Source organism: Desulforhopalus glucosivorans (assembly GCF_054397165.1).
Map to the genome: position 1 here is coordinate 2,350,415 of NZ_AP044854.1, position 57,671 is coordinate 2,408,085.

The 57,671-nt window shown below is 43.7% G+C and carries 57 protein-coding genes, 3 tRNA genes and 1 other RNA gene (1 of these 61 cut by a window edge); 26 read left to right on the forward strand and 35 right to left on the reverse strand.

Annotated features, from left to right (window positions below; genetic code table 11):
- Together ACX6CI_RS10100 and cobJ are read left to right on the forward strand one after the other, a co-directional pair.
- Positions 1-499 carry the 3' portion of a cobalt-precorrin 5A hydrolase gene (locus ACX6CI_RS10100; RefSeq protein ID WP_458778039.1) on the forward strand. The gene continues 482 nt to the left of window position 1, outside the view, so 499 of the gene's 981 nt are visible here — the last part of the coding sequence; its start codon lies off the left edge, out of view; it ends in the stop codon at positions 497-499.
- Positions 451-1,221 carry a precorrin-3B C(17)-methyltransferase gene (cobJ, locus tag ACX6CI_RS10105; protein ID WP_458778040.1) on the forward strand — a complete coding sequence of 257 codons (771 nt, stop codon included), beginning with the start codon at positions 451-453 and terminating at the stop codon, positions 1,219-1,221. Before ACX6CI_RS10100 ends, cobJ begins: the two co-directional genes overlap by 49 nt.
- A 39-nt stretch (positions 1,222-1,260) precedes the next feature.
- On the opposite strand, the gene ACX6CI_RS10110 is transcribed toward cobJ, so the two are convergent.
- The 29 genes from ACX6CI_RS10110 to ACX6CI_RS10250 form a co-directional block, all read right to left on the reverse strand.
- The gene (locus tag ACX6CI_RS10110; protein WP_458778457.1) at positions 1,261-2,388 is read right to left on the reverse strand and encodes an HD-GYP domain-containing protein; all 1,128 of its coding nucleotides are present in this window, start codon (positions 2,386-2,388) and stop codon (positions 1,261-1,263) included.
- Between the two features lie 140 nt (positions 2,389-2,528).
- Complete coding sequence (locus ACX6CI_RS10115) at positions 2,529-2,960, reverse strand: DUF2721 domain-containing protein (RefSeq protein WP_458778041.1); 432 nt, start codon at positions 2,958-2,960, stop codon at positions 2,529-2,531.
- 176 nt (positions 2,961-3,136) lie between these two features.
- The gene (locus ACX6CI_RS10120) at positions 3,137-3,283 is read right to left on the reverse strand and encodes a hypothetical protein (RefSeq protein WP_458778042.1); all 147 of its coding nucleotides are present in this window, start codon (positions 3,281-3,283) and stop codon (positions 3,137-3,139) included.
- Between the two features lie 186 nt (positions 3,284-3,469).
- Positions 3,470-4,327, reverse strand: coding sequence for a hypothetical protein (locus ACX6CI_RS10125; RefSeq protein ID WP_458778043.1), 858 nt, complete (start codon positions 4,325-4,327; stop codon positions 3,470-3,472).
- A gap of 63 nt (positions 4,328-4,390) precedes the next feature.
- Entirely contained in the window at positions 4,391-4,756 is a 366-nt protein-coding gene (locus tag ACX6CI_RS10130) for a cupin domain-containing protein (RefSeq protein ID WP_458778044.1), read from the reverse strand.
- Positions 4,757-4,811: 55 nt separating this feature from the next.
- The gene (glpK, locus tag ACX6CI_RS10135) at positions 4,812-6,311 is read right to left on the reverse strand and encodes a glycerol kinase GlpK (RefSeq protein ID WP_458778045.1); all 1,500 of its coding nucleotides are present in this window, start codon (positions 6,309-6,311) and stop codon (positions 4,812-4,814) included.
- Between the two features lie 60 nt (positions 6,312-6,371).
- A complete protein-coding gene (locus ACX6CI_RS10140; RefSeq protein WP_458778046.1) occupies positions 6,372-7,613 on the reverse strand; it encodes an acetate/propionate family kinase in 1,242 nt (413 codons plus the stop codon).
- Positions 7,610-9,799 (reverse strand): butyrate kinase, encoded by a 2,190-nt coding sequence (locus ACX6CI_RS10145; protein WP_458778047.1) that lies wholly within the window; start codon positions 9,797-9,799, stop codon positions 7,610-7,612. The genes ACX6CI_RS10140 and ACX6CI_RS10145 overlap by 4 nt, the downstream gene beginning before the upstream one ends.
- Positions 9,800-9,811: 12 nt before the next feature.
- Complete coding sequence (locus tag ACX6CI_RS10150) at positions 9,812-10,363, reverse strand: BMC domain-containing protein (RefSeq protein ID WP_458778048.1); 552 nt, start codon at positions 10,361-10,363, stop codon at positions 9,812-9,814.
- Between the two features lie 3 nt (positions 10,364-10,366).
- Positions 10,367-11,692, reverse strand: coding sequence for a 4Fe-4S dicluster domain-containing protein (locus ACX6CI_RS10155; RefSeq protein ID WP_458778049.1), 1,326 nt, complete (start codon positions 11,690-11,692; stop codon positions 10,367-10,369).
- A 231-nt stretch (positions 11,693-11,923) separates the two neighbouring features.
- A complete protein-coding gene (locus ACX6CI_RS10160; RefSeq protein ID WP_458778050.1) occupies positions 11,924-13,327 on the reverse strand; it encodes an aldehyde dehydrogenase family protein in 1,404 nt (467 codons plus the stop codon).
- 115 nt (positions 13,328-13,442) lie between these two features.
- On the reverse strand, positions 13,443-14,009 hold the full coding sequence (locus ACX6CI_RS10165) for a GlcG/HbpS family heme-binding protein (RefSeq protein WP_458778051.1): 567 nt from the start codon (positions 14,007-14,009) through the stop codon (positions 13,443-13,445).
- On the reverse strand, positions 13,993-14,556 hold the full coding sequence (locus tag ACX6CI_RS10170; protein WP_458778052.1) for a cob(I)yrinic acid a,c-diamide adenosyltransferase: 564 nt from the start codon (positions 14,554-14,556) through the stop codon (positions 13,993-13,995). Before ACX6CI_RS10170 ends, ACX6CI_RS10165 begins: the two co-directional genes overlap by 17 nt.
- 10 nt (positions 14,557-14,566) lie before the next feature.
- Positions 14,567-14,836 (reverse strand): EutN/CcmL family microcompartment protein, encoded by a 270-nt coding sequence (locus ACX6CI_RS10175; protein ID WP_458778053.1) that lies wholly within the window; start codon positions 14,834-14,836, stop codon positions 14,567-14,569.
- Positions 14,837-14,961: 125 nt separating this feature from the next.
- Positions 14,962-15,846: a hypothetical protein gene (locus ACX6CI_RS10180; RefSeq protein WP_458778054.1), complete on the reverse strand. Its 885-nt coding sequence runs from the start codon at positions 15,844-15,846 to the stop codon at positions 14,962-14,964.
- The gene (gene eutJ / locus ACX6CI_RS10185) at positions 15,839-16,690 is read right to left on the reverse strand and encodes an ethanolamine utilization protein EutJ (RefSeq protein ID WP_458778055.1); all 852 of its coding nucleotides are present in this window, start codon (positions 16,688-16,690) and stop codon (positions 15,839-15,841) included. Before eutJ ends, ACX6CI_RS10180 begins: the two co-directional genes overlap by 8 nt.
- Positions 16,691-16,831: 141 nt before the next feature.
- Positions 16,832-17,437 carry a hypothetical protein gene (locus ACX6CI_RS10190; protein WP_458778056.1) on the reverse strand — a complete coding sequence of 202 codons (606 nt, stop codon included), beginning with the start codon at positions 17,435-17,437 and terminating at the stop codon, positions 16,832-16,834.
- Between the two features lie 18 nt (positions 17,438-17,455).
- Positions 17,456-18,010 (reverse strand): BMC domain-containing protein, encoded by a 555-nt coding sequence (locus ACX6CI_RS10195; protein WP_458778057.1) that lies wholly within the window; start codon positions 18,008-18,010, stop codon positions 17,456-17,458.
- Between the two features lie 103 nt (positions 18,011-18,113).
- A complete protein-coding gene (locus tag ACX6CI_RS10200) occupies positions 18,114-18,521 on the reverse strand; it encodes a glycerol dehydratase reactivase beta/small subunit family protein (protein ID WP_458778058.1) in 408 nt (135 codons plus the stop codon).
- Positions 18,511-20,328, reverse strand: a complete 1,818-nt coding sequence (locus tag ACX6CI_RS10205; protein WP_458778059.1) for a diol dehydratase reactivase subunit alpha — start codon at positions 20,326-20,328, stop codon at positions 18,511-18,513. Before ACX6CI_RS10205 ends, ACX6CI_RS10200 begins: the two co-directional genes overlap by 11 nt.
- A 25-nt stretch (positions 20,329-20,353) precedes the next feature.
- Positions 20,354-20,923: a diol dehydratase small subunit gene (locus tag ACX6CI_RS10210; protein WP_458778060.1), complete on the reverse strand. Its 570-nt coding sequence runs from the start codon at positions 20,921-20,923 to the stop codon at positions 20,354-20,356.
- A 28-nt stretch (positions 20,924-20,951) separates the two neighbouring features.
- Positions 20,952-21,599: a propanediol/glycerol family dehydratase medium subunit gene (locus tag ACX6CI_RS10215; RefSeq protein ID WP_458778061.1), complete on the reverse strand. Its 648-nt coding sequence runs from the start codon at positions 21,597-21,599 to the stop codon at positions 20,952-20,954.
- Between the two features lie 11 nt (positions 21,600-21,610).
- Entirely contained in the window at positions 21,611-23,278 is a 1,668-nt protein-coding gene (locus ACX6CI_RS10220) for a propanediol/glycerol family dehydratase large subunit (protein ID WP_458778062.1), read from the reverse strand.
- A gap of 12 nt (positions 23,279-23,290) precedes the next feature.
- Complete coding sequence (gene pduB / locus ACX6CI_RS10225; protein ID WP_458778063.1) at positions 23,291-24,094, reverse strand: propanediol utilization microcompartment protein PduB; 804 nt, start codon at positions 24,092-24,094, stop codon at positions 23,291-23,293.
- A 30-nt stretch (positions 24,095-24,124) separates the two neighbouring features.
- Positions 24,125-24,412: an ethanolamine utilization microcompartment protein EutM gene (gene eutM / locus ACX6CI_RS10230; RefSeq protein ID WP_458778064.1), complete on the reverse strand. Its 288-nt coding sequence runs from the start codon at positions 24,410-24,412 to the stop codon at positions 24,125-24,127.
- 131 nt (positions 24,413-24,543) lie between these two features.
- A complete protein-coding gene (locus tag ACX6CI_RS10235; RefSeq protein WP_458778065.1) occupies positions 24,544-25,650 on the reverse strand; it encodes a glycerol dehydrogenase in 1,107 nt (368 codons plus the stop codon).
- 191 nt (positions 25,651-25,841) lie between these two features.
- Positions 25,842-26,480, reverse strand: a complete 639-nt coding sequence (locus ACX6CI_RS10240) for a response regulator (protein ID WP_458778066.1) — start codon at positions 26,478-26,480, stop codon at positions 25,842-25,844.
- Between the two features lie 314 nt (positions 26,481-26,794).
- The gene (locus ACX6CI_RS10245) at positions 26,795-28,459 is read right to left on the reverse strand and encodes a PocR ligand-binding domain-containing protein (protein ID WP_458778067.1); all 1,665 of its coding nucleotides are present in this window, start codon (positions 28,457-28,459) and stop codon (positions 26,795-26,797) included.
- Between the two features lie 404 nt (positions 28,460-28,863).
- Positions 28,864-29,853: a hypothetical protein gene (locus ACX6CI_RS10250; RefSeq protein ID WP_458778068.1), complete on the reverse strand. Its 990-nt coding sequence runs from the start codon at positions 29,851-29,853 to the stop codon at positions 28,864-28,866.
- Positions 29,854-30,697: 844 nt separating this feature from the next.
- On the opposite strand from ACX6CI_RS10250, the gene ACX6CI_RS10255 reads away from it, so the two are divergent.
- Entirely contained in the window at positions 30,698-30,901 is a 204-nt protein-coding gene (locus ACX6CI_RS10255; protein ID WP_458778458.1) for a DUF2180 family protein, read from the forward strand.
- 120 nt (positions 30,902-31,021) lie between these two features.
- Here the strand turns inward: ACX6CI_RS10255 and ACX6CI_RS10260 are convergent, their stop codons facing one another.
- The gene (locus ACX6CI_RS10260; protein ID WP_458778069.1) at positions 31,022-32,152 is read right to left on the reverse strand and encodes a 6-phosphofructokinase; all 1,131 of its coding nucleotides are present in this window, start codon (positions 32,150-32,152) and stop codon (positions 31,022-31,024) included.
- Between the two features lie 121 nt (positions 32,153-32,273).
- Complete coding sequence (locus ACX6CI_RS10265) at positions 32,274-33,452, reverse strand: SO_0444 family Cu/Zn efflux transporter (RefSeq protein ID WP_458778070.1); 1,179 nt, start codon at positions 33,450-33,452, stop codon at positions 32,274-32,276.
- A 208-nt stretch (positions 33,453-33,660) separates the two neighbouring features.
- On the opposite strand from ACX6CI_RS10265, the gene rsmI reads away from it, so the two are divergent.
- Both rsmI and ACX6CI_RS10275 read left to right on the forward strand, forming a co-directional pair.
- The gene (gene rsmI, locus ACX6CI_RS10270) at positions 33,661-34,515 is read left to right on the forward strand and encodes a 16S rRNA (cytidine(1402)-2'-O)-methyltransferase (RefSeq protein ID WP_458778071.1); all 855 of its coding nucleotides are present in this window, start codon (positions 33,661-33,663) and stop codon (positions 34,513-34,515) included.
- Positions 34,515-36,125 carry a hypothetical protein gene (locus ACX6CI_RS10275; protein WP_458778072.1) on the forward strand — a complete coding sequence of 537 codons (1,611 nt, stop codon included), beginning with the start codon at positions 34,515-34,517 and terminating at the stop codon, positions 36,123-36,125. Before rsmI ends, ACX6CI_RS10275 begins: the two co-directional genes overlap by 1 nt.
- Before the next feature lie 20 nt (positions 36,126-36,145).
- On the opposite strand, the gene fliW is transcribed toward ACX6CI_RS10275, so the two are convergent.
- Entirely contained in the window at positions 36,146-36,583 is a 438-nt protein-coding gene (fliW, locus tag ACX6CI_RS10280; protein WP_458778073.1) for a flagellar assembly protein FliW, read from the reverse strand.
- 180 nt (positions 36,584-36,763) lie between these two features.
- Between fliW and trpB the strand changes: the two genes are divergently transcribed.
- From trpB to ACX6CI_RS10295, 3 genes are read left to right on the forward strand one after another with little or no spacing between them, the layout of a single operon-like run.
- Positions 36,764-37,993 (forward strand): tryptophan synthase subunit beta, encoded by a 1,230-nt coding sequence (gene trpB, locus ACX6CI_RS10285; RefSeq protein WP_458778074.1) that lies wholly within the window; start codon positions 36,764-36,766, stop codon positions 37,991-37,993.
- A gap of 55 nt (positions 37,994-38,048) precedes the next feature.
- Positions 38,049-38,813: a tryptophan synthase subunit alpha gene (gene trpA / locus ACX6CI_RS10290; RefSeq protein ID WP_458778075.1), complete on the forward strand. Its 765-nt coding sequence runs from the start codon at positions 38,049-38,051 to the stop codon at positions 38,811-38,813.
- Between the two features lie 48 nt (positions 38,814-38,861).
- Positions 38,862-40,640: a M3 family oligoendopeptidase gene (locus ACX6CI_RS10295; RefSeq protein ID WP_458778076.1), complete on the forward strand. Its 1,779-nt coding sequence runs from the start codon at positions 38,862-38,864 to the stop codon at positions 40,638-40,640.
- A gap of 157 nt (positions 40,641-40,797) precedes the next feature.
- Here the strand turns inward: ACX6CI_RS10295 and ACX6CI_RS10300 are convergent, their stop codons facing one another.
- Positions 40,798-42,207 carry a sigma 54-interacting transcriptional regulator gene (locus ACX6CI_RS10300; protein WP_458778077.1) on the reverse strand — a complete coding sequence of 470 codons (1,410 nt, stop codon included), beginning with the start codon at positions 42,205-42,207 and terminating at the stop codon, positions 40,798-40,800.
- 241 nt (positions 42,208-42,448) lie between these two features.
- On the opposite strand from ACX6CI_RS10300, the gene tadA reads away from it, so the two are divergent.
- The 17 genes from tadA to ACX6CI_RS10385 all read left to right on the forward strand — a co-directional run bounded on the left by tadA (position 42,449) and on the right by ACX6CI_RS10385 (position 55,429).
- Entirely contained in the window at positions 42,449-42,946 is a 498-nt protein-coding gene (gene tadA / locus ACX6CI_RS10305) for a tRNA adenosine(34) deaminase TadA (RefSeq protein ID WP_458778078.1), read from the forward strand.
- A 91-nt stretch (positions 42,947-43,037) separates the two neighbouring features.
- Positions 43,038-43,123, forward strand: a tRNA-Ser gene (locus ACX6CI_RS10310).
- 22 nt (positions 43,124-43,145) lie between these two features.
- An RNA gene (ffs, locus tag ACX6CI_RS10315) (signal recognition particle sRNA small type) lies at positions 43,146-43,241 on the forward strand.
- Positions 43,242-43,291: 50 nt separating this feature from the next.
- A complete protein-coding gene (gene dnaX / locus ACX6CI_RS10320) occupies positions 43,292-45,082 on the forward strand; it encodes a DNA polymerase III subunit gamma/tau (protein WP_458778079.1) in 1,791 nt (596 codons plus the stop codon).
- Between the two features lie 22 nt (positions 45,083-45,104).
- On the forward strand, positions 45,105-45,428 hold the full coding sequence (locus ACX6CI_RS10325) for a YbaB/EbfC family nucleoid-associated protein (RefSeq protein ID WP_458778080.1): 324 nt from the start codon (positions 45,105-45,107) through the stop codon (positions 45,426-45,428).
- Positions 45,429-45,433: 5 nt separating this feature from the next.
- Positions 45,434-46,036, forward strand: a complete 603-nt coding sequence (gene recR / locus ACX6CI_RS10330; protein WP_458778081.1) for a recombination mediator RecR — start codon at positions 45,434-45,436, stop codon at positions 46,034-46,036.
- Positions 46,037-46,301: 265 nt separating this feature from the next.
- Positions 46,302-46,376 (forward strand) — tRNA-Val (locus tag ACX6CI_RS10335).
- Between the two features lie 73 nt (positions 46,377-46,449).
- Complete coding sequence (thrS, locus tag ACX6CI_RS10340) at positions 46,450-48,378, forward strand: threonine--tRNA ligase (RefSeq protein WP_458778082.1); 1,929 nt, start codon at positions 46,450-46,452, stop codon at positions 48,376-48,378.
- Positions 48,379-48,683: 305 nt separating this feature from the next.
- Positions 48,684-49,229, forward strand: coding sequence for a translation initiation factor IF-3 (gene infC / locus ACX6CI_RS10345; RefSeq protein ID WP_458778459.1), 546 nt, complete (start codon positions 48,684-48,686; stop codon positions 49,227-49,229).
- Positions 49,230-49,360: 131 nt separating this feature from the next.
- On the forward strand, positions 49,361-49,558 hold the full coding sequence (rpmI, locus tag ACX6CI_RS10350) for a 50S ribosomal protein L35 (protein WP_458778083.1): 198 nt from the start codon (positions 49,361-49,363) through the stop codon (positions 49,556-49,558).
- Positions 49,559-49,648: 90 nt separating this feature from the next.
- Positions 49,649-50,005 carry a 50S ribosomal protein L20 gene (rplT, locus tag ACX6CI_RS10355; protein ID WP_458778084.1) on the forward strand — a complete coding sequence of 119 codons (357 nt, stop codon included), beginning with the start codon at positions 49,649-49,651 and terminating at the stop codon, positions 50,003-50,005.
- A gap of 100 nt (positions 50,006-50,105) precedes the next feature.
- On the forward strand, positions 50,106-51,119 hold the full coding sequence (pheS, locus tag ACX6CI_RS10360) for a phenylalanine--tRNA ligase subunit alpha (protein ID WP_458778085.1): 1,014 nt from the start codon (positions 50,106-50,108) through the stop codon (positions 51,117-51,119).
- 26 nt (positions 51,120-51,145) lie between these two features.
- The gene (gene pheT / locus ACX6CI_RS10365) at positions 51,146-53,590 is read left to right on the forward strand and encodes a phenylalanine--tRNA ligase subunit beta (protein WP_458778086.1); all 2,445 of its coding nucleotides are present in this window, start codon (positions 51,146-51,148) and stop codon (positions 53,588-53,590) included.
- The gene (locus tag ACX6CI_RS10370; RefSeq protein ID WP_458778087.1) at positions 53,583-53,876 is read left to right on the forward strand and encodes an integration host factor subunit alpha; all 294 of its coding nucleotides are present in this window, start codon (positions 53,583-53,585) and stop codon (positions 53,874-53,876) included. Before pheT ends, ACX6CI_RS10370 begins: the two co-directional genes overlap by 8 nt.
- Before the next feature lie 36 nt (positions 53,877-53,912).
- Positions 53,913-54,281 (forward strand): MerR family transcriptional regulator, encoded by a 369-nt coding sequence (locus tag ACX6CI_RS10375; protein ID WP_458778088.1) that lies wholly within the window; start codon positions 53,913-53,915, stop codon positions 54,279-54,281.
- Between the two features lie 59 nt (positions 54,282-54,340).
- A tRNA-Pro gene (locus ACX6CI_RS10380) sits at positions 54,341-54,418 on the forward strand.
- Positions 54,419-54,574: 156 nt separating this feature from the next.
- Complete coding sequence (locus tag ACX6CI_RS10385; RefSeq protein WP_458778089.1) at positions 54,575-55,429, forward strand: DUF72 domain-containing protein; 855 nt, start codon at positions 54,575-54,577, stop codon at positions 55,427-55,429.
- A gap of 199 nt (positions 55,430-55,628) precedes the next feature.
- Here ACX6CI_RS10385 and ACX6CI_RS10390 read toward each other — a convergent pair whose 3' ends face one another.
- A complete protein-coding gene (locus ACX6CI_RS10390; protein WP_458778090.1) occupies positions 55,629-56,009 on the reverse strand; it encodes a type II toxin-antitoxin system RnlB family antitoxin in 381 nt (126 codons plus the stop codon).
- Positions 56,010-56,011: 2 nt separating this feature from the next.
- A complete protein-coding gene (locus ACX6CI_RS10395; protein WP_458778091.1) occupies positions 56,012-56,410 on the reverse strand; it encodes an RNase LS family HEPN domain-containing protein in 399 nt (132 codons plus the stop codon).
- Between the two features lie 92 nt (positions 56,411-56,502).
- Here ACX6CI_RS10395 and ACX6CI_RS10400 point away from each other — a divergent pair.
- Positions 56,503-57,632 (forward strand): IS3 family transposase gene (locus ACX6CI_RS10400; RefSeq protein WP_458776337.1). Its coding sequence is split into 2 segments (ribosomal slippage): positions 56,503-56,761 and positions 56,761-57,632, totalling 1,131 coding nucleotides; the frame shifts between segments, so codons are not numbered across the junction.
- The last annotated feature ends 39 nt before the right edge of the window (positions 57,633-57,671 follow it).

Below are 57,671 nucleotides of genomic sequence, written 5' to 3' on the forward strand. Positions count from 1 at the left end.
AGAAGTTGAGATAGCCCCTCTTCCAAAAGGCTTGAAACGGTGTGACGATGTTAACGCTGCTCGAATCATCGTCTCCCATAAAAAATATGATGTTGCCCATGCAGTACAGTTTTACCCTCAAAACCTTGTGGTTGGAACCGGTTGTAACAGGGGTACCCCTGCCAGCGAATTTGAAGAGGCGTTGACCGAACTTTTTTCTGATCTGCAACTCAGTACAAAAAGCATACGAAACCTCGCTTCCATCGATAAAAAAAATGATGAAGTGGGATTATTGCAATTTGCTGAACAAAACAACTGGTCCATAGATTTCTTTGACAAAAACAGTATAAACTCTCAAACCAATCTGGAGATTTCCTTTGCCGCTTTAAAGGCGGTAGGTGCCATTGGGGTTGCCGAACCGGCGTCTCTCTTGAGCGCTAAAAGTACTCTCCTTCTTAGTAGGAAACGCAAATGGAAAAACATAACAATGGCAGTGGCACAGGCACCCTTTTCGTCGTAGGAACCGGACCTGGTTCTGCAGAATATATGACTGTTGCTGCGATCAATGCCCTGAAAAAATCAGATGTCATCATCGGTTATAAAACCTATCTCGAGCTTATTCCTGAATTTTTAGAGAATAAAGATGTCATTTCATCTGAGATGATGAAAGAGGTGGATCGCTGCAGAAAGGCTCTGGATATTGCAGAAGAGGGCAAAAGCATTTCCCTTGTCTGCGGTGGAGACCCCGGTATTTATGCCATGGCAGGTCTCGTCTTTGAAATGGCTCAGAAGTCAAACACCACGTGTAAGATAGAGATACTCCCAGGGCTTGCCGCAGTGAACAGTTGTGCTGCCAGACTCGGAGCGCCACTGATGCACGACTTTGCAGCGGTAAGTCTCTCTGATCTCCTCACCCCATGGCCACTTATTGAAAAGCGCCTTGAGGCAGTTGCAATGGCGGACTTCGTCACGGCAATCTACAACCCTAAATCAAAGAAAAGAACTGAGCAGATTGTAAAAGCTCGTGAAATCTTTCTCAAGCATCGAAAGCCCGAGACTGTGGTAGGGATTGTTACAGCTGCGACAAGAGAAAACGAAACAATCGTTATCACCACACTTGATGAGATGCTGAAAAGTGAAATTGGGATGCAGTCAACTGTCATTATTGGCAACAGCCAGACCTATAAATGGAACGACCTTATGGTCACTCCCCGGGGTTACAGCGATAAATACAGCCTTTAATTGAGCAGTTTTTTATTTCGATAAGCGACGCTGGCGCCATTAATCCATCCAGCGTCGTTTGATTTCATGAATTTCGTCAAGATTACTAAAGAACAGCTCGATGACGTCGGGATCAAAATGATTGCCGCTTCCCTCCCGAAGAATCTTCTGACAAAGCTCATCTGGCAACGGCTTCTTATACGGCCTCTCACTTCCAAGAGCATCATAAACATCAACTACTGCTACAATCCGAGCAATCATTGGAATAGCTTCCCCTGATAGAGCGCATGGATACCCGCTTCCATCCCACTTCTCATGGTGGCACAGTGCAATTACCATCGCCATATCAAGGATAGAAAGCTGCTCGAGATCCTCAGCCATGGCATGTATTTCGTTAAACTTTAGTTCCTCAGCCTCCGGATCCGTTGTATAATGACGCAGGATATTACAACCAATCTCACAGTGGGTTTGCATAATCTCCCACTCTTCTCCGGTGAGTTTCCCAGGTTTTAGTAAAATCGTATCTGAGATACCTATTTTACCAATATCATGCAGTGGAGCTGCCTCCCCAAAGGTCTTGGCAATGGAATCTGGCATACCGCTAGCCTTACCGAGAAGGGCACAAATCTCCCCCACTCTGATAACATGACGGCCAGTTTCATTATCCCTGTATTCCGCTGATTTACCTAGACTGTAAAGGAGTTGCCTCTTGGTTTCCTCAAGTTCATAGGTCCTGAGGTCAACCATTTTTTCGAGATTTTTCTGATAATGACGATTCTGCCTGGCAAGCTCAACTCCTTCCAAAGCCCTCACTATGGTGTTATCAAGCAGTGAAAAATTCTCAATGGGTTTAGTGATAAAATCCCGACCACCAAGACGAAGAGCTTCTACTGCCTCTTCAACTGCACCTATGCCAGAAACGACCACAATGGGTAATTCAGGCCATCTGGCAATTGCTTTCTCAATAAAGGTGTGTCCATTCATGATTGGCATATTCAGATCGACGGTCACGAGGTCTGCAGACCACTGTTCCAATATAAATAAACCATCAAGACCATTTTCGGCAGTTCTGGCATCATAGCCATTATTACAAAGATAGTTGGCTATCAGATTACGTATTTCCTCTTGATCTTCTATGACAAGTATACGATGTTTTTTACTATTCGTATCCATACCGCTCGGTTGCATTTCTGTCACAATTTCGCCCTTAAAAAGAAAACTAACAAATGACTATTAACAATCTATTTAAGTATACCTAAGAAAAATTATTTTTCAAAAATGTTCTGATATTTTTCGCATTTAATCAATTTGGCCAGGATGACTCAAATTTATGTATCACCATTTTTCTCTGCAATCTTTTCTCTTTTTATTCGTTCTTCAAAATCCTTTAGTTCCAGGCTTATTGCATCAACAGATATAAATATTTCAATAAGAGACAGTCCGAGAGAAGCAAGAAGCAACAACAGACTTCCGGTAAATAATATTTTACCTGCCTGTAACCAGCCGCCAAAAAGTACAAGCATACAAAAAACACAAAGAAAAAGTCCCCCCACTCCACAGGCTTGCATATTACGAATAAGAACAACTCGTTTTTTTAGACTCATAATCTGAGCAATGATAACCTCGTCAGATCTCTCTTGATACCGCTCATATAAACTTCGAATCCGCGCATTAATAGCAAGAAATCTACTGGTGTAGGCAACAAGTAAGAAGGTAACAGCAGGAAACAGTAATGCAGGTGTGGTAATTGTAATATCCATATGAGTACAGCTAATATAAGTTAAGGTTTACTTGGGGAATGATGAAAAGACTTCATCTTCTTTCGTACTACTACTGGCCTAAACCGCTCCATTGACATTAATCGCGGTCTTCTCAAACCATACAAGGCCGCATATCTTAAACGTTTAGAGCCCTATTCTGCTACAAAAAATTGATTTCAAAACCATCCACAGTATCCTAAATGGGTAACCTGATCTCCCACATCAGTACAGGCGGCCTCAAGACCATCTACCACAAGGTTGAGATTCTCTTTATCGATGATTCCGTCCTCACGTTTAGTGAGCCCAGGATCAGTGAGAGTCAAGCACCATTTCTGCCTATGATTACCTGCATGCAAGAGTAGAGTAGCGCAGTTTTTTTCACATCCCTATTATAGTTCATAAAAAAAATCAAAAAAAAGGGTGAATGTCGCCTGCGACATTCACCCCGTACAAATCTCAACCTCCTAATTTCATCCTCACAGGTGAAATTAGTGAGTTGCGGCTTCACCTCACTCAATGAGGGGGGTATCATAAAGAAATGAAAATTCTTCCAGATTTTTTTTAAGATAAGAAAACAATTGATCCCCTAAATCTCTTTCATAATAATTAAGCATGCTGTCTGCCAGGGATCGTTCACCGAGAAAGGTCAATCGTCTAACTTCCCCAATGACTTTATTCCTGAAATCCGGTTCATCAGACTTCAGAGTGAATATCCTCTTCTGAGGCTCCTTTTCAAAGGCTCCTGGGAAATACTTCTTTAGGTTATTAAAAATATTCTTTTCTTGTAACGAATTACCATCAATATAATACTGAACGATATCTCTTTTGGGAAAACAGACAGGGGAACCTGTAAATCCTTCAGATGTTACAACTCTATGATGACGATGAAACAGATCATCGTCCATTTCAGAATTTAGATGTATTTCAATAAATATTGATTCAATTATTCTTGTTTTTACTCTTGTTTTAACCTTCCCTCCCAGCAGCAAAGGAATACTTCTTGTTTCATGCACAAGATGGATCTTTTGAGATTCACTTGCACTAAGCGATAGATACAGTCCCAGTTCACTTTCAGGATTTTTAACTTGCCAATTAATAGGAACCACAAGTTTTTTGTCCTGGAAACCAAGAAGAAATTTTGTCCCCAGCTGAAAATGACTCTTAAATTGCTTAACTAATATAACAATGAAACTCAACTGACAAACCAGATTCACAACAAATAAAAACAGTGGCACCTCTTTGAACACATATAAGAAAAAAGCACAGACAATCCATGAAATTATCGAAAGAGCACCAACAATAGGTGAATACCAAGAATACCTAATCACATGGTCAAGTTTTAGGTTATCAGCTCTTTTAATATCCATTTACCACCCCGTTTACTTTTTTCCTACTCATCAGCACCTTTATTAGCGGTTCTATCGTCACCTTTAGTCATCATCTCGATGCACAGTATCAGGAGAAAATGCAGGCAAACAAACTGCTATATATTCTGCACCGTCGTTATGAGGAGTGCTATATTGGACCCACTCGTTTGCATTGACAATAATAGCTTCACCGGCGGATACCTCAAATTCATCGGACTCGGTTTTTACTCGTAAGATTCCTTTTAAGACGACTGTATATTCGGTAAACTCTGGCTTCTGTCCTGGCTCAACCCAACCGCCAGGGCTGACCATACGGGCAATGCTCAAATCTGAGTTTTGCGAATTGACGAGACCAATATACTCTTCAATTATTTTTGGTTTGTTACCCACAGATTCAATAATTGTTGGTGTATTTATCTTTTTTGCCATATCGGTAGTTCTCCTATATGTCGTGACAGCTAATGAAACATCTCATTAACAGATTTTAGATTTCATCTGTGTTAGTGAGCGTCCTTCGAATAGCGTCCTGCCAACCTGCATACTTTCTGGCACGAACATCTTCTGAGAGGTTTGAGGTGAATCTCTTATTGAGTTTCCAGGTTTTGGCAAAAGCCTCTGGCGATGCAAATACCCCTGCTTGCAGTCCAGCAAGATAGGCTGCTCCCAAGGCTGTAGTTTCAAGAATTTCCGGACGGTCAACTGGAGCATTGAGAATGTCAGACAAAAACTGCATGGTATAGTTGGATGCTACCATGCCACCATCAACCCGCAGCACAGTCTCACCCATATTTTGCCAATCACCACGCATCGCCTCAAGTAGATCACGGGTCTGAAAGCATACAGACTCAAGAGCTGCTTTTGAGAGTTCGGCAGGGCCAGTCGCTCTTGTTATTCCAAATATTGCCCCTCTCGCTTCACCGTCCCAATGTGGAGCGCCTAAACCAACGAAAGCTGGAACCATATACACGTCCTGATTAACATCCGCCTGTCTTGCAAGTTTACCCGTCTCAGATGCCACTTCGATAAGTCCCATCGCATCACGCATCCACTGAACAGCAGCACCAGCAACAAAAATTGAGCCTTCAAGAGCATAGGTGGTTTTGCCATTTAACCTGTAACCAATTGTGGTAAGAAGCCTGTTGCTAGAGGAGACCGCCTGGTCTCCAGTGTTCAGAACTACAAAACAGCCGGTGCCATATGTGGATTTTATCATGCCTGGTTCAAAACATCCCTGACCCACGAGGGCTGCCTGCTGATCACCAGCAATCCCTCCGATTGGTATCGGTGAACCAAACAGTTCTTCAGATGTTTTGCCAAAATCTGCAGCACAATCTTTTACTTCTGGCAGTAGAGATTCTGGTACAGACAGAAGCTCCAACAAATCTTTATCCCAACAATTTTCATGGATGTTGTACAGCATGGTACGGGAGGCATTAGTTGCATCCGTTGCATGGACCTTACCTCCAGTCAAACGCCAGAGTAAAAAACTATCCACAGTTCCAAAGGCAAGTTTACCATCCTCAGCTTTTTCTTTTGCTCCCTCTACATTATCAAGAAGCCACTTAATTTTAGTACCTGAAAAGTAGGCATCAATTATCAGACCAGTTTTACGGGTAACCATCTCACCATGTCCCTGTTCTGTAAGCATAGTGCTAAAATCGGAAGTCCTTCTATCCTGCCATACAATCGCCTTATGGATAGGTTTTCCAGTCTCACGGTCCCAAATAATTGTTGTTTCACGCTGATTAGTTATACCCACTGAAGCTATATCAGATGCGTTTAGTCCAGCATCGGCCAATGCTTTTTTACACGTAGTAAGAGTGGTATCCCAAATTTCTTCAGCATCGTGTTCTACCCAGCCGGATTGTGGAAAATATTGTGTGAACTCCTCTTGCGCAACAGCTATTATTTCAAGCTGACTGTTAAAAACAATTGCTCTACTCGACGTTGTTCCCTGGTCTATTGCTAGAATATACGTTCCCATATTTTTCTCCACTTTGATCGATAATATACAATTTAAAATCGGTAGTTGATCGTACGTGACCTAAGCAACCCTCTTCTCAATTAATGTGCAGCAGGCATTAGCTATCTCAAATTCTTCATCAGTTGGTATAACCCAAACCTGTACCCTGCTATCAATATGACTAATTCTTCTAGCAGACTTTCCCTGGGACAGATTCGATTTTTCATCAAGCTGAATGCCAAGAGATTCAAGATTTTCAAGGCAAGAAGCCCTCAATGCGGCATCATTTTCACCAATTCCTGCCGTAAAAACAATTGCATCAACTCTTCCAAGAGCCGCATAGTAGGCCCCTATATATTTTTTAATACTGTAAGAAAGCATCTCAAAAGCAAGGACAGCCTTATCATCTCCAAGTTGTATCGCCTTATGTATATCACGCATATCTCCCGTACCACAGATACCCAAAAGCCCACTATCCTTATTGAAAATATCGTAGATCTCTTTTGAACTCTTGCCAGTTGCCTCTACAAGGTATTGACTGAGACAAGGATCAATGTCTCCACAACGGGTACCCATAATAAGGCCGGCTGTGGGAGTCATCCCCATTGATGTATCAATACAAACGCCACCCTTCACAGCAGTCATGGAACTCCCGTTTCCCAAGTGGCAGACAATATTGTTAATTTCCTCTGGTCTCTTTTGTAATAAGCGGGCCAATTCGCGGGAGACATAACGATGGGATGTACCGTGAAACCCGTATCGCCTTACCTTTTGCTCTTCGTAAAATTTTTCAGGTATTGCATATCTATAGGCATAAGGTGGGATACTATTTGAAAACTGCGTATCAAACACAGCAATGGACGGTACATGCTTAAAAAGTGTTAGCGCCGCTTTTATTCCTGCGATATTTGCAGGATTATGCAGAGGGGCGAGAGGGACCGTCTCATTAATTTTACCAAGTATTCTATCATCAACCAGACAGTTTTCTTTTAAAATTTCTCCACCATGGGCTACCCGATGTCCAATGGCATACAGATCATCCTCCCCTTCTATAAGAGCCGATTCTTTATCAGTAAGTAAACCCGAAACCAATTGGATAGCCTGGGTGTGGTCTTCGAAATCCATCGATATATTTATCGATTTCCCTTTCCCTCTCTCATCAATTACTGTGTGAGTTACGATTGATCCAGCCTCACCAATACGTTCGACGATACCAGCACACAAGACACTCTGATTTCTCATATTAAAGAGTTTATATTTCAGAGATGAACTACCTGCATTTATAACCAGCACTTTTGTTTTTGGCTTTTTACTCTTTTTCATTCCCCACTCCATACAGACACTTTTTCAATATTTTTATAAAATCGAAAAGCCGCGTCTCTGAGCGCTTCAGCATCAAAAGAACCAGGATAGACAGTGACAATATCTTCTAGAATTTCTAGTTTTTCTATTAGCTTTCCTACAAACACTTCTGAGTAACAGAGGCTGCCTGTTAGTATAATCTGATCTGGTCTATTGGGAGAAAAATCAGCTAAACGACTGAAAATCTCTGAACTGATCCCTGTAACTAATGAATCAATATATATAGATGATTGATCATCTTTTTCAGCGCGCTCCAACAGTTGTTCAAAATCTACAGAGCCCAGGTAACTACTCAGTCCTCCTGAAGATTGAAATAGACTCTTCATTTTTGATTTTTCATACCCGGAATAACAGAGTTCAATCACCGCCTCAGTAGATAATGAACCGACACCGGAAAGACTCATTGGCCCATCGAAAAGAGCGTCATTGACATTAATACACTTTCCGTTTCGATGGGAACCAACGCTGACACCAGACTGATCAATATGTGCAATAATCAACTGCTTTTCCTCATAACTGCTATTCTCTGAATCTGTGTACATTCGCGCAACCTGCCTTTGACTCAGCGCATGCCAGAACGGAGTAATCTGAACACCCTTAAGTCCGCTAATCATATTCTCTGGACTCATCTGGTTTAGCGTTGGGCTGTCGCATGAAAGAACGGGGATATTCTCTTTTAATGCTATCCGGTACGCAAGAGATGGCCCAATATTAATGGGGTGATTGGCAGTACTATCTTTTTCCAATGTTTCCAGCATCTTTTCATTGACGTAATAGCATCCCGCTTCTACATTCTCAAGCATCCCACCAGGTGTGATGACAAGATCGATATCTCCCAGGTTAATCTTTTCGGAGGCAAGATAATTTAAAATAGCTGGCAATCTATCACTTTGCCCATTGCTATCTGTCTCCCATGTTCCTGCATCAATATTTGAGCGTAAAAGGAGCAGATCTCCTTCAAATAAGGACACTTCTGTTTTGAGATAACCAGGAACGATGGTCAACACCTTCGGATTTGGGAAAAGTGGTGTTTTTGCGGCAAGTGGTTTTGTACTCTTCATCCGCGTCAGTAACAGTAGTTTCGCCCCCCTGATAATCTGGGTCACACTGCTTCCTCTGGAGTAGTCTAGTACCTGTCCGTTCATCCCACCCATTATCAGGGAACTCTTGGCCCCCGGGTACTGTGTGTTAAAAAGATGATAGAGCATGTTCCCCTCATCAAGCGTTGGCACTATGAGTACATTTCCCTCCCCCGCTCCTTTAAACTCATCGAGTTTATCCTTGAGTTTCACCTTTGCAGCATCTTTAGAGACGGCGACACTGATCTGTAATTCAGCTGTAATTGAGATAGACTCGTAAGCGTTATCTCTTTTTTGCAATTCTAAGAGTTTTTCCTGTACGAGAGGTTCGGCCTCTCTGATTGTTTCAACACTTGGTCCCTGTCCTGATCCCTTTGTTGAGTAAGAAATAAGGGCACCGTTAATATTAGGTAGTACTGAATGGGGAACAATATCTCGGAGGGTTTTACAGGACTCTATAGCGATATCGGCAAGCTGCTTGGCACTTGGTCGTAGATTCAGAGCCACATCAGCAAACATAACAATATTTTGTTCCCAAAGAGAATTTGCATCCTCCGGCAGGACAAATAGCCCCATCTCAAAAGCCGTCCCTGCAGATTTGATCAACCTCAGACAAGGTGCAAGAAAGTCCTTGGTGGAGTAAGCAACCCCACCAAGACTGGCATCGGCATAGCCCTGACGTACAAGCATGGCTCCAAAAATTACTGGGTGAAGGACCTTCTCGAAAGCCTCATCAAGACTGTATTGCCACTTACGTCCCTCAGAGAGTTGACATAACTCCGCTGCAAGCTCAGGCACCAGAGGACTTTCCTTTGGCTCTATAATGACAACATTACTGAAAAATCGTTCCCGCGAGCATAAAAACTCTACGGTTTTATAGTCACAAAGTGCCCTAATCTCTTCTCGGTCACCAAGAAGTACAATCCGTGCAACACCAAGTAAGCCAGATGCTGCTGCAATTATTCTAGGATCTGAGGCTTCTGGAAAAACGATTACAGGTTTTGCCACCTTAGATTCTGACAACATTTCCCCAAGCTGCTTATCTACTGATTTATCCAAATCAAACATAATGTCATTTCCTTACATGAGGATATGTTTTTTTATCTCACTATTAGGTGAGGAAATGACAACCTTACTGAGCAACAGTCCTGATTCAAGCAGTGAATGCGATCCGGCCTCTACGGCCGCTTCAACAGAGCCAACACGACCGGTTAAAATCACCACGGCCTTCCCGGCAAGTCCTGTTGCGAGCCGAACTTCAATGAGTGAAACATTAGCGGCCTTTGCGGCCTTATCGGCTGCAACAACTGCAGAAGCTGAGGAGTAGGTCTCAATAATTCCTAAAGCTTTAATTTCTGGAATAATATTTGAAGAACTGATAGCAGGAAAAACATCCGGATGAATGTTTGAAATAACAAAGTGATCAACTATGAATTCACCAGCTAAGAGACACCCCTTTTCCACTGCTCGCTTAACAGCACCGGTATCACCGGCTACCATGACAAGATATCTACCAGGACAGACAGACCTCGCTATAACCAGCTCTACATTGGCCTCTTTAACCATTTCGTCGGCGGCCTGGAGACCTCTTGCGACACTGTTCAATTCCACAAGTCCCATTGACTTATACATATCTTACTCCTTTACCAAGTGAATCATTTTGTCATCAATTTTGGCTACCTTGCCGGTAATACTTGCATGGAGCGTAGCCCCTAATGCTTTTGGTGGAATATCCGCAACAAGCTGTCCCTTTTGAACGATATCTCCAACTTTTACCACCGGTATGGATGGCGCTCCTATATGCTGCTGCAGATAGAGCCCGACCTTTTGAACCTCAACCACTTCGCCAAACTCTTGTGGCTTTGGATAGACATTATACTGAAGGATATTAAGCTTACCCATAAGGCGTTGAACCGGAACCCGTCTGTAGTCTGTCTGAGGGTGTTTACCTAGTTTGCCTTTTGCGACCTCCTTAGGCGTTCCGTTCACCTGTTTTTTCAAGTAGGCATTTACCTCTCGGGGTGAAATGTGCATTGGACACGACCACTTTTCACAGATTCCGCACTCAGAGCAGAGTAGAGCTTCTTTTTTAATCGGATGGTCTGCCGGCGCATCAATTGTCCGCATAATCAGATGAGGATGAAGATTATGCCCAAGCAGGTACCTGGGACAAAGTTCTGTACACAGGGTGCAATTACAACAGACTACTTTAGAAATACGAGCCAAGGTTACAATATCTATTGTTTTTCCAGTCACCACATTATGGTCATCTGGCAAAACGATGAGTCCACTGGTAGTCTTTGTTACATAACTACTCTCGGGATCATCCAGAACCCGGCCCATCATTGGCCCACCATCAATCACCTTGCAGTTGGGGGCTGTCATACCTCCTGCCATGCGGATAACATCTGCAACCAACATCCCCACTGGAACACGTACTACTATGGGCTGAGCCACTTCCCCTGCTACATTAAGTGTCCTGTAGGTCACTGGGGTGTCGTTCATGGCGGCGGTAATATTAAAGACCGATTCGACATTACTTACAACAACACCTACCTCAAGGGGTATCCCCCCCTCAGGCACGATTCGCCCAAGCGCCACGTTAACCGTAACATGCTCATCTCCACCGGGATAAAAGTCATCCATTGGGAAAACAGTAATACTATTATGGCCTTTAAGAGCCGCAGTTAATATACTGATGCACTTCTCATGTTTCTTCTTCAGGCAGATCATACCTTTAGCTGCCCCCACCGACTCCATTACCAGCTCAAGTCCTTTGATCACTTCAGCCGGCTTATTTTCCATCAGGTAGACATCTGAACAGAGCAGTGGTTCACAGGATGCGCCATTTATCAAGACAGTATCAGCCTTGGCATTGATTTTAACATGGGCAGGAAAGCCAGCACCACCACCTCCTACCACCCCTGCTGCCCTAGTTTTTTCTACAATTGGATTTTCCATCTACATAATCCTTTTTTCTGCATCTTTTGCTTTTCTACGCTGCTCTCACAACCGACAATATGCGCCAAGAATCCATTAAAAAGTCTAGATACGATTCGTCCAGAAATGAGGCATTTTCTTCTAAATCGAGGCGCTCGATGAATTTAACCGCAGGCATATAGCTGATATTACAAGGATTAAATTTTGAGAGCAACGACGAGTCAGGAGAAAATGACCATTTCTGAATGGGCACTAAATGATCCTAAAACCATCAATCAATACACAACGCCGCTGTCTGCAAAAAGATCTTGCTGAAGTAAGGCCTTCGCCGGTTGGTCCGGCAATGGTAAATGTTGAATGACCTTCACCATTAAGCCCAATACCAGCGTAAGATGGCCCATTTTTCACAAAGATTGTTGTTTGAATTGCCCGCGCCAAGGCCGTGAGATGCTCAATATTGACTGAGTGCATCATGGCTGTATGGCGATTACCCTGTTCAGTTTCCACAGCGAGATCAATACCTTCCCACACATCTTTTACCCGAACCAGTGGTAGAACCGGCATCATCTGCTCCAGCCAGACCAAGGGGTGATTACGATCGGTTTCAAACACAACACAGCGAAGATTTTCGTTTGCAGCAAGTTCATTAAAGCCCGCAGCCTTTAAGATGATGCTGATATCTTTTCCAATAAATTTTCCATTGATATGACCATCTGCCTTAACAACCAGGTCAGTAATTTTCTGGGCTTGTTCTTTATTGAGGATAGCGGCCTTACCAGTCTCTGCCATAAACTTCATCAGGTTATCAGCCACCTCATCAACCACAATCACTTGTTTTTCAGCAATGCAGAAAATATTATTATTGATAGAATGCCCGTTGATAATATCTCTTGCCGCATTTCGAATACATGCTGTCTCATCCACAAGCACCGGAGGATTACCAGCTCCTGCACCAATCGCTTTTTTCCCAGAACTGAGGACTGCAGTAACAACAGCCTTACCACCTGTTGCCACAAGAAAATCGATGTCAGGATGTGACATTACATCCTTGGCAGATGCCATATTCGGCGATTTGATCATACCCACAACACCTTCAGGTCCCCCGTTATCAACAATAGCCTTGTGAAAAGCCTTAATGACGGTGGTACAGATTCCAACAGAAGATGGATGTGGATTAAAAACCACAGTATTACCTCCAGCAATCATACTGATGGTATTGTGTATTAATGTGCCGGTAGGATTTGTCACAGGAGTGAGTGAACCGATAACTCCAAATGGTGCGTATTCGGTTAACGTTAGTCCCTTATCACCTGAGACTGCATTCTGGACCAGATCATCAAGATCACGGGTTTTGGTTGCAGCGAGGATATTTTCCTGAACTTTATCCTCAGCCCTACCCAGTCCAGTCTCTGAAGCCGCAGCAATAGCCCACTCTTTTGCGCTTGCAAGAGCTACTGCTTTAATTGCGTCAATAATCGTCTTTCTTTTTTCAAGAGGAAGCGATACAAACCTGGGCTGTGCCGCCTTTGCAACGGCAACAGCCTGATCTATAGTCTCATGGATACCTGAACCACAATCAGCATGTTGCTGGGTGTTCATCATCTCCATAAATACACTGGTGATCATGTTTTCCAACGCCTTATCATCTACACTCATTTTACGATTCTCCTTCATTCCAACAGTCGATATAGTTTATAGCTGCAAGATAAGTAGGAAGAACTCCATAATTTCGACTACCTATCATGTTTTTTTCAAAAATCACGAGTCTTAACTACCTGTTTTGCATCAGATAAAATGCACCCTCCAGTACGTCAGCGCTCAAACCATTTAAGGCATCAATGGATTCAGCACGCCGATAGAAACTATCAAAGTCAAGTAAGGTATCAGGAAGCAAATCCTTTAAGGACGCTGCCATCTCAAGCATCTCAGCAAATGCTGTAACCGCTGCTTCTGCGACACTCATGTCTTCTTCAACAGAACCACCACTTATACCTATGGCACCAACAACATCTCCAGCTACCTTGAGTGGATAACCGCCACCAAAAATAACAATTCGACCCTGATTGGTTAACTCAAGGCCATACAATGATTGACCAGTCTGAACTATGCCTGCAACTTCATGGGTGGGGATACGAATAGCGGCGGCAGTGTATGCTTTATTGACGGCTATATCTGTACTGACCGGTAGGGCTCTGTCCATACGCTCAAAACGAACAAGCTCCCCGCGCGCATCAGTGAAGGCGATGACCATTGGTACCGCTATCGAGACAGCTTTTTTCCGTGCAACATTACTGAGTACCCGAGATAAATTGTTATTTATGTTAGCGGTAATTTCCATCGTCAAGCTCCTTTTTCACCAGATCCCGAATTTCAATTGTCCAAGATAATGAGAACAACAAGTCAGACAACCGGTTGATATATTGTAAGATAAATTCGTAGCCAGAGGCGCCCTCTACAGCTGTAAGTATTCGTCGTTCAGCCCTACGGCAAACTGTACGTGCTACATGCAGTGCTGCGCCTATGCTTGTCTCACCAGGGCTTACGAAAAACCTGGGGAGTCCATATATTTTTTCAAGTCTATCGATACAGCCTTCGAGCTCTTTTATATCGAGAGCCGTAATTGGAGATTTGAGCTCTGACCAATATGTTTTCACTGAAGAAAGCTGCATCCCTGCTCTGAACAATCCCCGTTGAATTTCAATGATCAGCGTATTTAAACAGATCGAACTATCTTCTTTTTCAAGTAGAGAACGACAAAATCCCAACTGGGCACTGAGTTCATCCAAGGTGCCATAGGCTTCTACCCATTCATCATTTTTGGGAATGCGGCTGCCTGAAAGCAAACTCGTATATCCTTTATCACCGCCACCTGTATAGATAGACATCAGTTTTCCCTCAACTCACATCAATTTCATCGATAATACCAATGATTGCTGCATCAACAGGTGCATCCCCAATTTCACAAGCTTTTCTAGCACCGGACCCCATGGTAAGGATGACCTGTTCCCCTGCTCCTGCACCAACGGTATCTACAGCCACATAAAAATCACCATCAAGAGCAACACCCGCGGGGGTGATTCCCTGAACGATCAGTATTTTGCTACCTACCAGCAGTTCGTGCTTACTTGTGGCAACAACGGTTCCAATTACTTTGCCGATAATCATTGTTAATCCTCGAATGTACTAGTGGACATCAGGTTGCTAGCCCCGATGAACGGGATAAATACCTTCACGAAATTCACTCATCAAAACAACAGATAAGTGCAGACTTCGAGTGAATTTCTAAGGCACTAATAAACATCAACCCTGGTGCCATATTGTTGGGCCAACTCTTTGGCCAGTGGTGTAAATACGGCTCCAGCCATTGCCTGGATAGCAACTCCATCCCTGTTTGCTTTTCTCACCGTGGCAGCATCAACAACACTCACCCGTAAAGGGACGGAAACTTCTCTGAAAACATTTTTAACAACCTTTGGTGTCAACGACTGAGCAGATTGTTCGCCTAAAGAAATAACAGGTGTCTTTTGAACGTTTTGCTTAGCTTCATAGTCATTTAAAAGAATCCTTTGCCCAACAATTCCAAGTTGAGAACTCCAGGAAAGACTTCCTCCAAGATCAGAAAACTGAATAAGCCTCTCTGCAACAGCCCTTTGCAGTCCGGCAGAACCCTTATCAAGCCCTAGTGCCCTTCGATCAGCACCACCTGGTGCAGCTCCGTCAATTGCGGCTATCAGAGGCTTACCCATAAAAAGCGCCTGAAGAATAATATTGCCAGTGAGGGAATCAGCCATAAGACCACTTGCCTTTGAGAGTGCATTAACACTAAGCATGGGAACAAGTATTCCTTTTGCTGCCTGAATTTCTGTGAACCAGTTTCCAGGCTCCATCATGGAAGCGCCCGGCCATGGAAGCAACCGTTCATCAACGACATTCCCATATAGATGACGCGCAGATTCACTAAGGACAATTTTCATTGAAAGCCCACTCAACATAAGGCTCTCAAGCCCTGTAAGGGCTTCTTTGAGCCCTGCAGTCGCTCCGGTGAAAACTGTCACAGCATAATCATCCGTGGTTATCTGACGCTGAGCAATTGCATAGAGAACACGTTGTACCAATTCCCCTATCCATTGTTCATTCCCCATTATCCCCTCTGATTTTTCTTCTACATTAACCATGGGATATCGCCTTATTAGCGCTAGTTTTCGCTGCCTGAAGTGCTGTACCTAAGGGTGTTACAAGAAGAGGATCACTTGGTAGAATCACAGGTAAACCTGTCTCTTGGGCAATCATTTTATCCGCATCAGGAAAACTGCTTGTGCCACCCACAAGATAAATAACATCAGGAGTATGATCTTTGATGTGAGCCCTGACGATACTTCCCATCTTTTGAAATACAGGCCACACTGATGAGGCCAGGCTAGATTGATGTTCCGGATCATTTTTCAATTTCTCCGCCTCGTCAATACTTATGCCAAGGTGTCCAGCGATAACAAGATCAAGATGGTGGCCTCCGGTTGGTTCATCTCCAGTATAGACAACGGTGCCTTTTTCAAGAATTGAAATTCCCGTCGTGCCTCCACCTATATCGACAACACAACCATCTTCAATTCCAAGAGCAAGGGCTGCTGCACTCGGCTCATCAATAAGACTTGCCACCTCAAGGTTCGCACCGTTTAGAATATGACCAAAAGAATCTCTATTTCTTCCCACAGTGCCAGGTGGATAGGCAGCTGATGCAAGTGCAATTTCAATACCTTTTTGTTTCAGTCCATTGATCTGAGATCGCAGGATGTTCATGGTACCCATGTAGTCAAAGACAAGACCGTCACGGACATTTCGTTCGCTGCGAGTCAACATTCCTGCAACAGGAGTACCCTCCTGATCAACTACCGCCGTAACTATATTGGCAGTACCAAGATCTACCCCTCCATATAAAATTTGCCCACTATCTGGGATTTCCTGCAGGGAAAGACTGGTTTTAAATTTACGGATCAAAGTATTAGTGACTTCTAAATTCACAAAATCCTCCCGGACCGTTAACTCTTAAAAGATATTTTTTGTACCGTAGAAATTCATTTAAAGTCTTCGCTTATCTTGTGCTTTTTTAAATAAATTTCGTAATGGCTTTATCCCGTTCATCGGGATTCGCCTGCAACTGTTTTAAACTGATGCCAACGCAGCCTCTGCAGTTTTGGCTGCACGTTCCACCTGAGAACTCGTACCTGAAACGGATAAACGCCCGACTGCTCCAATTTCATTACAGTCTATGAGTGTCACTGGTGTATCTTTTTCTATCTCATTTGCAACCCGGAGGGCATAGGCCGCAGGTTCACACTCCATTGTAAACAGATCGGTTCCCGGCATAAGGAGAGAGGCATTTCGATGTACGTTGACCATCTGAGCATGATACGGATTAACCCTTCGAATGATTTGAGAACTCACAACCCTGGGCTGCTGAATATCCGAACGACTCACTCCCAGACCGTTTAAGATGGAATCCCCTGCATATTTAACATCAGCCTGCGCATCTGCATGAAGTTCAAGAAAACCAAAATGACGCTCCACAAAAGATTTCCCAGGCCGAACGTTTGATGATTTTAAAGCACAATCCATAGCCTGGTTAATGAGAATACCTGGATCAACTTCAACAATCAGAGCTGACTGGCCACCGATAGGCAAAAAACCGCTACAACCAGCCGCAAATGCAACAGCGAGTTGCGGCTGCAGTCGATCTATGAATACAAATGCTCTGAGTTTATTTTCCACGGCTCCGCTCACCCCAAATTATTTTTTCTTCTTAGGATCGGTTGATGACCCAGGAGATGGCGTCTTTGTTTTCGGCTCTACCGGTTTAGCGGCAGAGGTTTTAGATGGAGCTGTTTTGGCTGGAGTACTTTTAGGCTGAACAGTTTTTGGCGTAGTCTTCTTTTGGGTTGGTTTCTGTTTCACGGGAGTCGAATGAGTAGCTGTTTTCACAGCCTGAACCTCAGTAAATTTGCCTTCTTTTCCCTCAGAACCATCAGAGCTACTATCTGGTTCAATGACCGATGGTACGTTATCAGCAGAATGTACAAAGACATTCACTAATTGCTCATCAGGTCGTGCAATGACATGGGTCGCAACCAGGTTGCCAAGCCTTTCAGCAGTCGCCGCTCCGGAACTCACAGCAGCCTGGACAGCTGCAATATCACCACTCAACTTTATGGTGACATATCCAGCCTTATTAAGCTCATAACCAAGACACTCAACATTAGCCGCTTTAAGAGCTGTATCTGCAGCTTCAATCGCCGTGACAATCCCTAATGTTTCAATGAGACCGATACTTTTTACCTTCTTCATTCCTCATCCTTTTCTTTCGTTAATTTACGAAATTTTGTCATCTATGACTGTCAAAAACTGGGCGGAAGAACTGCCGGTTTTTGATTAAATCTACATGGCCAAATCAATCCAAAATGAACGGATCCCCTTTAACAAGTCGAGCCGCATTTCTTCCAAGTATCTGTAAACTACCTACTGTTATTTCATCCCCTGAAAGACACATTAAAGGTTTCTCAACAGGTAAATCTCTATGGTGTAACAGGGCTATGTTTTCTTCTCTACTCACTACAAGTCCTACATTTACCCTAGACGCATCAGCAAGTTTTCTTGCTACCAGTACCGCTTGTTTCAACGAATCAAATTCTTGTTCCCTTACCAAATGAGTATCAGGATATTGAACCTCATAAGGGATACCTTCTTCTTCCAATCCTTCCTGCAGCGCTTGAATCATCTCAGCACAGACATTACCTATGGAACCAATCATTACGTTTGGTTTTTGCGCAACTTGAAATAAAAGAGGATTACTTGACATAAGAGGTCCTTCTTGAAAGGCACAAACCAGTTGCAACAGCATTCCGGGGGCCTTCACACCCCCTGATATTACCCTTCCCAAGTACCACTCCATACTCCTCAAGTGCGTCAGATATCATTTCGGGAATTTCAAAATCAAGTGCGGATCCCCCCACCAAGGCCACAAAGTGAATGAGACGAATATTTCCGTTAGGAGCAACTTGAGCCAGTGCCCTCAGAGCATTGCAGACAAAGACCTTTTCTTTAGCCTTACGGCGAACATTAGCAATCTGATTGAGATGCAGATCGTGTAATATCGGGACGGGACCAGTCTCGGTCATTATTGCTACCCTGCCAAAGAGTGCCGGATCGAGATGAGTATCAAAAAACTCTACAGAACCGTTTTCATGGCGAATGTGGAAGAGGGTTTCAACCTTTGCAAGGGGATACCGTTTTATTTCTTCAGCGAGTTCAATATCGTCCAAACCAAGCTCAGTGTTGATGAGCATGGTCACCATATCGCCAGCACCTGCCATATGAATGCTTTTTACGTCGCCATTAACATGGATAATTGATGCATCTGTTGAGCCACCCCCAAGATCAAGAACGGCTAACGGTGCTTCTGTTCCTGGAGTTGTTAGCGCCCCAAGGATTGCCATCTCTGCCTCAACACCGCCAATCTCAACGGGTACAGCAATCTCTTCATTTATTTTCTTTGCCAAACGTTGCATTGGGATATTCTGGGTCATTACCATTGCTGCAAGACCAACAGCTGATCCTTTTGTAAACTCTCCGGCAAGTGCTCCGAGCACGTGTTGCGGCTGAAGCGTATTAACGGCTAACACATCCTGTATATTAATAAGACTGACAGGCTGATCGGTTAAATCAGCCATAACAGTTCGAACTCGTTCAAACATCCCCCCGGCATTCGTTCCAGATTCAGACTGAATTTCCACCAAGGGAGCAATTTGTGCCAGCTTTTCCATAATTGCATCAGCACCATCTTCAATACTGACACGTTCCTGACGCTTCTCACCAATCAGGGTAATAGACCCTGCTGGAATGCGTCGTTCACGGATATCACCTTTTGGGGTTTTAATAACCACACCACTACGATTACCGGTCAAGGCTCTGGCGATTGGGGTAATCTGCCTGGTCTCTTCTGGGGACAATTCAAAAAGAGTCGCTATATCATACGGATTAGACAACTTCTCAATGGACCTTCCCACCTGTGCCACTTCAAGTGCTGCTGGCATACCCATGGGCACCTTGTCGATGTGCTTAACCTCATCGACAATTGGAATAAGACGGTCAAGGCGGTTATTAATAAGAACACCATCGTCTTTTTTGACCACCGCCCCAACGACTTTCACACCATTTGCAAAGGCCTGATTAATCATGCTGGCAGCTGCATTAAAGTTGACACTCTCATCGACGACAACAATACAGCCTGTGGACGGGGCCAGTCGTTCAGCCTCATAAATATCCACAGTTATGCCAACACCCAGCCCAAGCCCACCTGGAGTTGAAGGATTATGACCAATCATCGCAGATTCCGTGATGATTGTTTCGGTGATGGTCTCCATAGCAACATCACCAATAACCGGAGTTGCCTTGTTGAGAAGAATAAGATCCAGATCAGCACGTACCATGTTAATAGCCGATACAGCTTTATCTACCGCATCGATCACACACATGGCATTTCTAAGAGTGCCTTTCAAACCTATTGTTCTTACAAGAGAACTCGATAAAAACTCAACCTCCCGCCCAATCCTTGCAACAGAAACCTCAGTTGAGTTGTTACCTATATCTACCCCAGCTATCAGCATAATCCGATCACTCCGAGACCATCATTTAACGATCGCCTTTGAGGCGCTTGCTCTTCTCATAGACTGTGGCTGCTTCCCGTACAAATTTTGCACAGGTCGCCGCAGCGTACTTTCCTTCCAGCTCGTCAGCCATACTGAGCAGCTCCTGCTTGGTAGCACGATACGGGCGCAGAAAATTGTACATTTCCAATATTCTCTCATCGGGAATTTGTGTCATTTCACCTGCTCTACGTAAATTATCCGCAAGCCTTGGGCGATTAACACTATCTGCAACTTGAGTTTGCAATGATAGTGTTTCCGGACGGGTCTTGATATCTTCAAACTGAATTTCTCCGGATACAACCTTGTCTAAGGTAATATCATCCAGACTTTTACCGGTTGCTGATCTCACCAGATCTTTGCGTTTCTCTCCCAGTGGATATGAAGACGCATCAATCTTATCACCGCTATTACTTGGGCTTGTGGCCGCATTTAATCCGTTACCCTCAAGATTTGACAAGACCTTTCTGACGGCACTTTCTAAAACTTGCGGGGAAACTTCCTGCCCCACACCCTTCATGATCTCGGCAATTTGCTCTTTTGAAAATTGAACCATTTTTGTCTCCTTATAAAATGGCAGGGGCTTAACCCACTACCACTTCAACTACCTGTTTTTCAGGCTTCAAAAACTCCACTTCCTTGTTATGGAGTAGTGCCGCCAAGCCCTGATACTTTGGGCGTGCCATTGGATCATTGCGAACCGGTACTGGTGAAGGATTTTCCCCTTTAGCATACTTCGCCGCATTTTTTCCCATTGCCCTGAATGTTTCTATTTCAATCAAAGGGGCCTGGGGAAAAAGTTCGAGATTCTCAAGGGGTGCAAGATCTTTCTGATGTATAACCGCTGTTCCCCTGGACAAAAGACCAATACCCACTCCAGAGCCACTCAGCTTGGCTGCAGCGTGTGCTATAAAAGCAACATCAGCAGTCTGATAGTTACGAACAAACCTGACAGCCAAACCCTCTTCTTCTATGCCTGCGGCTATTTCAGCGAGCACAACTGAATGGGGGATATCAATAATAGTTTTAGTCGGTGTTACGCCAAATCCTGGAGGGATACCAACCACAACTTCATGGGGGCTACTTCCAGTAACGGATAAACCTTTCTCAATTAAATTAAGTGGTTTATCGGTATCCACACTTAGTGAAGCAGAACTACCAGTTGTGCCATTTTGCATCTGAGCAACAACATCTGTTATGATCTGCTTGAGCACTTCTTCAGTCAGTTTCATGTTTCTTCTCCCTATATATCTTCAGGGCTGACCGCCTGAGGAATGTTTTTAAGCATTTCCCATCGTTCGCCTTCCAGTCGATAACCTGTTCCCGGCCCCTGGTAATCATTAAGGTTATTCACCGCACTAATCACCTTGAAGTCCTTATCTACGATTGCAGAAGTATGGAGATAATCACCTGAGACTTTCTGCTTAAGCATGCCAAGAACTGATTCGGCGACATCAACGTATCCATTCTTGTAAAGAGCTCTAACAATATCCAGACCGGTTTTCCCTGAATTTAAGAATTCTTCAATTGCTCTTAAATCTTCTGGCTGATTCCTGTCTGGCATATCTTTTGAGCCATGGGCGTAGGTAGCCGCTTCAACTTCTTCATCTGTGATAGGAGGTAAACCGATGTCCTTAAAAACTGCCTGCATGGCACTGGCCGCCTTATTTCTTACGGCAATGACATCTTCCTCAGTTACAGGGCGAAGTGCCATGTCTGTTTGAAGATCTCGCTGCAGCACCAGCATATCATCGAAATCATCAGAATCATGGGTCGAGCCGGCAAACATGTTGTCATAGTTTGGAACACCTGAGTACCCGGAAAAGACATAGTCCGTACCTGGCAGAAACTGCATTAACATACGGGCAGTATTTCTGATGGGCGAATGGGTAAAGGTTTGATCATTACCGGAAGCACATTCCAGATCAAGAAGGACTGTTGCCACATTTTCAGCAAGCACAGCACGAATACCACCCGGTACAGCACCCGGTACACCAATACAACTGATGGAACCGTTTTGCAGTCCTTGTACTCCAGCGCCTTTTGTGACCATGATGCACTTAATCTCAAGATAGAGCATCGACTTCTTGTTCGCATACCCCATTTGTACTTCAGAACCTGTACCTGAGGTAAAACGCATTTTGATACCACGGGATGCATATGCAGAGGCAAGAAATGCTTTTGACCATGGAGTGTCATCACCATCAACAAAAACCTGATCAGTACCATATACAGATACGGTTTCTGCGTAAGCAGTCAGTCCGCGCATACCCATATTAAGTTCCATAGCTTCTTCAACTGCACACTGAGTCAAAGTACCCTGGCAACCGATCTGACCACCTACAAGCAATGCTATGGCGTTCATTGGAGCATATCTTGCGATACCAACTGTGGTCTCAAGCTCCTGAAATCCACGAAAACTACCTTCAGCAGCATCAGCTGCGAGAAGAGCAGGAGTATCTTTAACGTTTGTTATATGAGCCTGATTTGCAGGAGTACGTCTGGCACGGAGTTTCTGCATTGCCATCATCAACTCAACCACATTCATTTTTTTCAAAATGTCGAGTATTTTTGCAGGAGTCAGTCCAGGAACAAGACGGTTAATATCAGCTCTACTGACATGAATGTCGACCAGCATTCTGGCAAACTCTGTAGAGTCAATAGCCATTGCCTCTTGGGCAACCTTTGTGTCTATGCAATAGTTGGCAATGAAGGTATCGATCATATCGAATGAATCGCTTGGAATGCCATCCATCTCAACAACTTTGCCGTTTTCAATCTTGATTCCAGGGTGAGGATCGTATTGGCTGTCCATGGCTACAAGCCCGACTTCTTCCCACTCTTTAATAAAACCATCTTTATTAACAGCCCGTTCCTCCAACGCCACGAATCGCTTTTGTCTTTTTTGCAATTGATTACCCTCCTAAATATAAGGAATGTGCGCAGATGGACATGGCTGACCCCATGCAGAGAGTAATGGCTTACCTACTTCTCGACCGGCAATGATTGCCTGTCGTACTGCGCCAGAATCTCCAGAGACTGTAATATACACTTCATTACTCATACTCGTTCCATGTGCTGGGGAGCCATAATCAAGAACCTCAACGTCCGCTGACTTTACTGCAGCATCTATCATGAGCATTCCAATAGCAGCGGGTGCACCAAGAATTAAACCAAAAGCCTTTCCTTCTGGTGCGCCAAAAACTGTTGACAAACACTTGCTGGCTCTGGCTGTATATTGCAACTCCAGGTGACCGGTATCATTGGCGTACACATCTCCAAAAAACTTAGGTACATTATCAAGAGTCACTTCAACCGCACGACGAGCATCGGAAACATCTTCAGCACCAAATACAATCAAACATCCGTGCCCTGCACCACCCTTTGTATCTCTTGGCAGTTCTACTTTTAAAATTTCGGTGTTTGTTGCCTTTATAGCTTCGTCTGCAGCCATAATTTGGGGACCGGCACCTGTTCTCGCGCCGATAATTCCAAGAGATCGATATTTTTTATCAAATCCCATAACTGTATGAATTTCTTGATCCAGATTTGCAATCACCAGTCCCAGAGTTTCACCAAATTCACTGGTACCAACAAACTCGGTAAGACTGTCTGCGCTACAGCATGAAACAATATTTTCAACAGAGGACTCTGCCCCTTTTTGTTCTGGAGCTTCCACTCTTTTCATTACTTCTTTCATTACAGCATTGAGTATGTCTTCCTGCATAATTATCTCCTTTATGAACTGTTATTCGACTTACTCTGCTAAGGTCTTAGGCAGGATCGTTTCAACATCTGTATGTGGTCGTGGGATAACGTGCACAGACACGACCTCACCTATCTTTGCAGCAGCTGCTGCACCAGCATCAGTTGCAGCCTTTACAGCACCGACATCTCCGCGTACCATGGCAGTGACAAGACCGGAACCGATCTTCATATGCCCAACAAGTGTTACATTTGCAGCTTTCACCATAGCATCAGCTGCCTCTACATTAGCTACCAGTCCCCTGGTCTCAACCATTCCTAGCGCTTCTCTTCCAACCATTTTTTCCTCCAATTAGACGTAGTTATACGACAAAAATAATACGATTTTTTATTCCCGAACAAACCAGTTGGCCAATTCGGCAAAGTATTAATTAATTAATTTCATATGAAATACAGAACCCAGACACCTGATTACTTGCCGTCCCTATATTGTTTGCAATAGGCATCTGCTGCCCAAATAGCAGCTTCGACTTTTTCAGCTGTAACGGGAAACCAGGTTGAATGAATAGTCTCACCCTCCGCTGTAGTAGCGACTGCTACAGCCTTGATTTCTTCACGAGTTGGGTTATCAATTCCCAGATCTTCAAGACAAATCGGCAGACCTATTTTTATACAGAAATCGAGCACTTCTTCAATCTGTGCGTAGCTTCTGCCTTCCATAAAGAGTTGAGTAATTGTACCAAAAGCAACTTTCTCTCCATGCAACTTGCCATGGGATTTTTCCAAGACAGTAAAACCATTATGAATAGAGTGAGCACCAGCGAGGCCACCACTTTCAAACCCAATTCCTGAGAGCAACGTATTAGCTTCAACAATGGCCTCAACACTTTCAGTAACTACATTTTTCTCTACCGCTAACTTGGCGGCATAACCATGTTCCAGCAAAGTTTCATAACACAGTTTTGCAAGTGCCAAAGCTGAGAGCGTTGGAGGGGTTGCCCCTGTTAAAGCGTTAGGCTTACAACTTCTGCTACAGGTATCCGCTTCCCAGTAAGTTGCCAGTGCGTCTCCCATTCCAGACACCAAATAAGTGCCAGGAGCATCAGCTACGATCGCAGTATCCACAAGAACACAATCAGGATTATTGGGAACAACCAGATAGCGATCGAAGACACCATCTTCTGTGTAGATTACAGAAAGAGCAGAACAAGGAGCATCTGTTGCTGCAATTGTTGGAACAACGGTAACAGGAACATTCATTTCAAATGCTACAGCTTTGCCAGTGTCAATAACCTTTCCACCTCCAACTGCAATCACAACATCACAACCACTTGCAATAGCAAGTTCTTTCAATCGCAAAATCTCTTTATCACAGCATTCACCGTCAAAAAGCTCCTGCTTTGCTCCCACTTCAACACTCGCCAAACTGGCTTCAATTTTGGAACCACATAATGAAAGAGCCCTTTTCCCACCTATAACAAGTGCTTTTTTTCCCATGCTGGAAATAAAAGAACCAATTTCAGAAATAGCTCCAGCACCCTGGACGTAGCGCCCCGGTGCCAATAACATCCTGCTCATTTTGAACCTCCCTCTTATTTGGAGTTGATGTAACCTAATCTAATAAACCAGCGGCTTTGGTTTATATCAGTTCAAGATGTGCGGATTATACGTGGTTTGGGTTGTGTCACACAATTCCCCAAATGAGGGAAAAGTATCCCCCAAACGGGGGAATATAGGAGGGAGCAAACAACAAGGAAGGGGAGAATATGTCAGTCTAGAAAGGATACGTCAGAAAACTTCTTTACAGCCTCCACCCTGTTTTTAACACCAAGTTTTTTATAGATATTTTTAATATGGCTCTTAACTGTTTCGACACTAATAAAGAGCTGTTTGGAAACGTCTTTAGTTGAAATCCCATGGGAGAGATGTTCAAGGACCTCACGCTCTCTTGAAGTTAACCCGAAATCATCAGGTTTAACTGTATTAATAACCGGTTTTTGTTCCAAACCAATATTCACAAGATATGGTGAAAAGCATGTTTCACCATTGACATACTGCCGTATCACGCTCTGCAATTCTTCAAGAGGTATATTTTTTAATAGATAACCATCAGCACCTGCTGCCATCGCTTCACGTACCAGCTTTTCTTCACTGTACGTTGAAAGAATGAGCATTATCAAATCCGGCATTATTGTTTTTACCAAACGAATCGCAGCTATCCCCGTAAGTCCAGGCATATCTAAATCAATTAAAACAATATCAGGCTTATCTTCTTTTATTTTTTCAACGGCTGTATAACCATCAGAGGCTTCACCTAGAATAATAAAATCACTTTTCATTCCAAGGCTATATTTTAGACCAGAGCGAAACAGAGGATGGTCATCTGCAAGAAATATCTTTATCGGCATTTTATTTTCCATAATTCCTTGTCAGGTGATGAGTATCGAGCTGATTAGTTCATACAATCAATTATCTACACTCATAGATACCATAGAATAGCGATAAAAAGCTTTTAAACTGAGCCTTTTGCAAAAATAGGATTTTCGTCCAAAATTAAGGCCTGTGAAAAATTTTACCGCAGGCATTGAGTAAATAATCCTAGGATAAAATTTTGAACAAAACGAAAACATTGGGCGCAAAGACACTTTTGCAAGTGGCTCAACTGAAAACATTTGCTCAACTGCACAGTGATAATGTCCAAGAAAATATTGGGTGTTGCAGTTCAACCAACAAGAGGGAGGATAACATTAAAACAACTCCCACGACGTCGTTCTTCAGAGTATTTATTTACTGGTGATTTAACCCATATTACACCCTCATGTGCTTGAACAACCAACCTGCAAAATGCAAGACCAAGCCCAGTTCCGCTGCGACCTTGGATCGGTCCATTTCCATTTTTAATCGAAAAGAATTTATCAAATATTTTTTCCTGCATTTTGAGAGGAATCCCAGGCCCTCTATCTATTATTTTTATATGGCAATAGTTACGGTTTGTATCCAGTTTTTTGGAGACTGCTGCAGGAAGTAAATGATTCTCTAATTTGGCCCTCTTTACCGACACAAGGACAGTCTGACCTTTCTGGCTATACGCTATTGAATTGGTTAAAAAATTAGTGAAAGTGCGCAAAAGTCGTGTATAGTCCCCGTCAACTTTAAAAGAATCTCCTTCAAACAACCGAACTATTTCTACATTTTTTTCTCTTGAGAAAAGTTCTACCATTTCAATACTTTTTGTCAGTATCAATTCGACATTAACGAGCTGTTTCCTTAAAAGAAATCTACCATTTTCACTTCTATAAATGTCTAAAAAGTCACTTACAATACCATGTAACTGGTTACCCGTTCCAAGAGCAAGGCGCAGAGTTTCCAGTTGAATATCATTCAACTCACCAAGTTCTTCATCAACAAGCAGACGTAATACCGACTGGATAGAAAGAATAGGATTGCCCATGTCATGGGTGAGCATACCGACCAGATCCTCTTTCATTATCTCCATCTTCTTTTCTTCTGAAACATCTCGCAAAACTGCTACAAAACCTTCACCAACCCCATCATTTGTGATATTAGAAACTGCGAGTTGAACTGGAAATGTTCGATCATTCACAGCACAGGCATTAAGATCAATCCGGCACTGCCCCTCCACCTTATCGCCTACATGCTTTTGGAACACCTCAATGGGGGAAAAATCGACAAAAAGAGACTTGAATGATAAACCAATCATGTCATCTTTCTTATAGCCAAACATTTCAGCACCACCATCATTAATCATCGTAATAAATGATTTTTCATCGGTTGCAATAATACAATCTGAGACCGAATTAATCATCCTCTCCAGATAGCGCCTGGAACGTTTCAGGATTAGGTGTTTTTGGATGGCCAATTCACTGATAGTCCTAGTAATTACTTCCATAAGACCAGCTATTTTTTCCAGCTGATCGGCACCCAGTATCGGCACCTGATCCAACTCCTGTAAATAACCTTCAATATCGACTATTCCTATCCTGCGTGCCCTCTCTATAGCAACGTCTCTATCAATCTTTTTATCAAGAACCTGCCCCATTAGAACAGAAGCAATATGTTTGCCATTCACAATGATAGGTGCTGCACTATCCAATAACCCCGCATTAAAACATTCATAAATAACAAATTCTTTGTTTTTTGCGGATGTAACACCACCATATTCATCACTCTGCTGACATCTTTTGATCCCCTCAGGAGTTGAACGACAATATTTTCTGCAAAGCGAACTAAAGTTCTGCGGGGTAGTCAGGGGAGTGCCATCAATGTTTGTAATTATACAGGACACACCAGTGGCAATCGTCATTTTCTCTAATATTTCGTCGAGCTTTTCTTTCTCGACCAAATCCAATAAACTTAGAGCCAGCATCTTCACACCTTAGAGCAATATTTAACGAGTCAACTCAACTTAACTTGCATAGAGATGTCTAACATGGACCACTTTTTTTTTCGTGGCAACAATTACATATTAGTTTTTCAACCATTTAACTACTCAAATATTTTCCAATAATCCATTCATACTTCCCTGGATTACAGTGACAAATTTCCTCAAAAGAATTTTGTAGCCATATATTTGGAAACAATCGCACAGTTGAAATCGTAAAACGTATAGAAATACAGAAACATAGTGGAGATACTCGGGAAATTTCTCTGCAGCTACTTCAACAGGTTATGGCAGGAAATTTAAATTCTACATCTATCAACTCGTAGACTTACACACTTTGAAATAGAACAAAATAGAGAGACCAACTTGAAGCTGGCCTCTCATTTTAATCATCCAACAAAATGCTTTATACTATTTAAAACCAATGTTGCTGTGGCAATTGTGCAAGCTGGTGGATCGACGTGATTACTGCCGTGATTATAGAATAAGCGTGCCATTACTTCTTGGAGTAAGGTATAAGCCATGCCCACTCCTGCCCCCAGCAATATAGCGCCCTCAGCTCCAAGATTATCGCCAAACAGCAGATAACTCAATGCGGAAATAATACCCATTCCATGGAATATCGGTGTCTTAATATTACTTGCTGAATTGCCAAACAACAGAGGTAGAAAAGCGATTACACCTACGGTCCAACCCAAGATCAGGGGCACAACAAATGCAGCTGTTGCGGATATAGTACCTGCAGCAACTAATGGAGTTAAATGCACCTTTGTACCCATGGCAAGAGCCACAGAAAAAGCGCCCACTGCAAATCCAATGGGAAGTGATCGGGATACTGGTGCCATCCAGGGTACCCAGGAAATAGCAAAATTATTAGTACCGAAAAGTCCGTGTTCTTTTATGGATTCACGAGACCCGAATGGACCCTCTTTTTGAAAGAGAAGCCGTGAGGTGACATTACTGATAACGACTGCAAGGGCGATACAATCCGCCATTTTTATAACAGGAATTTGAGTAAGTAACTGTAATACTACATGACCGAAGACAGCGGCAACACCTCCCACAAGCAACACATCCCATGATGTGTCAGTGAGCATTGCCAAAACATCTTTTCCAGCACCAGTCGGGTGGTTCCCCTTCATCCCTGCAGCGTACGTACTTGCTGCAACACCAGCAGCAAAACCACCTGCATGTGGTCCAAATACAGGCCCTAGCCCCACCTGGAGTAGTAGAAAATCATTCCCTCCGGCCATCACCATAATACAGCCACCGAGAACAAGAAATCCGCAGATAACAAAAGAGAAAATAGCGCCCAGTGAAGCACTGATCACGCCTCCGCAAAAACACAATAAAAGTGTAGCCATGCTCATAGCTTCCATAAATGATCCTTTTTAATATGTTAATTAATTCAAGTCGTGAAATTGCATAATTTTATTATTAGCCTTTTCACCTACTGCAATAACTCAACTGTAAGGAATCTGATATACACGTTTGACACTAGCCGCTGCTTTAAGTCACAGTATAAAGCCAGAAATTTTATTGTGAGACAATCCCGTAAAAGGAGGAAAAATCTCCCCTAAATAGGGGAGACCAAAGGGGAGGTAAATGGAAAAAGGAAGGAATATTCATTGGAACAATAGATTCTGTATTTACATATGGGCTATTCTCTTTATCGAATTGCCCTTTTAACAAAACAGACCAACGTAATAGGATTACTCCGTTTGTAAGAGCTGAGAAGGTATGGATAATGACAAAAGTGTGGGGAGTTCCATATACCGTTTAATGGAAAGCAACTTCACCCTCAACCGACCTTCCTCCTTCTTTTGCCCACATATATAACCAATTCGGGTGAGACTTTTCCTCCTTTTACGGGATTGTCTGTACCATTATTTTCTGTTTCTATGTTGACATATACACATAGACATACATGCACCGCTGGTAGTCTCGGTAAACAACTCAACATCAGCACCAATAAGCACCAATAAGCACCAATAAGCACCAATAAGCACCAATAGATTGTGTGATTCTGTACTCATTTGACAACAAGAGTCCATCACAGAAAGATCAATTACATCACTTAACCTCTACCCCCAGTAAATATGCCGGGATGAGTATCTTTGTGCTTATCCTAAATACTTAATTTTAAAATACACTTCGGATTCCTGCTTTTATTCATCTCTTCCGGAGGAAAGTACAAAAAGGAGAAATGTTATGAACTGTTTTATGTGCGCTCAAGAAGGAAAAGAAACTCCCGCAGTAGCAGTATGTATTGCGTGTGGAATGTGTGTTTGTCAGGAACATTTAGTGAGAGAAGATTTGCCACTCGAGGATGTCAAAAATTTTGGGTTCAGTACCCAAAAGATCGTCCGTGCTGAAAAGATGCCTCGAATATTATGCAATCCATGTCATGTTGCGTTGAATAGTTAATTTTTAACAATCTCCTGAACTGACTGTTTCCTCAGCTCAGATGGAAAAAGTTCTCAGAATAAAAAAAGGGTGAATGTCGCCTGCGACATTCACCCCGTACATAATCATCAAAGCACTATTTTAATCCCCTAAACAGGTTCCAACATTTCTGGCAGCCCTTATCCACGGATGGTCCAGTGGTACCAGTTTTTTATTACCCACGACCTGTTCTAGTGGTACAGCCTTAGTTCCTTCACCATCTACTGCCACCATAACTCCTGACTTCCCTTCCATAATGTAGTCAACGCAGGCACTGCCTAAGCGTGTTGCCAGCATCCTATCAGCAGCCGATGGTGTTCCACCTCTCTGGTAATGACCAAGAATAGTTAATCTTGACTCAAGCTCCGTCATTTTTTCAAGCTCTTCAGTCAATCGAACGGTGTTTGAATTCCTTTGCCTGGAGAATTCTTTCAGGGCTTCAGAGGCTTTTTTACTCGCCTTTGAGTCACCCTTTTCTTTGGCGACCACTTTCTTTTCTTTTAATTTCATTAAAGTCGCATGCCCTTCTTTACATAGAGCACCTTCAGCCACTGCAACAATACTAAAATTAGTCCCCCGCTGTTTCCTGGTTCGAATAGCAAGGGCTACAGAATCAAGATCGTAGGGAATTTCCGGAATCAATATAACATCTGCTCCACCAGCAACTCCAGCACCGAGTGCCAACCAGCCGGCATTGTGTCCCATAATTTCCACCACAATTATTCTATGGTGACTGTGGGCGGTTGAATGTAAACGATCAATAGCCTCAGTCGCAATTTCCATGGCAGTATGAAAACCAAAGGTTACATCTGTCATAGAAACATCATTATCAATGGTTTTTGGAAGGGTAATAATATTCAACCCCTTTTGCGCCAGGCGGTAGGCATTTTTCTGTGTTCCTCCACCACCAATACAGATAAGTGCATCAAGATTATGCCGGCGATAGTTATCACAAATAACCTCTGTCATATCCATCACCTCACTACCGACCGGCATTTTATGGGGTTTATCCCTGCTTGTACCGAGTATGGTCCCCCCACGGGTGAGTATCGATGAGAGGGTTTCACGATCAAGACGCATAATTCGATTTTCCATAAGCCCGCGAAAACCATCCCGAAAACCGATTAACTGTGTATCACTCAAAGCAAGGGCAGACTTCCCTATCCCTCGAATAGCTGCATTTAATCCTGGACTATCGCCTCCAGCCGTAAGAATTCCTAATTGCTTACTCATCGTGCTCCTTTTCAGGTTTGTTTTTTCGAGTATGCCTCAGTGCATATCGTTAATTATGCATGTTTGTGCTATTTACTTCAAATATTTATGTTTCAAATGGTTTGTGGATTACACATTTAAATCATTGGTGTTTGTGGGAGTGATGTCCCGGATCCTTTTCAACCTTACTCCGTTGCAAATCATGCTCTCTCAATACGGGAAATCCGCTGATAAACGTATTCTCCTTAGGTTTAGGTGCAATCAGCTTCTTAATATAAAATCGAAGTGGTTTGACTGAAAAACCGAGCAAAATAAATGCGGATAGTAACCGTACACTATGTGGAATAACTTCAACAGCATCTCCAATGATAGCCTTAGGTGAGATATTAAGCGCCTGGTATAACCAATCGACTCCAAGCCCAAACATGACAGCGCAAAATGAGAGTGATGCAAGGTATAAGAGACTGCTCTTTTTACCTAACACACCAATAAGCACCGAAAGTGAGGTTACATTGGTTGCAGGTCCCACCAACAGAAACACAAGGGCGGCTCCAGGACTCACACCTTTCAAAATTAATGCGGCCGCTACTGGTGTTGACGCAGTTGCACATATATAAAGTGGTATTCCTACCAACAGCATAACAAGCATTGAGCTTAAACCGCCGCCTAGAAAGGTGGTCATAACCTCATCAGGTACCAGCACGGTGATAAACGCCGCAATTAAGACCCCTATAAAAAACCAGACGGCTATATCGCCCCACACATCCTGGTAACTGAACCTGAGTCCGGCCACTACTTTTTCTTTATACGTGTGGTGATGTCGGTGCACTTCATCGGGACAGTCCACACCATCACAACAACCATCAACCGGGCAACTACGGTCCACCACAACGTCCTGTTGTTTTTTCTCCCAGAATAATATATTTTCTGCAAACCCTGCAAAAACTGCTGTACAAAAAGCAGCGACAGGACGAACAATGGTCATAACGGGATCGAGCAGTGCATAGGTTACGGCAATGGAATCAACCCCAGACTCCGGAGTTGAAATTAAAAAAGCCGTTGTTGCTCCCTTGTTGGCCCCTTGCTTTCTCAGTGATGCTGCCGCCGGCAGCACGCCACACGATCACAATGGCAGCGGAACACCAAAGAATGCAGCCTTCACAACAGACAAGAAACGTCCTTTTCCGAGGTGTTCAAGAATAGTGTTTGGATTGAGACTCACCTTCAATAAACCCGCTATAACAATGCCAAGCAGGATATAAAACGAGGAATCAAGAAGAATAGACCAAACTTCAGCTGTAAACGCTGCCACAAAACTCATTATTTAACCTTCTTTCGTTAGGGTATGATTAACAATTGGTGAAATTTCATCGGACAAACAGAGAAGAGACCCCGCCAACACCTACTACATAGTAGTGCACACAAAATTCATATCAGTCAAGAAAACTGGATGCAATTTCTCGGTCAATTGACCATAATGACTATTTTTACGAAATTATTTTCCCAACTAATAATACTCATATAAAAACATGGAAACTGCCGCGCCAGATAATCAGGGATGTCTCTACATTATTCCCACTCCCATTGGAAATCTTGAGGACATTACCCTTCGTGCTTTAAGAATATTAAAAGAAGTCGACCTTATTGCGGCAGAAGACACACGGCACAGTAAAAGACTCCTTAACCACTTTGGCATAGACACCCATCTGACCAGCTACTACAGAGAAAAAGAGGTAGAGAAGAGTAGCTACCTCATCCAGCTTATAAAAGAAGGGAAAAATATCGGGCTCATCAGTGATGCTGGTACCCCCGGAATTTCTGATCCCGGTGCAATTCTTGTGCAAAACGCTCACCTGGAGGGAGTAACAGTGGTCCCACTTCCAGGACCGTCAGCTGTAACGACAGCAATGTCTGCTTCTGGCTACACCGGCAATGGTTTTCTATTTATCGGCTTTCCGCCGGCCAAGAAAGGGCAGCGGCAAAAACTACTCAATTCTCTTACGAACTGTGAATATCCCGTTGTATTCTATCAGTCTCCACGGCGTATTGAAGGCTTTCTTACCGAGGTCATGGAGGTTTATGGAGACAGGTTAGCGTTCTGGGCCAGGGAAATCACAAAATCCTATGAAGATCTTGAAAGTGCAAAGCTCTCCGAACTGCTGGAAAAAGCAAAATCAAAGCAGATAAAAGGTGAGTTTGTCCTCATCATCCACCCTGGCCAAAAAGAAGACGTTACCGGTGAGACCATTGAAGAACTTATTTGCTGGTACCGCGACAATTCAGATCTCAGTTTAAAAGATGTGAGTAAAAAACTCGCGACTGATCTCGGTGTGTCCAAATCAAATGTTTATCAGCAGGCTCTTAGTCTATGGAAACAAAAATAATGAAACGAATAGAAAGCTGCGTTACTCCCGAAGGTGAATTTAAGTACGGAATCCACAAACCATCCTATAGTGTCACCAACTTAAGAGATACAAAGGTTCTTGATACCCTTGGAAAAGATCTCCATGGGGCGGTTGTTGAAAACAGCAGAAACTACCCTGACTTCAACGTAACCGTTGACGGTGCCGATTGGATTTTCGAAATCCCCAATCCTTTTCCATTCAACGGCCGCACCTTTATAGATAAGGAGTGGGCGGACAGTAGTGCTGAAAACTATGACAGAATTTGTATCAAGGCTCCTGAAACTGTCTCACTTTCCTCAACCCTTGCTGAGGAAAGAATTGATCCCGCAATTATCGAAAAGCTACCGCAACCATTATTACTTGGTCTTGCAACGAGTTCTACCGACGCCGAAGATCTCGTGCGTCTTGCCAAAATCAGCTGCGAGTTTGTGGAAATTAATGAAAACATTCCCGGTCTGAGATACAAAGACCGTGGCAAGGGTGACCTTCGCCCCGTCATCCACAACCACCTGCTTTTTGAGGCTGTAGCCAACAACCCAAACCTCCCCGACCAGTATAAGATTGCAATGGTTATCAGACCGGGAGCCCAGGGCGGAAGTGAAATCGTTGGCGATTACAGTGAAAATGACTCAACCCATGTATACGAATACCTCCGCCGCAATTCGTATATAGCGGGCGGCCACTATGCAGCGAACATGGCCGATGATGCCATAAGGTATTCCACCCGCGATCTAAAAAGAGAAGACTTGCGCGGTTCAAGACATCTCTACTACCAGCGTACCTTTGTGCGCTTAGCAGAATCCCTTGGCATAGATATTCCCGGGAACAACCGTACACTCAATGTTCATGAGCTGGAAACGTTACGGCTCGATATCGCAGACAAAATCACCACATCCCAAAACGGGCAGGCCACGTTATGGGGATGGAACTTTGGCTTTGATTACGCCCCTACAGGGTATCGTCTCCACGCCTCACACCAGCAGATACACCAACAGTACGCTATGGTCCCCGAGACTGTCACCGAATACCGGGGCGGCACAACTCAGACCACAGGAAACCTGTCCGCCTACTGTTGTGGAGATCTGATCACCGAGGTCATTGAGCAGTATCGAGCTCAATACAACAGTGAGTTCTTTATCGATTATCAAAAAGCTATTTTGGGCAACAGGAGAATGGATGAACGGGGAGATTTAAGCTCCGATCTCATTGTATATAAGGATGAGCATGTGATATTATTTGTCCCCAAAGCACAGACATCCCAGTGGGAGTTACAACTCATGCCTCGTATCAGTGGAAAAACAAATTGTCCTGGAAATATTCTCGAATGTGATACTGCTGTACGGGAGTCTCTTGACACCGGCATCTACAAAGCACAAAAGGCTCTTGCCGGCCTGGGGGCGCAAATGGTTACATCAATAGAGTATTCAAAACGTCTCTACCAGAAAACCCCACTAGTCCAACCGTTACTCTACGCTTTTCTACCAAGACTGCCTGAATCGCCGGGAGCTTTCAGTGAAGCCCAGCACCGCTTTATCAACGGACACTACCCGGAAGATTTCGCGGCAGTCTGTAGAGAACAACTCGGCTAAGGTACACCAGAGTAATCGTACTACATACCATCCATAATGGTGGTGTTCGTTTTTGGGCGGGTTATTACCTTTTGAATACCTATACGTTTTTTAGGGTTGATAACGATGGGGCCGCGAATATTGGCGTTAATTGATTCCCCGCCAGTTTGTTGGTCCTTCTTTTTAGAGAGCACCATAAAGATACCAAGATCTGTAGCCGAATCAGCCTCAAGTGTTGCAAATTCTTCGTCGCTGAGTTCCAGCTCATAGCTCAGACCGTACTGCTCGGGCTCAACCAGGGTAAAAGTTATGGAGTCATCGTCACAAGATTCCAGCCAATACGCACCTAATCCATTTTCTTCCTTGTGATAAACGACATAAGTAGTGTATTTTTCAAATCCCGGAATTCCCAGGGGAAAAGTTACGATCTTATCAGCATTGACTGCGGGACTGTCTTTGACATCTCCATCTTTTTTCATACGATCCTCCTTAGCCAGAAAATTCTTATATTATTTTAAGTAGCTTATCAAATTTTCTGACAGAGAGCCAAGTAATTATTACCTTTTCCCTGATGAAACAACAATTTGATACAACTTTATACAATTCGCAGATAAATTCGCAGATAAATTCACTATAGGCACGAGACGACGGAGTAGAGAATGGACACAAAAGGTTATTTTGGTAATTGGGGCGGAGCATTTATCCCTGAAATTCTACATGAAACATTTGAACAGCTAAAAATCAGTTACGCTGCCGCCAGGAAAGACCCCGCCTTCTGGGAAGAGTATGTCAATCTCATGGGATCATATTCCTGCAGACCAACACCCCTCACATACGCTGAAAATCTCACTCAACATTTTGGCGGAGCTAAGATTTATATTAAGCGCGAAGACCTCAACCATACAGGTGCCCATAAAGCCAATAACGTAATGGGCCAGGGTTTACTCGTCAAAAAAATGGGTAAAAAACGGGTTATTGCAGAGACAGGTGCAGGACAACACGGCGTTGCAACCGCCACCATGGCTGCAAAATTTGGCTTTGAGTGCACCGTCTACATGGGTGAAGTCGATGTACAACGACAACGTCCTAATGTGTTCTGGATGGAAAAAATGGGTGCGACTGTAATTCCTGTAAAAGATGGCTCCAGAACCTTAAAGGATGCTATTAATGAAGCCTTTCGCGACTGGGTCACCAATGTAGATTCTACCCACTATGTGTTCGGCACTGCCTGTGGACCTGCACCTTTTCCTGAAATGGTTTCATGGTTTCAATCCATAATAGGCCAGGAAGCTCAATCACAAATCCTTGCAAGCCACGGTAAACCTCCTGCACGCGTATATGCATGTGTCGGTGGGGGGTCCAATGCAATGGGAATTTTTCAAGGGTTTCTAGACGACAGCAACGTTGAACTGATAGGTGTTGAAGCTGGTGGTAAGGGACTCGATTCTGGCCTTCATGCATCAAGGCTTTGCGGTAATGATGCCACACCAGGGATTGCGCAAGGGTACAAGACCATGTTTCTGCAAAATGATGAGGGCCAGATGCTTGAGACCCATTCTGTCTCGGCAGGTCTTGATTATGTTGGCGTGAGTCCCATTTTATCTGACCTCTGGGAGAAAAAGAGGGTGCGCTTTGAATCAGCAACAGATGACGAGGTTATGCAGGCTCTTGATCTTACCATGAAAATGGAGGGTATCATCCCTGCCCTTGAATCCACCCACGCCTTTGTCCAGGCATTCAAAGAAGCACCAAACATGAGTAAAGACGAGGCTATTATTATTAATCAGTCCGGTAGAGGTGACAAAGATATTTTCACCATCGCCCACGCCTTCGATGATCCTTCATGGAAGGATTTTATTGTTGACCGAGCCAAAGAATACAACAAATAAATCTCACTACTGATCGAAGTCTTTGTAAAGACACTATATATTTGGAATAAATCTTATGTTACTGGAAAAAACTTTACGTGAAAAATCTCAGGAAAAAGATATTCTCCTGATGACCCATATAGTACTTGGTTACCCGTCTTTTGAAGCCAATAGAGAGGTTGTCGCCCAGATGGTTGAAAATGGAGTTGATTGCATAGAAATGCAAATTCCTTTTTCAGAGCCCATGGCTGATGGTCCTGTAATATTAAAGGCCAATCAGGATAGCCTGGCCCTTGGTACTACAGTTAAAGAGTGTATCGAGTTTGGTGCCGAAATGGCTGCTAAATACGACATTCCATTTCTTTTTATGACCTACTACAACATCATATACAAATATGGTGAAGAACGGTTATTTCAGGACTGTAAAAAGTCAAACATCCAGGGACTCATTATCCCTGATCTTTCCCCTGAAATGGGAGAGAATTTTTTCAAGCTGGCAAAAGAATATCAGGTCGCACCAATTCTTATCTACGCCCCAACCTCCACCGACAAGCGGATGAAAACCTTGAACGACCACGCAGACGGTTTTATTTACTGTGTTGCAAGGCGTGGGGTTACCGGCGTTAAATCTTCCTTTGATGATGATTTTGACAGTTACCTGGAACGGTGTAAGGCTGCAACTCACCTGCCCCTTGCTGTAGGCTTTGGTATTCAGGACAAGGACGATGTAGAAACCCTTAAAGGCAAGGCCGACATTGCCGTTATCGGCTCTCAGACTATCCGCCTGGTTGACGAAAAAGGAACTGAAGCGGTTGGGCCTTTTATCGCAGGCCTTCGTTAATAATTTGACATTGCACGAGTATAGGACAGCCAACATCTGGAGATAAAAATGACAGAGACCAATCCTCTTAATGAACAGTTAAAGACAACAGATATCATCTGGAACCTCGGCGACCTCTATAGCAGTGTAGAGGACCCGGCAATAGATAGTGATATTAACTGGTGTGAAACTGAAGCAGTAGCGATTCGTGATGCCTACTACCAAAAGATGGCCTCTCTCGGTGGAGAGGAGTTTCTTCAACTGGTCACTCGAATTGAGAGCCTAGATTGCAGACTCTCAAAACTTGCGACATACTCCTTTTTAAACTTCACCACCCAGATGGCTAATGCCGAGGCCGGTGCCCTTGATCAACGTATCCGGGAAATAGACTCAAAATGTGGCACAGATACTGTATTCTTTGAACTTGAGTGGAATAGTCTCAGCGATGAACAGGCAAACAGTATTATAGGAGATAGCAGTCTTGAAAAATACAGCCACTATCTTTCATCTCTTAGAAAACATCGCCCCCATCAACTCTTAGAAGTAGAAGAAAAAATTCTTCTTGAAAAAGAGGTTTCTGGCAGAAGATCATGGACAACACTGTTTAACAAGGTACTCAGCAGCTACAGGTTTGGGGAGCAACAACGAACTGAAGAGGAAGTTCTCACAGATCTTTACAGCGAGTCAAGAGAGGTTCGCAACATAGCAGCAGATGAGCTCACTGATGGTCTCCAGGCAAACAGCCATATCCTGACCCATATCTTCAACACTCTGGCAGCCGATAAAATGGTGATGGACAAGCTCCGGCACCATGACAGCTGGGTCAGTTCCATGAACCTTGATAATGAACTCAAGGACTCAACCGTTGAGACGCTTGTTGAAGCGGTGACCTCGAGATACGATATAGTTCAGCGCTACTACAGGGTTAAGAAAAACATACTCGGTCTTGAAACCCTAGAAGATTTTGACCGTTACGCGCCCTTACCGTCTCTACCGCTCACAAAGGTGGACTGGCCGTCGTGTAAAGAGATTGTACTCAAATCTTTTAGCGCCTTCTCACCCAATATGTCAGAAATTGCAGCTGATTTTTTTGACAAGAAGTGGATACACGCCCCAATTAACCAGGGAAAGCGTGGTGGAGCATTTGCACACCCTTGTGTGCCTGAAGTCCACCCATATGTCCTGGTGAACTATACTGGGAATTTAAGAGACGTTTCCACCGTCGCCCATGAATTAGGCCATGGAGTACACCAGGTACTCGCCGCAGGTACAGGACACTTTAACAGCAACACTCCACTGCCCCTTGCTGAAACGGCTTCTGTTTTTGCCGAACTCCTGGTCTTTAACAGCCAGCTTGAACTCCTTAAAGATAAAGATGAGCGTCGCGCCTTTATCTGCCAGAAGCTGGAGTCAATCTTCGCAACAGTCTTCAGGCAGACCGCCATGAACCGTTTTGAAGAACTCATGCACCAGGGCCGCCGCACCCACGGTGAACTCTCCAGTGAGCAGTTGAGTGAATACTGGCTTGAAACCCAGAGAGCAATGTTTGGGGATTCTGTCACGCTACGAGAAGACTATGGTATCTGGTGGTCCTACATACCACACTTTCTCTCCACCCCAGGTTATGTGTATTCATATGCCTTTGGCGAGCTGCTGGTACTGGCACTCTACGGAATCTTCAAAAAAGAGGGGGATAGCTTTGTGGACAAATATGTGACACTCCTCTCAGCAGGAGGCTCACTCTCTCCATACACACTCATGGAACCATTCGGCATTGACCTCGACGATCCGAATTTCTGGCAGGGTGGATTAGATGTGATTGAGGAACTTTTGAAGGAAGTTGAGTAGGTAGTTACTCGAAAGTTATTGAGAATGATGATTTTGATTATAATCGGGGCGTTTGTGACCAAATAAACGCAGCCATATATAACATATGGCGAGCATTATTTTGTCACAAACAAAGAAGAGTATCGTCAGATAGCGTAGACTTCGAAAGAACATTCTCTCAAGTACGTTTGTTGCGTCGCCAATGAGGATGAGTAATACCTAATTTACTGATTTTGTAATTCAAGGCCCTGGGACTAATACCAAGTTTCTGGGCCGCATTTTTTTGTACCCACAAACATTCTTCCAGAACCCGTAGAATCAAATCCTTTTCTTGTCCTGCAAGGGAACCATTCAGTTCATTGCCTGAAAGTTCAACCTCGACTGTTTCTTGAGTCGCAACTACATCAGTTACCTGCTGCTTCATAATTTTTTCAGGCAGAGCTAAATTCTCTGAGTGAATATTATTACCATCTTCTAAAATCACTGCTCGTTCAATGGTGTTCGCCAACTGACGGATGTTGCCAGGCCAGTCATAACTTTCAATCTTAGCAATCGAATCATCTGTAAAGCCTACAATCTCACGGTGCATGGATGTACAACATTTATTAAGGAGCAACTCCGCAAGAGGTATCAAGCACTCTGGTCGCTCCCTTAAAGAAGGAAGAGTCACAGGAAGAACATTAATCCTGTAATAGAGATCTTCTCTAAAATGCCCTTCTGCCACCTGCTTGACCAGGTCTTTATTTGTAGCAGCTATTATCCGAACATCGGAGTAAATAGTCTTATTTCCACCTACCCGCTCAAATGACTTTTCTTCCAGAACTCTCAGTAACTTAGTCTGCAAGCTCAAATTCATCTCACCAATTTCATCAAGAAAGATGGTGCCGCCGCTTGCCTGTTCAAACCGGCCTATACGCTGTTTGTCAGCCCCGGTGAAAGCACCCTTTTCATGACCAAAGAGCTCTGATTCAAGCAGATCTTCTGGAATGTTTGCACAGTTTATCTTAACAAAAGGCTTTTTTCTACGAGGTGAATTAAAATGAACCGTACCTGATAGAAAAGACTTACCAGTACCAGTATCGCCGGTAATAAGAATTGTGGAGTCCGTTTTTGCAAAGCGCTCCAGACTTTTCAGGATGGTTTTCATCTTGGGGCTAAAAGCCACGACATCCTTAAAATCATACACCACATCCTGTTTTCTTCTGTGGTAGGCAATCTCAAATCGTTGATCACGGATTTCAATTGCCTTATCAAATGATATATTGACCCGAGTGGCTGAAATTGGGTGTATTAAAAAATCACTGGCCCCGCTGTTCATGGCCTGTACAATCATTTCTGCTTTTTCAGTATCGCTGGTCATGATTATAGGCAGGAACGGATCTTTACTACGCATATTCTCAAGCAGCTTAACAGCGCGACCATTCATCGAACCATTATCCAGGAAGATCAAATCAAACTGTCTTGATTTAATTTCTTCCAGGAAAGAGCCTTCATTGGTTATGCTTGTGAGCCGTGCACGATCTTCTAGAGCCGACGTCAATGTTGGCTGACTCTTTCCCGAACTATCGAATATAAGGATATTATACATAGGATTTGTATTACAAGACGGTAAATGTTATTTCAATTTTGTAACTAACTACTTATGTTATACGAAAGATTACACTTAAATTCAAACAGAAATGAATTAAAATGTATCTCTTATGTATAAACTTTCAAAAATGAGCTGATATTATATTTAGATAAGATGTTTCATCGCCCAGCTGCACAGACGCTACACACTCAAACCATTCAACATAATAACATACACTTACACACAAAAACCTTATCATATGCAAGCAAAACCCCCAATAGTCGTCGACGATACAATCTGGATGTCTAAAGCCCTGGAATTTGCTCGAAAAGCAGGCACCAAGGGAGAAGTGCCCGTTGGAGCGGTTTTAGTGCAAGACAACAATCTGATCGCAGGAGGAGCAAACAGGCCAATTGGAGATAATGACCCAACGGCCCATGCAGAAATTGTTACCTTAAGACGAGCTGCAACAGAGCTTAATAATTACAGATTGCCCGGAACGACCCTCTATGTCACACTGGAACCATGTACCATGTGTATTGGGGCCATCATCCATGCTCGGGTGTCGCGCCTTGTCATAGGGGCCACAGACCCTAAGAGTGGTGCAGTATACTCTGTATATAATATTGGTAGCGACAACCTGCTTAATCACTCTATTGAAATTGAAAAAGGTGTTCTTGAGGAAGAGTGTCGTGATCTACTCAAATCATTTTTTAAATCAAGACGAATCCTCAAAAAAGAAGCCCGTAAGAAATAGATGCTGTTTTTTTTTCATTAATGCTTACTTTTTGATTGCTAAATATTGAGCGAAGGTTTACATAGTACCTCACATTTTTGAGCATACCTCCGGAGAGGTGGCCGAGTGGCTTAAGGCGCACGCTTGGAAAGCGTGTGTACGCAAGTACCGTGAGTTCGAATCTCACCTTCTCCGCCAAAATATTGAGTTCGACTTTGATAGCCGGGCCCTGTGCAACAAGGAATCGCGAACCCCGCCAGGTCCGGAAGGAAGCAACGGTAGTGACACTCCTCGTGTGCCAGGTCACCCGGCTATCATTTTTTCTAAGGCTCGTAAGACCCCATTTACTACCAGCCACGGTGCAGCATGTCTTACCTCGTACTCGCTAGAAAATCCAGACCCCAGACCTTTGAACAGGTTGTAGGCCAACGACCAGTCGTAAAAACCCTGCGTAATAGTATCTTACGTGGCCGTGTTGCCCATGCGATTCTTTTTTCCGGCGTCCGGGGCGTGGGAAAGACCACACTTGCCCGCATCATGGCGAAAGCCCTCAACTGCTCGGGAGACATTGAAGGTCGCCCCTGTGACTCCTGCCCTTCCTGTACAGAAATCAGCTCTGGAGCCTCCTTAGATCTGTACGAAATTGATGGTGCGTCCAACAGAGGTATACAGGAAATAAGAGAGCTTAAAGAGAAAATCCGTTTTTTACCAACTGCTGCACCCTATAAAATCATCATAATAGATGAAGTTCACATGCTGACCACCGAGGCATTTAACGCACTGTTAAAGACCCTTGAAGAACCACCAGCCCATGTACACTTCATGTTTGCCACAACTGAGATTCATAAGATCCCAATCACTATTCTTTCCAGATGCCAGCAGTATGAGCTGAAAAGAATTCCGGCAAAGGAACTTTCTGCCCACTTTGACAAACTTGCCACTGCTGAAGGTTTCAGCCTTGAGCCTGCCGCCCTTTCGCTAATCGTCCGTGAATCTGGTGGATCTGTTCGCGATGGCCTCAGCCTTCTGGACCAGATGTTCTCCTTTGGTGACCGAACGATCAGCAGCGCTGATGTGTCTGAGGTTCTAGGACTCATAGATAGAGAAGTACTCACTGACTTAACAAAGGGTCTGCTCGCAGGTGACAAAAGTGCCGTTTTTCAGGCCCTGCACACCGTTTTCAGTTATGGAATGGACAGCAAGAGATTTCTGGAAGACCTTCTAACTCAATTTCGTAACCTTCTTCTGTGCAAGATTGACGGCTGTACTACCCTTCTTGATTTGCCTGAAGATGAATTACACGACTACCAGCAAATTGCCATCGACTATACCAGCGAGACTATTCACCTAAAACTCGCCCTACTCATGCAACTTGCAGATGCACTTAAACATTCGAGCCAGCCGAAAATAGCATTTGAAACATCGTTTCTTAAAATCATAGAAGCAACTAATGTGGTCCCGCTATCTTCGCTCTTAGGCCATCTCCAGGAGATCATGCCGCAACTGGGGGCAACAGAAGGTTTAGTTAATCAAACAGTTCCACCACAAGAAGCAGCCCCTAAAAAAAAAATTGAACAGTTCAGAGTAAAGACCGACGTCCAGCCTCCTCAGACTGCTCAAATAGCTTCGGTCAATCAGCAGCGACCAAGCCCACCTGCTCAGGAAAAATCCCCGGCACCAAACCTCTCCGCACCTCCTCAAAGAGACGAGCCACCACTGCCGCCTGAACCCCAGGGATTTTCCAGCCAGTCAACCCCCAACAACCATGCTAAAGATCCAGAAAAAGACTGGGAAGGTTTTATTGATTTCATAAAAAAAGACACAGTATGGATGGCGACAAACTTACAGCGGGCTCAATCAGTCAATCATGACACTATAGGTGAGCTGCAAATTCATTTTGCTGACGGAATGGACTGTTCACTCTTAAGACAGAAAGAAAACGCTCAACAATTAAACAGCTTTGCCTTGGCTTTTTTCAAAAAGCCATTAAAGGTTACATTTGTAGTGCCTGAAATTGATGACACGCTAGACGAAAATGGTGGTGTATCACCCCAGAAAAAACGTCAGCAGCTTATAAGCGATCCACTGGTACTCATGGCAACAGAAGTTTTCAATGGCCAGGTCGGAGATGTTCGCTTAAGCACTAAGAACCAATAATTTACACTTTACAGATAATACAATGGATATTAACAACATAATGCAGCAAGCCAAGTCCATGCAGGACAAAATGGCTAAAATTCAAGAAGATCTCAGTAAAAAGACCCTTACCGGAAGTGCTGGTGGCGGCATGGTTGAGGTTACAGTCAATGGTCAAGGTGAGGTTCTGGGAATCTCCATTGAAAAAATTGTAATAGACCCAAACGAAGCAACTATGCTTCAGGATCTTATCGTTGCGGCGACCAACGACGCAGTACGACGTGCTAAGGAACTCAGCCAGCAGGAGCTTGGCGGACTCACAGGCGGACTCAATATTCCCGGCCTCACGAACTTCATGAAGCCGTAACACCTATGCAAGTAATACCCCCAGCGCTCGACAAGCTCATCGAGCAACTTTCACGTCTTCCAGGCATTGGCAAAAAGACAGCAACCAGGCTTGCGTTAACCATCTTACGTAAGCCAAAAGGTCTTGCCCATGACCTTGGAACTGCACTACTTGATCTCCACTCCTCAATTCAACTCTGCTCCTGCTGCTTTACTTTTTCAGAGTCTGACCCTTGCGCAATATGTGGAGATCCTAAACGTAACGGTGAGACAGTTTGTGTTGTTGAACAATCTGGCGATCTTATGGCCATTGAAAAAACCGGTATATTCAGAGGCCACTACCACGTACTCCATGGGGTACTCTCTCCAATTGATGGTGTTGGTCCTGAAGAAATCAAGGTTCGTGAACTGGTAGCCAGAATTAGAAGTGGTGCAATCTCAGAGATAATTATTGCAACAAGCTCCACAGTCCCGGGAGAAGCAACAGCTTCTTTTCTGACCGATGTTATAAAAAAAGAGAAGGTCACCCTCACAAGACTTGCCTGCGGTATCCCCATGGGTATGGATATTAAATATGCGGATAAATACACTCTTGCAAAAGCCATCGAGGCAAGATCACCTACCAGTTGATTGACACCAGACAATTGTTTATAAATAACGGATCTTCTCAAGGCACCTACCTCTGCCGCACCTCCGTGCCCCCCCTCCTATTACAAATGTTTTTTAAAGCTGAAAAATATTTTGAATAAACGTTTATAAATGTTTATTTTTTACAACTCTATCGTTAAAAATATATTGCGATGAAATTTTAATCGTGGTAATAAGTGGCTCTTGCGCATGCCGTACAAGCTTTTCTCTAAAGTTTGATTGGCTCGCCGCTTACAATAGTATTTTCAGGCGCGTAGCTCAGTGGGAGAGCGCCACCTTGACGTGGTGGATGTCGTCGGTTCAATCCCGTCCGTGCCTACCAAGATAAGAGGCTAAAGTTAAACACTTTAAGGAGTGTTCCTTCTTTAGCCTTTATTTTTATACAGAAGAAACCCATGACTGACATAACCGTATCCGTTAAAGACGGAGAATCTGTTACAATTTCTGCAGGAAGCAGTGTTCAGGAAGGTCTCCTGCCACTCCTCTCCAACAAACAACGCAAGCAGACTGTAGCCGCCAAAATTGGCGACCAGCTAGTGGATTTCACCACTCTGCTGACGGAAGACACGGTTCTCACCCCCGTTCAGATTGGTACAGACGAGGCCCTTGAGGTACTTCGTCACTCAACTGCACACATCATGGCCCTTGCAGTAAGAGACGTATTTGGCACCGATGTTAAGGTTGCCATCGGCCCTTCTATTGATAACGGTTTCTATTATGATTTCCTAAGAGACGAACCATTTACTCCTGAGGATTTCGAACAAATCGAAGCCCGTATGACCGAGATCGTCCGAGCGGCTCTTCCATTTCAGAAAACTGAAATGAATAGTGCCGATGCCATTGCAAAGTTCAAGGCAGAAGACGAAAAGTTTAAAGTAGAACTCATTGAAGACCTCGGGGAAGAGAGCGTATCTTTCTATCAGGTGGGTGAGTTCACCGATCTCTGTCGTGGTCCCCATGTTCCGAACAGCTCTTTTATAAAGTCCTTCAAACTTCTCCGTGTAGCTGGTGCGTACTGGCGTGGAGATGAAAAACGTGATGTACTTCAGAGAATCTACGGAACTGCATTTTTCGATAAAAAAGAACTCAAAAAATATCTCAACAGTCTTGAAGAGGCCAAAAAAAGAGATCATCGTAAATTAGGCAAAGAGCTCGAACTCTTTACCATGAAAGACGAGATCGGCCCCGGACTCATCCTGTGGCAACCAAAAGGTGCCCAACTAAGAAGACTCATTGAGGATTTCTGGAAAGATGAGCACTATCGTCATGACTATGAACTGCTCTACACTCCACACATTGCTCGTCAGGATCTTTGGAAGACCTCTGGTCACTTAGATTTCTATAACGAGAACATGTACTCACCCATGGTAATTGATGATGTTGAGTACCAGCTAAAACCTATGAACTGCCCTTTTCATATTGGGGTGTTCAATAGCTTGAAAAGAAGCTACAAGGAACTACCGGTTCGCTGGTGTGAGCTAGGAACAGTATACCGTTATGAACGTGCGGGTGCTCTGCACGGACTCCTAAGAGTCAGAGGCTTTACCCAGGACGACGCTCATATTTTTTGTACTCCTGAACAGTTGGAAGATGAGATTTTCAACATTCTTGATCTCAACCTCCATATCTTGAAGGCCTTTGGTTTTCCTGAGTATGATATTTATCTTTCCACCAGACCTGAAAAATCTGTTGGTACCGATGATCACTGGGACAAATCAACGGAAGCACTCAAGCTGGCCCTTGAGAAAAAAGGTTTAGATTACATCATTGACCCGGGTGAAGGTGTTTTCTACGGACCTAAGATTGATATTAAGATTAAAGATCAGCTGGGTCGTTCCTGGCAATGCTCCACCATTCAGGTTGATTTCAACCTTCCTGAAAGGTTTGAGATGAGCTATACAGGTGCCGATAACAGTGAACACCAGCCAATTATGATCCATAGAGCCCTTATGGGTTCACTTGAACGTTTTATTGGTGTACTCATTGAGCACTATGCGGGTGTTTTTCCTCTCTGGTTTGCACCGGTCCAGGCACGTATACTCAATATTACAGACGATCAATCCGAATACGGAGAAGAGGTCTTCAAACAACTCCGAAAACTCGGTGTACGTGTAGAAAAAGATCTTCGTAATGAAAAGCTGAACTACAAAATCAGGGAAGCACAAGTTGCGAAAATCCCTTATATGCTTATTATCGGAGACAAAGAAAAAGACGAAGGCACTGTTACTGTGCGTCTCAGGGATGGTAAAAATTTACCACCAATGTCTGTTGCAGATTTCGCAGCAATGGTTGATACTGAAGTAAAAGAAGGACGGGGTTACTAATCCCGGTAAACGAAGGGCGTGCCTTTGTGCCAGATTGTTCTGGCTCTTTTAACAATAACTCCAGTTTTCTTGTTTTTTGTGACAACGTTTCTGGAGTAAGGTACTAACCCCGATAAACGGGATAAGTACCTTGGAAATAATTTTAAGTTCACAATGTTAAAAGGTCCTCCAGTTTTCTTGTTTTTTATAACAACTTTTCTGGAGTAAGGTACTAAATAGTAAAGAAACGTTTACAATTTGACACCGGTCTGATATAGACGGGGAAGCAAAAACATATAAGCTCGTAGAATCGAGGAGGTAAAGTTATTAACAGAAGAGGAAGAGGTGCTCCGGTACAGCGTGAAGTTAAGGCACTAACGAATGAGGCAATTCGTTTCCCAAAGGTCAGATTGATTGACCATGAAGGCGAACAAAGAGGTGTTGTTTCCACTGAAGAGGCGAAAAATATCGCTGATGAAGCGGGACTTGATCTTGTTGTCGTCTCTGAAAATGCTGATCCTCCTGTTTGTCGAGTGATGAACTACGACAAATTCCGCTACGAGCAGAAGAAGAAGACACAGGAAGCAAAGAAAAAGCAGACCACAGTTGAGACGAAAGAGATCAAATTTCGTCCTAAAACAGATGATCACGATCTTAACTTTAAAATTAAGAACGTCAAAAAATTCCTCGGTCAAAAGCATAAGGTAAAACTTACCATGCGTTTTAGAGGAAGAGAGATTGTCTACTGTGAGACTATTGGAGTTCAGGCGATGAATAAGATTGCAGCCGCCCTCGAGGGTGATGCGATTATTCTTCAGCCACCTCGGATGGAAGGTCGTCAGCTCGTTATGTTCGTCGGCCCGAAAGCATAAGTTTAGCAGTACGAGCCCCGTTAAGCTCATTTTTATATAGAAAATCGCTGTGGAATGGTGTACCCATCTCCAGCAGATACTAATAACCACTTATCGACAGTGGAAGATATTGAGGGTAAAGGAGTTACACCATGCCAAAGATGAAAACAAATAGAGGTGCTGCAAAGCGCTTTAAGCTCACTGGTTCAGGTAAGATTAAAAGAAGTAAAGCCTACACCAGCCACATTCTAACCAAGAAGTCCACCAAGCGTAAGCGTGGTCTCCGTCAGACTGATACTGTGGATGCGAGCAATGTTAAAGGAATCAAGCGTATTTTGCCTTACGCTTAATGAGTTAAGCTCAAACCATAGAGTTAAGCTGCTCAGTATGATCGATCATAAAACCTGCTGAAACATTAGCAGGCAGCAAAGGAGTTTAAGATGCCACGCGTTACTAGAGGCTTTAAAGCCCGTAGAAGAAGAAACAGAGTACTGAAACTTGCTAAAGGTTTCAGAGGTGGACGTTCACGTCTGTACAAGACAGCTACTGAAGCTGTTGATCGCGCATTAGTATATGCATACCGCGATAGACGTACCAAGAAAAGAGATTTTCGTCGTCTCTGGATTACCAGAATTAATGCTGGTGCCAGAATGAACGAAATGAGCTACTCCAAATTGATGGGTGGACTCAAGAAAGCTAATGTTGATCTTGACCGTAAGGTTCTTGCTAACATGGCGATTCTTGATGCTGGCGCTTTTACCAAAGTAGTACAGATGGCTAAAGAAGCGAACGCATAACTGGTCGACTTTTCAATATTTATTTCCTTCGCGCCGGTTTTGGTTTCTGTAACCAATAACCGGCTCGTTGTTTCTTTCTGTTCTAACTTTCGCATTCGACATGGAAAAAGAGTTACAAAGCCTGGAAGCTGAGGCCAAGGAATTCCTGTCAAACCTCGAGGATATCAAGCAACTCGAGGAATTCAGGATTCGCTTTCTTGGTCGTAAGGGACAATTCAGTACTATCATGCGTTCCCTCGGCTCCGTACCGGTAGAAGATAAGCCTCGTCTTGGTCAACTGGCAAACAGTGTAAAAGCCGAAATCGAAAAGCTCTTTGAGGAGAAGACCCAGTCTCTCCAACAGCAAAGTGCTCAGGTCAGCAGTGGAAGTGGACCTGATCTCACCCTGCCCGGACGATGTCCTGCTCCCGGCACTCTGCATCCTGTTACCAAGGTCATGCAAGAGACATGTGCGATATTTGAAAGTTTAGGGTTTTCTGTTGCAGAAGGGCCTGATATTGAAACGGATTATTATAACTTTGAAGCGCTCAATATTCCTGCACACCATCCTGCACGGGATATGCACGACACCTTTTATGTCAGCGAGTCAACACTTCTAAGAACCCACACCTCGCCTATGCAGGCACGGGTCATGGAGTCGCAGGAGCCACCCCTTCGCGTTATTGCTCCTGGCAAGGTATATCGATGCGACTCAGACATCACCCACACACCAATGTTCCATCAGGTGGAAGGTGTACTTGTCGACAAAGATATCTCCTTTGCAGATCTCAAGGGTATCCTGACAGTTTTTACCCAGAAGATGTTTGACAAGGATCTCCCCCTTCGTTTCCGTCCCTCGTTCTTCCCTTTCACCGAACCCAGTGCAGAAGTTGATATTGCCTGTGTTATGTGTGACGGTGTCGGCTGTCGTGTCTGTAAGAAGACAGGCTGGCTTGAGATTCTTGGCTCCGGAATGATTGATCCTGAAGTCTTTAAAATGGTCGGATATGACCCTGATATTTACAGTGGCTTTGCCTTCGGTCTTGGTATCGAACGAATCGCTATGTTGAAATACGGGATTGATGATATCAGACTTTTTTACGAGAACGATCAGCGTTTTCTCTCCCAGTTCTAGTTATATCCTATACCTAAATTAATGTTATGAAGTTTACACTCAACTGGTTAAAAGACTACATAGACACAGGTGATCTCACCCCAGAACAACTCTCAGACGAGCTCACCATGCTCGGCCTGGAGGTTGATTCAGTCACCCCACTCTTCCAGGACCTCGCCGTTCTTAAAACCGGCCTCGTCGTTTCAAGAGAAAAACACCCGGATGCTGATAAGCTCAGCCTCTGTCAGGTGCAGATTGGTGAAGAGACACACCAAATTGTTTGCGGTGCTCCTAATGTACGTGAAGGCTTGGCTGTTGTAGTTGCACTGCCCGGCGCCGTGCTTCCCGGAAACTTTAAGATTGGAAAATCCAAGATTCGGGGTGTCAAATCCTTTGGCATGATCTGCTCAGAACGAGAGCTTGGTCTTAGTAACGAGCACGATGGTATTATGGAGCTGCCCGAAGGCACAGAACATGGCCAGGCTTTTATTGATGCCATGGGTCTTAGTGATCTATGTATCGATGTTGATCTTACTCCAAACCGTCCTGACTGCGCCTCAGTCATAGGAGTTGCCAGAGAAGTTGCAAGTGTTGTCGGCAACAAACTCACTATGCCTGTTGAGAATGCGACGATCGAAGAAACGAGTAATGAGTTCAGTGTTGAGATTCGAAATCCTGAACTATGCCCACGCTATGCTGGCAAACTCATAAAGGATGTCAAGATAGGCCCTTCCCCATGGTGGCTTAGAAAATTGCTGATAAGCGTTGGCCTTCGCCCCATTAACAACGTTGTTGATATTACCAACTTCGTTATGCTGGAGTATGGTCAGCCTCTTCACGCCTTCGATTTTGACAATCTTGAGGGCGGAAAAATTATTGTTCGTACTCCCACTGAAAGTGAACTGAACTTTTCTACCCTTGATGAAACAGAACGCAAGCTTGATGCAGATATGCTCATGATTTGCGACGCTAAACAACCAGTTGCTGTTGCTGGTGTTATGGGTGGCTTAAATTCTGAGGTTTCAGATACTACCACCAATGTACTTCTTGAAAGTGCATGTTTTAATTCAGTATCTGTTCGTAAGACCGGTAGAAAACTTAATCTTTCAACCGACGCATCATATCGTTTTGAGCGAGGAGTAGATCCGGAAGGGACCATTAATGCACTTGAACGTGCAGCCCAGCTCATCGCTGAGCTTGGTGAAGGTTCCATGGGCAATGATGGTATCGACAGCTATCCTGGAAAGGTTGCTATTGAACCTATCGCTCTCAACGTTTCACGAACAAACACCCTCCTGGGCATCGAACTGAGTAGTCAGCAGATATCTGATATGCTGAGTTCCATTGATTTGCAATGCGAAGCAGAGGGTGACAACATAATTAAGGTCACCGCTCCCGCATTTCGAGTCGATATTGAACGAGAAGCTGATTTGGTTGAAGAGGTTGCTCGTCTCTACGGGTATAATAATATCCCTACCTCTCTTCCAACTGTCAACCTCAGCTACCCTGCACAGGATCCCAGTCGTCTCAAAAGGCTTTCTATCTGCCAAAAAATGACGACCATCGGATATACCGAGGCCATCAACTATAGTTTTATAGCGGATAAGCACATCTCTATGCTGGGTATTGACGCTAAAGACAGTCGCTTTGCTTCTGTTAAGTTGCTCAATCCATTAAGTGAAGATCAGGCGGTAATGAGAACCACCCTGCTACCTGGCCTCCTTGAAAACGTTAAGAGAAATATTAACTTCCAACGCCCTGCAGTTAAACTCTTTGAACTTGGTAAGGTCTTTTACCCACAAGGAGTTAATGAGCAGCCAATAGAAGAGAATCGCCTCGCTGGCTTACTCTCCGGTAATGTCCATGGTGAAGGTGCTCCCCTTTATTATAAGCACAGTCCTGTAGATATCTTTGACGCCAAAGGTTGTGTTGAATTTATTTGTAGAGAGATGGGTCTTGGCAACATCAGTGATGATAGCGCTCTTCAATTTACTATCCCTGAGGAAAATCAGGGAGAAGTATACTCCACGAGTGGCTATAGCCTTGATCTTTACTACAACGATGAAAAAATTGGCTCTGTAGGTCGTATTAAGGATAACATCTTGCGTAATTTCTCGATCAAAAATGAAGTCTATTATTTTGATCTTGATTTTGATGCATTGTGTGGGTTAGATACAAAAAATATAAAATTCAGCTCGCTTCCGGTTTACCCATCTGTTAAAAGGGACATCGCGCTTGTTGTAGAAGAGCAAGTATCTGCCGGACAGCTGTTATCAGCCGTACAGACCAGTAAAGATAAACTCATCGAGAACAGCGAGATCTTCGATGTTTTTCAGGGTGAGAAGATCCCAACTGGATACAAAAGCGTAGCTTTAACAATTACTTACAGATCACAAACAAAAACGCTTACGGAAAAGAATGTGGAGAAGTCACACTCGAAAATAGTACGTATGCTTACAGAGAAATTCGGGGGTAGCTTCCGCAATGCATAATAATCACAACCTTACCAGAAAAGAACTCACTGAAACCCTAGCCAACCAGCTCGGCTTTTCCCAATCAAGTTGCTCTCAAATTGTTGATTGCTTTCTTGATAACATGAAACAGTCTATGATGGATGGCGAGTCTATTAAGCTCGTTCATTTCGGTACTTTTACCGTTCGGAACAAATCACCAAGAAGAGGACGCAATCCTCGTACCGGTGAAACGATTACCATTAAAAAGCGTCAGGCGGTAAGTTTTAGACCAAGCAAAAAGCTGAGAGAGCAGGTCAACAACTAACATTCTGACACGTCACTGAGAGGGTAAGGCTGGCATATGACGATTTCGATACCAGATAAACTCTATTTCAAAATCGGTGAAGTTGCCAAAATGGCCGATGTACCTACACATGTGCTTAGATATTGGGAGTCTGAATTTCCAGGCATTAAACCCAAAAGAGCAAGCTCAAAGCAACGACTCTACAGACGTCAGGATGTGGAGTTGATACTTAAGATTAAAACGCTTTTACATAAGCAGGGATACACCATCGCAGGGGCCAAGAAATTGATCCAAAGTGGTGCAGAGATTCCTGAACCTGTAAAAAAAGAACAAAAGAAGGCTAAAATTAATGTCAGTGACTCGCTCAGTAAGATCAAGCGAGAACTCTTACATTTACAGGATCTTTTAAACCCCAAAAAAGATTAAGCCTTCCTACCAGAGAAGTTGACAGCAAATTCAACAAATGGTAGATACATCTCACGTGTCGGAATGTAGCGCAGCCTGGTTAGCGCACTTGTCTGGGGGACAAGGGGTCGGAGGTTCAAATCCTCTCATTCCGACCAATGAATTCAAGCACTTACAGTTTTCACTGTAGGTGCTTTTTTGTGTTAAGTGCGTATTAAGTGCGCCAAGTGCAAAACACATGTAATAAACGTATTATTTACCGGCCTACCCTCTTCCACTCTTGAATCTCCCTAAAGTTGGTTTACGATATCCCTATGAAGAACTTCAACATAGGCACATGCTCCTGGAAGTATGATTCATGGCAAGGGCTCATCTATCCAGACAAGAAGCCTTTCAACTACCTCGAGGAATACAGCAAGCACTATAACTGCGTAGAGGTTGACCAATGGTTCTGGTCGCTCTTTCCTGGTGACAAGGTTGTCTTACCTCGGCCTGAAGTAGTTCAAGAGTATGCAAACTCGGTACCGCACGGCTTTCGCTTTGGTGTTAAGGTTCCAAATAGCATCACATTGACCCACCACTATAAGAAAAAGAAAACAGACCCACTGACACACAATCCGCATTTTCTATCTTCTGGCCTGATGCTCCGCTTTCTGGAGACGCTTGAACCATTACATGGCAAGCTCGGTCCTCTGATCTTCCAGTTTGAATACCTGAATAAGCAAAAGATGCCCGGGGGATTACCTCAATTTGAGGAAAAGGTGGGGCTATTCGTTGATAGCTTGCCGACTGGTTTTGATTATTGCATCGAGAATAGGAACCCTAATTACTTGAACGAAAGATATTTCGCATTCCTTGATAAAGTAAACCTGTACCATGTCTTCCTGCAGGGTTATTACATGCCCTCGATATTTGACCTCTACAAGAAACACAGAGAACAGGTTAAGGATATGGCTGTGATAAGGTTACATGGGCCTGACCGGCAAGGTATCGAGAAGATAACAGGTAAGGATTGGAGCCAAGTGGTAGCCCTAAAGGATGAAGACGTCTCAACCTTGGCCAAAATGCTACCGTACATGGAATCAAGAGGAGTGCAGACTTTTACTTTTGTGAACAATCATTTTGAGGGGTCTGCTCCTAGAACTATTGAGAGGATCTTGTGTCACTGACGATCTTATTAACCCGGTGGGCATTCATATATCTAACTGCACAAGCTAACCGGCTGTAATATCGTGATTGAAGGTCTCGAAAGCGGACCTAAATGCCCGCCTGATTAATAATCGCTTGGCTGACGCAATTAATTCTCACCTCATGCGAGATATAATGAGAGAACACCTAGTAACTTGGGGAAATTAGAACTTCAACACTCTATTCGCTTCTAGAGATCAAAAGATGATTGTTTTTTATTAAATATTTTTGTGCTTTATTTAATACACTATTTTTTAAAAAATGCGATTTCTGGTGATAAAATAAGAGTGATTCTTTCAGAATGTCTTTTGATGGATTTTTAAATTTCTTAATCGAGTTTTCGACTAGTTTGTCCCCATCAAAAAAAGCACTGTAGTATCGTTCTGAGGTGTTGCCAGTTGATAAAAGTAAGTCAAAAAGTACATTGCCTTTCACACCATTTTTATGCAACTCTTCCTCAACAGAACCAAGGTAGTTCATTGGGCTGTCAACGTTTGTTGAAAATATAACTGCAGACAAGTTGTCTGTGTTGTATTTATGAATGTGATAGCGATATGACATTTTTAAGGAATCTGATTATACGTTTTTTCAATTGTAGTGAATATTTCTACATTCAAAGCTTGTGCTTCCTCTTGTCTTTCAATTATAGCAGTAGTTGTCACTTGTTTGTCAATGTGAAAGTACGGATGTCTTTTGGAGTGATAGAGAATGTATGACTCTTCTATTGCTCGTTCAGTTTTTTCACAACCAATCTCTCGTTTGACGAAATCTTGAAGAGGGAATATTCCAGATCCATTCTTATCACAAAAAAGAGATCCTACTTTTCCTGAATGTAGAGTTTTGTATGCAGTTTTGCATCTAGATTTTAAAAGCTGTCTCAAGTAGCCTTCTAGTCCTCTCAATGCTGGTGATACAAAACAAGTATAATCATCTAACTGTATATTAATACTGTTAAGGGCCAAAGAGAGCTGGCTCCGTAAATTTGAACAAGCTGTTAAGTGGAATACCTGCTACATATTGAATGACCAGATGGTCACAATTATGGAGCACAACAATGGCAAAGAGAGGACGTAGAAAACATTCAGGTGCCTTTAAAGCGAAAGTAGCTTTGGCAGCTATGGCTGGAGATAAAACTGTTGCTGAATTGGCGCAGCAATATGAAGTCCATCCAAACCAGATTACTCAATGGAAAAAGCAACTTAATGATCAGGCAGCTGATATCTTCGACAAAGGCAAAAAGGTCGAGCCGGAAATAGACATAAAGACCTTGCATGCTAAGATTGGCCAATTGACGCTTGAGAATGATTTTTTAGAAGGGGCGCTCACAAAGGCGGGGTTGCTGAGCGCAAAAAAATGATTGACCGCAAGCACCAGCTATCTATAAGCCGCCAGGCGAAGCTGCTGAATATATGCCGAGGCAGTGTGTATTACCAGGCAAAACCTACTAGTAATGCAGATCTTGAGCTTATGCGTAGGATAGATGAGTTGCACTTGGAGCATCCCTTCATGGGAGCTCGAATGTTGCGTGACCAGCTTAATAGATTGGGTTTCAAGGTTGGTCGTAGACATGTCAGTACACTGATGAAGAAGATGGGAATCGAAGCCCTTTATCAAAAACCTCGAACGAGTAAGAAGCACCCAACCCATAAGATCTATCCTTATCTGCTGAGAGGTAAAGTCATTAACCGCGCCAATCAGGTGTGGGCGCTTGACACAACGTATATTCCAATGGCTAAGGGATATGTATATTTGATAGCTGTTGTTGATTGGGCAAGTCGTAAAGTACTTGCGGCAAAGGTTGCCATTACCCTGGAGGCTGTTCATGCAGTTGAAGTACTACAAGAAGCCTTCCATCGGCACGGCAAGCCTGAGATCATCAATACAGATCAGGGTAGTCAGTTTACTGCGTATGAATTTGTTCAGGCTGTAAAAGATGCGGGTTGTCAAATCAGTATGGATGGAAAAGGTGCCTGGAGAGACAATATCTTTGTTGAAAGATTATGGAGAACAGTAAAATACGAACGAGTATACCTCTATGCTTATGAGTCAGTTAAGGAGGCACGGATGTCAATTATGCAGTATCTTGCCTGGTATAATCAATCGAGGCCGCATTCAAGCTTGGAGAAAATGACACCAGACGAGGCATATGGAACTATGCTGCCGGCGGTACCCTTGGCAGCATAAAGTAGGCAGGGATTCCACCTAAGGAACACCAGGTAATTG

What these genes read in the sequence shown, in the direction of transcription:
- cobJ (WP_458778040.1), top strand. Translation starts at nt 451, where the DNA reads ATGGAAAAACATAACAATGGCAGTGGCACAGGCACCCTTTTCGTCGTA.
- ACX6CI_RS10110 (WP_458778457.1), bottom strand. Translation starts at nt 2,388, where the DNA reads ATGCAACCGAGCGGTATGGATACGAATAGTAAAAAACATCGTATACTT.
- ACX6CI_RS10115 (WP_458778041.1), bottom strand. Translation starts at nt 2,960, where the DNA reads ATGGATATTACAATTACCACACCTGCATTACTGTTTCCTGCTGTTACC.
- ACX6CI_RS10125 (WP_458778043.1), bottom strand. Translation starts at nt 4,327, where the DNA reads ATGGATATTAAAAGAGCTGATAACCTAAAACTTGACCATGTGATTAGG.
- ACX6CI_RS10130 (WP_458778044.1), bottom strand. Translation starts at nt 4,756, where the DNA reads ATGGCAAAAAAGATAAATACACCAACAATTATTGAATCTGTGGGTAAC.
- glpK (WP_458778045.1), bottom strand. Translation starts at nt 6,311, where the DNA reads ATGGGAACGTATATTCTAGCAATAGACCAGGGAACAACGTCGAGTAGA.
- ACX6CI_RS10140 (WP_458778046.1), bottom strand. Translation starts at nt 7,613, where the DNA reads ATGAAAAAGAGTAAAAAGCCAAAAACAAAAGTGCTGGTTATAAATGCA.
- ACX6CI_RS10145 (WP_458778047.1), bottom strand. Translation starts at nt 9,799, where the DNA reads ATGTTTGATTTGGATAAATCAGTAGATAAGCAGCTTGGGGAAATGTTG.
- ACX6CI_RS10150 (WP_458778048.1), bottom strand. Translation starts at nt 10,363, where the DNA reads ATGTATAAGTCAATGGGACTTGTGGAATTGAACAGTGTCGCAAGAGGT.
- ACX6CI_RS10155 (WP_458778049.1), bottom strand. Translation starts at nt 11,692, where the DNA reads ATGGAAAATCCAATTGTAGAAAAAACTAGGGCAGCAGGGGTGGTAGGA.
- ACX6CI_RS10160 (WP_458778050.1), bottom strand. Translation starts at nt 13,327, where the DNA reads ATGAGTGTAGATGATAAGGCGTTGGAAAACATGATCACCAGTGTATTT.
- ACX6CI_RS10165 (WP_458778051.1), bottom strand. Translation starts at nt 14,009, where the DNA reads ATGGAAATTACCGCTAACATAAATAACAATTTATCTCGGGTACTCAGT.
- ACX6CI_RS10170 (WP_458778052.1), bottom strand. Translation starts at nt 14,556, where the DNA reads ATGTCTATCTATACAGGTGGCGGTGATAAAGGATATACGAGTTTGCTT.
- ACX6CI_RS10175 (WP_458778053.1), bottom strand. Translation starts at nt 14,836, where the DNA reads ATGATTATCGGCAAAGTAATTGGAACCGTTGTTGCCACAAGTAAGCAC.
- ACX6CI_RS10180 (WP_458778054.1), bottom strand. Translation starts at nt 15,846, where the DNA reads ATGGTTAATGTAGAAGAAAAATCAGAGGGGATAATGGGGAATGAACAA.
- ACX6CI_RS10195 (WP_458778057.1), bottom strand. Translation starts at nt 18,010, where the DNA reads ATGAAGAAGGTAAAAAGTATCGGTCTCATTGAAACATTAGGGATTGTC.
- ACX6CI_RS10200 (WP_458778058.1), bottom strand. Translation starts at nt 18,521, where the DNA reads ATGTCAAGTAATCCTCTTTTATTTCAAGTTGCGCAAAAACCAAACGTA.
- ACX6CI_RS10205 (WP_458778059.1), bottom strand. Translation starts at nt 20,328, where the DNA reads ATGCTGATAGCTGGGGTAGATATAGGTAACAACTCAACTGAGGTTTCT.
- ACX6CI_RS10210 (WP_458778060.1), bottom strand. Translation starts at nt 20,923, where the DNA reads ATGGTTCAATTTTCAAAAGAGCAAATTGCCGAGATCATGAAGGGTGTG.
- ACX6CI_RS10215 (WP_458778061.1), bottom strand. Translation starts at nt 21,599, where the DNA reads ATGAAACTGACTGAAGAAGTGCTCAAGCAGATCATAACAGATGTTGTT.
- pduB (WP_458778063.1), bottom strand. Translation starts at nt 24,094, where the DNA reads ATGCAGGAAGACATACTCAATGCTGTAATGAAAGAAGTAATGAAAAGA.
- eutM (WP_458778064.1), bottom strand. Translation starts at nt 24,412, where the DNA reads ATGGTTGGAAGAGAAGCGCTAGGAATGGTTGAGACCAGGGGACTGGTA.
- ACX6CI_RS10235 (WP_458778065.1), bottom strand. Translation starts at nt 25,650, where the DNA reads ATGAGCAGGATGTTATTGGCACCGGGGCGCTACGTCCAGGGTGCTGGA.
- ACX6CI_RS10240 (WP_458778066.1), bottom strand. Translation starts at nt 26,480, where the DNA reads ATGCCGATAAAGATATTTCTTGCAGATGACCATCCTCTGTTTCGCTCT.
- ACX6CI_RS10245 (WP_458778067.1), bottom strand. Translation starts at nt 28,459, where the DNA reads ATGCTGGCTCTAAGTTTATTGGATTTGGTCGAGAAAGAAAAGCTCGAC.
- ACX6CI_RS10250 (WP_458778068.1), bottom strand. Translation starts at nt 29,853, where the DNA reads ATGGAAGCTATGAGCATGGCTACACTTTTATTGTGTTTTTGCGGAGGC.
- ACX6CI_RS10255 (WP_458778458.1), top strand. Translation starts at nt 30,698, where the DNA reads ATGTGCGCTCAAGAAGGAAAAGAAACTCCCGCAGTAGCAGTATGTATT.
- ACX6CI_RS10260 (WP_458778069.1), bottom strand. Translation starts at nt 32,152, where the DNA reads ATGAGTAAGCAATTAGGAATTCTTACGGCTGGAGGCGATAGTCCAGGA.
- rsmI (WP_458778071.1), top strand. Translation starts at nt 33,661, where the DNA reads ATGGAAACTGCCGCGCCAGATAATCAGGGATGTCTCTACATTATTCCC.
- ACX6CI_RS10275 (WP_458778072.1), top strand. Translation starts at nt 34,515, where the DNA reads ATGAAACGAATAGAAAGCTGCGTTACTCCCGAAGGTGAATTTAAGTAC.
- fliW (WP_458778073.1), bottom strand. Translation starts at nt 36,583, where the DNA reads ATGAAAAAAGATGGAGATGTCAAAGACAGTCCCGCAGTCAATGCTGAT.
- trpB (WP_458778074.1), top strand. Translation starts at nt 36,764, where the DNA reads ATGGACACAAAAGGTTATTTTGGTAATTGGGGCGGAGCATTTATCCCT.
- trpA (WP_458778075.1), top strand. Translation starts at nt 38,049, where the DNA reads ATGTTACTGGAAAAAACTTTACGTGAAAAATCTCAGGAAAAAGATATT.
- ACX6CI_RS10295 (WP_458778076.1), top strand. Translation starts at nt 38,862, where the DNA reads ATGACAGAGACCAATCCTCTTAATGAACAGTTAAAGACAACAGATATC.
- ACX6CI_RS10300 (WP_458778077.1), bottom strand. Translation starts at nt 42,207, where the DNA reads ATGTATAATATCCTTATATTCGATAGTTCGGGAAAGAGTCAGCCAACA.
- tadA (WP_458778078.1), top strand. Translation starts at nt 42,449, where the DNA reads ATGCAAGCAAAACCCCCAATAGTCGTCGACGATACAATCTGGATGTCT.
- dnaX (WP_458778079.1), top strand. Translation starts at nt 43,292, where the DNA reads ATGTCTTACCTCGTACTCGCTAGAAAATCCAGACCCCAGACCTTTGAA.
- ACX6CI_RS10325 (WP_458778080.1), top strand. Translation starts at nt 45,105, where the DNA reads ATGGATATTAACAACATAATGCAGCAAGCCAAGTCCATGCAGGACAAA.
- recR (WP_458778081.1), top strand. Translation starts at nt 45,434, where the DNA reads ATGCAAGTAATACCCCCAGCGCTCGACAAGCTCATCGAGCAACTTTCA.
- thrS (WP_458778082.1), top strand. Translation starts at nt 46,450, where the DNA reads ATGACTGACATAACCGTATCCGTTAAAGACGGAGAATCTGTTACAATT.
- rpmI (WP_458778083.1), top strand. Translation starts at nt 49,361, where the DNA reads ATGCCAAAGATGAAAACAAATAGAGGTGCTGCAAAGCGCTTTAAGCTC.
- rplT (WP_458778084.1), top strand. Translation starts at nt 49,649, where the DNA reads ATGCCACGCGTTACTAGAGGCTTTAAAGCCCGTAGAAGAAGAAACAGA.
- pheS (WP_458778085.1), top strand. Translation starts at nt 50,106, where the DNA reads ATGGAAAAAGAGTTACAAAGCCTGGAAGCTGAGGCCAAGGAATTCCTG.
- pheT (WP_458778086.1), top strand. Translation starts at nt 51,146, where the DNA reads ATGAAGTTTACACTCAACTGGTTAAAAGACTACATAGACACAGGTGAT.
- ACX6CI_RS10370 (WP_458778087.1), top strand. Translation starts at nt 53,583, where the DNA reads ATGCATAATAATCACAACCTTACCAGAAAAGAACTCACTGAAACCCTA.
- ACX6CI_RS10375 (WP_458778088.1), top strand. Translation starts at nt 53,913, where the DNA reads ATGACGATTTCGATACCAGATAAACTCTATTTCAAAATCGGTGAAGTT.
- ACX6CI_RS10385 (WP_458778089.1), top strand. Translation starts at nt 54,575, where the DNA reads ATGAAGAACTTCAACATAGGCACATGCTCCTGGAAGTATGATTCATGG.
- ACX6CI_RS10390 (WP_458778090.1), bottom strand. Translation starts at nt 56,009, where the DNA reads ATGTCATATCGCTATCACATTCATAAATACAACACAGACAACTTGTCT.